This is a genomic window from Streptomyces sp. MBT65, from assembly GCF_016612545.1.
Lineage (GTDB): Bacteria > Actinomycetota > Actinomycetes > Streptomycetales > Streptomycetaceae > Streptomyces.
Window position 1 is genome coordinate 1 of the sequence record NZ_JAENRY010000048.1, and the last position, 56,293, is coordinate 56,293.

A 56,293-nucleotide genomic window follows, 5' to 3' on the forward strand; every position below is an offset into this window, starting at 1 on the left:
GGGTGGGGTTGACGCGTACGAGGCGGGCGTGGGGGCTCTGGCGGGTGAGGTGTTCGCCCGGCCATCGGATGACGCCGGGGGTGTTGAATCCGGCGCCGAACTCGAGGATGAGCAGGCGGGTTCCGGCGGTGGTTCCCAGCCAGTCCTGGAGGCGGCGGCCCGCGGGGAGATAGGGGTCGTCGACGAACTCGGGGCCGATACGGAGGTTGATCTCGACCTCGCCGCCGCAGTTCGGGCAACGGGGCAGGGGACCGGTCACGGCGCCGGTTGCCGGGTCGTACGCGGCGAGGAGCTGTGCGACGAGGGGACGGCTGTCCCAGGTGGTCGGGGTACAGGGGGTCGTGCACTGGTAGCGGCCGTAGTCGCCCTGCGGGGTGAAGATCCGGTCGGGGGCGAAGCCGTTGCGGGCGAAGAGAGCGTCCACGTTGGACGTCATCACCCAGTGGTCCTTGCCGGCGACGAGGGAACTCAGTTGCTGGTAAAGGGGGTTGGGGCGTGAGGAGAAGCGGATGTCGTCGATGTGGACGGCCCAGTAACCCCACCACAGCTCGGGCGGCAGGGGTACGCCGACGAGGTAGCGGGAGCGCAGGCCGAGGCGGTGCAGGGCAGGGAAGAGTTCCCGGAAGCGGTCTTCGTCGCCGTAGTCGTATCCGGCGGCGGCGCTGAGTCCGGCACCGGCGGTGATCAGGACGCGGTCGGCCTCGCCGAGCCAGGTGTGTATCGTCCCGGCGGCGGCTTCCAGGTCGAAGGTGGGCTCGTTCATCGGGGCTGGTTTCCTTCGGTCAGTGCCTGCACGTACGCGGCGCGGTCGTCGTCCGCGTACACGTTGAAGACCACGCGGTCGAACCGCCCGGGGTGGAGGTCGAGCCAGTCGGCCACGGTGTTGAGGGCGATGCGGGCGGCGGGCGCCTTGGGGTAGCCGAAGACGCCGGTGCTGATGCCGCAGAACGCCACGTTGCGCAGGCCGCTCACGTCGGCGGCGAGGTCGAGGCAGGCGCGGTACGAGGCCGCCAGTGCGTTCCGGTGCTGCGGGAGCACGGGGCCGTCGACGATCGGGCCGACGGTGTGCAGGACGTGGCGTGCGGGCAGGTGGTAGCCGCGGGTGATCTTGGCTGTGCCGGTCGGCTCGGGGTGGCCTTGGAGGGACATGATCGTGTCGCAGTCGGCGCGAAGGCGGGGGCCCGCCGCGGCGTGCAGGGCGTTGTCGATGCATGCGTGCATCGGGGCGAAGCAGCCGAGCAGGGCGCTGTTGGCGGCGTTCACGACGGCGTCCGCGCGGAGGGTGGTGAGATCGCCCTGCCACAGCACCGTGCGGTCGGCGGCCCGGTAGGTGGTGTGGGGGAGCGTGTCACGGACGGTGGGCAGCGAGGCGGCGTCGGTGGTGTCGCGTGCCAGGCGTTCGCCGGCCAGGAGCGTGTCCAGCACGCGGGTGGTCCCGGTCGGCAGCGGGGCGGGCTCCCGGAGCGTCAGCACCGCGCGCAGGAGCCGCCGGGCAGCGGCGTCGTCGATCCGGTCCGCGGCGCCGCGGTGCAACCCGGCCTTCGCCGCTGCCGGGTCGTCGGCCAGCAGGGCGAGCGCCTCGCGTACCAGGCCGGCGGACCGGTCGCCAGGGTCGTGGTCGGCGTCGGGGCCGAACGGCTCGTCCAAGGCGACAGTGGTTCGGTAGGCGGCGAGCGGCAGCGGGGTCGGGTACACGGGGTCCTCCGGACGGTGAGCTCGTGACGGGTCGATGCGGTAGGGGTCCGCCGAAGAGCGCGCCACCGTGCCCTCCCGGGTCGGGCAGGGCACGGTGGACGAGTGAGGGCCCCTCAGACGGGTTCGAGGGTTCCGGTGTGGAGTTCGGCGACGCGGCCGTCCCCCGTCTCGTAGGTCCAGAAGGCGTGGACCGTAAGGGTGTTGAGGTTCATGAGGTGGGTGACCGTCATGCCGGACTTCTCTGCCCAGCCGAGCATGAACAGGCCGGGGGTCACCTCGGCGGTGTGCAGGGTGACGGTCTCCTCGGAACCCTCGGTCGGGCCTTCGAGGGTCTCGTAGCGGAGGGTGGTGCCGTCGGCCGCGTAGGTGTTGCGGAAGACGACCCCGTTGTCGACGCGGAAGACGAAGGTCTTCCCGGCGTAGGTGAGCTCACTCATCGCGTTGTCTCCTTGCGGACGGCGCGCGGCTTCAGAACAGGCCGTTGGTGTGGGGCAGTTCGGCGGGGATCGGGGAGATGACGTCCCAGTGCTCGACGATCTTGCCGTCCTGGACGCGGAAGAGGTCGTAGTAGGCGACGGGGACGCCGAACTCGCCCTCGGACTGGAGCAGGACGAAGTCGCCCTCGGCGATGACCTTGTGGACGGTCCTGTAGACGAGGTTCTTGCCCTGCTCGGCCCACTTCGCGGCAGCGGCACCGAAGCCGTCGAGGCCGTCGGCGGCCTGCGGGTTGTGCTGGTCGTACGTCTCGGTGGAGATGTAGTCGGTGAGCACCGAGTAGTCGGCGCCGACCAGGACCTTCTGCGCGAACTCGGCGACCAGGGCCCGGTTGGCCTCGGTCTCCTCGGGCGCGGTGACCTCGGTGGGTCCATCGGTCTGCGAGCGCCCGGAGGCGGTGTCCTTGACCTGCGGGGTCAGGGCGTCCCAGTGCTCGGCGAGCTTGCCGTCGGCGTCGACGCGGAAGACGTCGAAGGCGACCAGCGGGTCCGGCCCGAAGCCGTGGTACGTGCCGTGCAGGGCGACCAGGTCTCCGTCGGCGATCACCCGGGCGCCCTCGTAACCGAAGCCCTCCGGCAGGCCCGCGACCAGTTGGCGCAGGGCCTCGGGACCGTCGGCGGCAAGGCTGCTGTGCTGGGTGTAGTCGGCGGCGACCCACCGGTCCACCGCGCTCGGGTCCTTCTTGCCGAACAGTTCTCCGGCGGCGGTCAGGACGGTGTTCTTGGCGTTGCTCATGACAGTTCTCCTTGCAAGGGCAGGTCTTGGACGGGGGCTTGGGGGAGGGAGGTGGTCAACCGCTGGTCGAGGGCGGCGGTCAGGGAAGCGGCCGTGGAGCCCGCGCCGCCCAGCTGGTCCGCGCCGTGCGCGGTGTCCAGCAGAAGCGTCGGGTACGAGAGCACACGGAGGCGGCGCAGCGCGCGGAAGTCGGCACGGGCTTTCACCCTGCCGGCCGGGGAGTCGAACACCGCGGTCACGGCGTCCGCGTCCAGGCCGAGCGCGACGGCCATCTCCCGGTAGACCTCCGCGTCGGACAGGCTGCGGCCGTCGACGAACCATGCCCGCTGCATGGCCTCGGCCGCGTCCAGTTCGCTGATGCCGGGCTGGTCGCGCAGCGCGGCCAGCCCCGCCGCCGCGGCGGTGGAGTCGAGCACGGTCGTTCCCCGCGACAGGGCACGGTCGTAGCCCGTGCCGAAGGTGGCTCCGGTCAGCCGCGTGATGGTGCCGCGTTCGGCCGACAGGTGGGGATGGGCCGCGATCGGCAGCGTCCGGGCACCGGTGTAGAGACCGGCCGACACGACGCGGATCCGGATGCGGTGGGCGTTCTCCTCGGCGAAGGCCCGCAGGGTGGGGCCGAAGCCGAAGCACCAGGCGCAGTACGCGTCGAAGGCGTACGTCAGGGAGGCTGTTTCCGTCGAAGCCATGACCCGCCTCCTCTCCTACCGACTGCTTACTGATTTCCGACATCGAGTGACGTCGGCTGGGCTGACAGCTCCAAGCTAGAGCTGCTGAGCAGGGTGAATGAGATACGCTGGCGACTAGTGATGGTCAAAAAGCGACATGATGCCGACCGGGGGATTCCTGAGATCTCCTTCGCGGCGCCCGCGGGTACCCCCGCAGGCGTCGAGGTGCTGACCCTCGCCGACCTGCGCGACCGCGTATCCGGCGAGCGGCTCGCGGCCCCCCAGCGCCCGGACTTCCACCACCTGATCACTCTCACGGGCGGAACCCTCTGGCACACGGTCGACTTCACCTCCTACGCCCTCGAACCCGGTTCATGGCTGTGGGTTCGGCCCGGCCAGGTCCAGCAGTGGGGCGACCTCACCCACGCCGAGGGCACGCTGATCCTGTTCCGCCAGGAGTTCCTCGACCCGGCCACCACTGCCGGCGCCCGCACCGAAGACCCGCACGCGCCGGTCCTGCGTCGACCCCTGCCCGAGGACAGCCGGACGTTGCTACAGGCCGCTGACCATCTCGCCGCCGAGTTCCAGGCCCTCGGACGGCTGCCCCTGGAAATCCACACCGCGGCCCTGCGTCACCTGCTGGCCGTCCTCGTCCTGCGGCTGGCCCACCTCACCGCGCCGGCCGGCAGTCCAGCCCCTGAACCGGACGCGATCTACCTGGGCTTTCGTGACGCGGTGGAGACGGACTTCGCCCGCACCCGCCGGGTCGAGGACTACGCCGAAGCGCTCGGCTACTCGGCCCGCACCCTCGCGCGCGCCACCCTCGCCACGGCCGGCCTGGGCGCCAAGGAGTTCATCGACCGACGCGTCGTCCTCGAAGCCAAGCGCCTCCTGGCCCACAGCGATCACAGTGCCGCGCGCATCGCCGACCGCCTCGGCTTCTCCAGCGCCACCCACTTCAACAAGTACTTCCACCAGCGCACGGGCCAGACCCCGATCGCCTTCCGCGACACGGTCCGCGGGCACGGCCCGAGGTGAGACCTGCCCGTCCGGGAGGCCGTACTCGTCCGCCCTCCGGCGCGCCATGGTGCAGCTGTGCTCCGAGCGCATCGTGGGAGCACTTTCGGCCATAGATCTGACTCCCCGTCAGTTCTCGGTATTCTCCCCCGGCCCCCACAGGCGAGACGGCAACAGTGAGGCTCCGGCCCTGGATCAGGGCCTATGAGCCGCAGTCTGCCGTCCCCTCATGCCTGAGGAAGCCATGACTCCCACCCCCCACCTCGCCGAACTCGCCGCCCGAGTGGAGCGTCCCGCACCCTTCCAGCCCGTCGCGCGTTCGGTTCTCCCGCACGCCGGAACCACGACGGTGGACATCGTGGTTCCGGTCTACAACGAGGAACGCGCCCTGCCCGGGTGTCTTCGTACGCTCCACGCCCGCCTGGACCGGGAGTTCCCGTTCCCCTGGCGCATCACGGTCGCCGACAACGCCAGCACCGACGACACCCTGGCCACCGCCCGCCGCCTCGCGGACGAACTGCCCGGCGTCGGCGTCGTCCACCTCGACCGCAAGGGCCGCGGTCTCGCCCTGCGTACCGTCTGGGGCGCCAGCGACGCCGACATCGTGGCGTACATGGACGTCGACCTGTCCACCGGCCTGGACGGCCTGCTCCCCCTGATCGCGCCATTGGCCAGCGGTCACTCCGACCTCGCGATCGGCTCCCGGCTGGCTCCCGGCTCGCGCACGGTGCGCGGACCGCGGCGCGAGTTCGTCTCCCGCTGCTACAACGGCATCATCCGGCTCACCCACGGAGTCCGCTTCACCGACGCCCAGTGCGGATTCAAGGCGGCGCGGACGGAAGTGCTCCGGCCGCTGCTCGACGTGACCCGCGACGACGCGTGGTTCTTCGACACGGAGTTGCTCCTGCTCGCCGAACACAACGGACTGCGGATCCACGAGGTCCCGGTCGACTGGGTCGAGGACGTCGACACCCGGGTGGACGTGGTGAGCACCGCCAGGGAGGACCTGCGGGGCCTGTGGCGGATGGCGCGACTCAAGGCGTCCGGTGACGCCCGGGTCGAGGTGGTGCCGCGTCCCGAGCCGGCCGCGGAGCACCCCGACGCCGTCCTCGCACCCTCCACGGGACGCGGCGCGCTGTCGTGGGAGGTCGGCTGCTTCGTCGCGATCGGTGTCGTCTCCACGGTCGGACAGGCCTTGCTGTACTGGCTGTTGCGCGGTTGGTGGTCTCCGGCCGTCGCCAACCTGATCTCGCTGTTCGTCCTCACCGTCCTGAACACCGAGGCGAACCGGCGCCTCACCTTCCGGCACTCCACCTCCCCGCCCGCCCGCGTGCACCTCGGTGCGGGAGGCCTGTTCGTGCTCGGCTACGTGGTCACGTCCGCGGCGGTGCTGTGGTTCAAGTGGCTCGACCCCGGTGCCTCACCGGCCGCGGAGACCGCGGTCCTCACCACGGCGTCCGTCGCGGTCACCTGCGTGCGCTTCGCCGTGCTGCGCCTGGCCGTCTTCGCCGCCCCCCGTAGCCGTAACCGTTGACGAGAGCGAATCCCCACATGAGCAACCACGCGCACATCAGGCCCGCACCAGCGGCATCGGCACCCGACGGGGAGCGTGCGCATACGACCACGGCCGTCCGTCGCATCCCCGGCTGGGCGGCACCCGCGGCGCTCGGAGCCGTCCTCGTCGTCGCGGCCGTTCTGTACGGCTGGGCGCTGAACTCCCTTGGCTGGGGCAACAGTTACTACTCGGCGGCCGTGAAGTCGATGGGGATGAACTGGACCAACTTCCTCTTCGGCTCCTTCGACCCGGCGGGCGTGATCACGGTCGACAAGCCGCCGGCCGCGCTGTGGCCGCAGGTGATCAGCAGCAAGATCTTCGGACTGCACGGCTGGGCGCTGATCCTGCCGCAGCTGCTCGAAGGCGTGGCCGGCGTGCTGGTGCTGCATCGCACCGTGCGCCGCTGGGCGGGGGAGGCGGCGGCGCTGGTCGCGGCTCTGGTGCTCACACTGACGCCGATCACCGTGGCCATCAACCGGGACAACAACCCGGACACGCTGCTGGTGCTCCTGCTGGTGTCGGCGGCGTACGCACTCACCCGTGCGTTGCAGGCCGAAGGCCGGGCCGCGACCTGGTGGCTGTGCGCGAGCGGGTTTCTGATCGGGTGCGGGTTCCTCACCAAGATGCTCGCCGCCTGGATGGTCGTTCCCGCGTTCGCCGTCGCCTGGCTCGTGGGAGGAAGCGGCGCCTGGATACCGCGAGTGCGGCGTCTGCTGGGCGCGGGGGCCATCCTGGCGGCGTCCTCCTTGTGGTGGGTCGCCATGGTGGCCCTGTGGCCGGGCGACCGACCGTACATCGGCGGCAGCAAGGACGGCTCGGCCTGGGACCTCGTGATCGGCTACAACGGCCTGGGCAGGGTCTTCGGCTCCAGCGACGGAACGCCGCAGGGGATGGGCGGCGGCTCAGGCGGTGGATTCGCCGGTGGATTCGGCGGCCGGCCCGGCCTGAGCCGACTGTTCGAGACGCAAGTGGGCGGTCAGATCAGCTGGTTGCTGCCGGTCTGCGGGCTGGCTCTCGCGGTCGCGGTCGCCTGCGCGGTACTGCGCCGGCGCGGCCGGGTGTCCGACTCCGCCCTGCTGCCGGCCTCCGGCTGGCTGCTGTGGGGGACCTGGCTGGTGGTCTGCGCGGCCGTGTTCTCGACCCAGAAGGGCATCTTCCACCCGTACTACACCACTCAACTGGCCCCGGCGATCGCGGCGTTGTGCGGCGGGCTGGTGGCCGCCCTCGTCCGTGCCCATCGCGCCGGTCTGCGGTGGGCGCCTCAGGTGGGCGTCGCCGCGGTCGTGGTGAGCGTGGCCTGGGCCGTGGTGCTGGTCCGCCGTGAGCCCGACTGGAACGGCTGGTTGGTGTGGCCCGTGCTGTTGGTCGGTTGCGCGGCGGTCGTCCTGTTGGTGCTGTCACGAAGCCGTGGCCGACTGCTGACGGTCGCCGGCTGCGCCGCGGTCGCATCGGTTCTGGTGGCACCGGGAGCGTGGGCGGCGACCGTGCCCGGCTCGACCGGCATGGGGGGTTCCAACCCGACGGCAGGTCCGACGACGTTCGGAATGGGCGGTGGCGGTGGAATGCCCCGGCAGAGTTCGAACGGCGGAGGCCTTCCGTCGGGGATGCCGTCCGGGATGCCGAGCCTCCCCGGCGGCGGCGCCCCTTCGGGACAGACCGGTGAACCCTCGACCGGCGGAATGCCGTCCGGCATGCCCACAGGAGGTGCGAACGGTATGCCCGGTGCACCCGGGGGATCGGGTTCGAACGACCGTGCCACCCCCTCCTTCCCGGGCGCCGGCTCGGGCGGCGCCCCTGGTGGGCCCGGCGGTGGCGCCGACGCGAAACTCACCGCCGACCAGCGCAAGATCATCCGGTACGCCGTCGAGCAGGCACCTGACGCACGCATCAAGCTCGCCGTCGAGGGCGGTGCCCTCAGCGCCAGCGCCTTCATCCTGGGCACCGACGAGACCGTCATCGCCATGGGCGGCTTCACCAACAGCGACAACTCGCCGTCGGTGGCCGAGTTGGAGAAATGGACCAAGGACGGCGAACTACGCTACATCCTGGGCTCCGACACGAACGGCGGCAGCGCGCCGGGCCTGTCCGGCGGATACACCAAGCAGCGCTCCGACTGGATCGCCGACAACTGCACCAAGGTCCCGGCGTCGGCGTACGGCGGCACCTCCGACACGTCGGCACAGAACAACGCCGGTGGTGTGATGGGGTTCGGAGGAAGCAACGTGCTCTACGACTGCGCCGCCAAGTAGCCGACGCCCGAGCGACGGTCGCGACACGGCAGAACGGGGACCAGCAGACGCATGACCGAGCAGCCCACAGCCGCGCGACCGCGACGTCGGCTCCTCGTGGTCGAGGACGAACCCAGCATCCGCACCCTGCTGGAGGCAACGCTTCGCCTGACCGGTTACGAGGTGAGCAGCGCCGATACCGGTCGGGCGGCCCTCCTGGAGATCCAACGCCTGGACCCCCACCTGGTGTTGCTGGACGTGATGCTGCCCGACCTGGACGGCTTCGAGGTGACCCGCAGGCTGCGGGCGGCAGGGAACGACTGTCCGATCCTGTTCCTGACCGCCCGCACCGGCACCGACGACCGCATCACCGGCCTCAGCGCGGGCGGGGACGACTATGTGGCCAAACCCTTCAGCATCGAGGAGGTACTGCTGCGCATCGAGGCCATCCTGCGGCGTACGACGCCGGCCACCGAATGGCAGGTGGTGGAGAGCGTTCTGCGCCATGCCGACCTCGAACTCGACGAGGGCGCCCACGAGGTGTACCGCGCGGGGCAGTACGTCGCCCTGTCGCCGACCGAGTTCAAGCTCCTGGCCTACCTCCTGTCGAACGCGGGCCAGGTGCTGAGCAAGGTCCAGATCCTCGACCACGTCTGGGGTTTCGACTTCGCGGGCGACTCCCGGATCATCGAAACGTACGTGAGGTATCTGCGTAGGAAGATCGATTGTTTCGAACCACCACTGATTCACACCGTGCGGGGCGTCGGCTACTGCCTGAGGCTTCCCCGCGACCAAGGGGGTACGGCGGACCAGTGACCCGGTTCCTGCCCCGGCCGCCCAAGTCGGTGCGACGGCGACTCATCCTCGGCGCCACCCTGCTTGCCACCGCGGCGGTCCTGACCTCCCAGGCGATGGGCTATGCGGTGCTTCGCTCCTGGCTGCTGGACCGTGTCGACGCGCAGCTCGTCGAGTTCCATCCACCGACTCCCGCCTACGACGACGCGCTCAAGGACGAGCTCCCGGAACCGGGAGAACGACAGGACGTGCTCCCCTCGGACTTCCGCATCTACTTCTACGACTCCTCCGGGCGCCGTCTCCACGGTGTCCTGAGCTCCGGGACCAGGCCCGGACCCCGGTTGACCGAGCACGCGGAGAACCTCGGACTGCGGGACGGGCACCCCGAGACCGTGCCCGCCGTCAGTGGCGACGGCCGCTGGCGGGTGCTGCTGAACCCTGGTCCGGACGACATGAGCGCCGTGGTCGCTCTTCCGCTGGACACCGTCGACGGCGCCACATCGAAGCTCCTGTGGCTGAACGCCGTGCTGCTCGCGGTGACGATCCTCGCCCTGATCGCCCTGGGCCGGTGGGTGGTTCGGCTGGGACTCCTGCCCCTGACCAGAATGGAACGGACGGCCCAGGACATCACCGCGGGCCGGCTGGACCTGCGGTTGGCGGACACCGACGCGCGCACCGAGATCGGACGACTCGGACGGGTCCTGAACTCCATGCTCGACCGTCTGCAGAAGGCATTGCTGGCCCGAGAGGCTTCGGAAGCCCGGCTTCGCCGGTTCGTCGCCGACGCCGGGCACGAACTGCGCACTCCGCTCACCGCCATCCAGGGCTACGCCCAACTCGGCCTCCGCCCCGAACCGCGCTCGGGCCTCGAACGGGACGAGGCCAACCGGGTCATCGCGCAGAACGCCGAACGCATGAGCCTGCTCGTCGACGACCTCCAACTGCTCGCGACCCTGGACAAGGAACCTTCCTACCGCAGGGAGCCGGTCGACCTGCTGTCCCTCGCGGCGGACGCCGTCAGTGCCGCCGCCGCCCACGGTAGGGGCCACCCCTTCACCCTCGGCCCGCTGCGCACTCCGGCCGATCCCACCGGGGCTGAGGAACTCGACGTGGCCGAGACTGTCGGCGACCCGCACCGATTGCGGCAGATCCTGGAGAACCTGCTCTCCAACGCCGGCATCCACACTCCGCCCGGCACCCGTGTCCACGTCCGCCTCGGCACGACCGAGGCGACCCCCGGTACCGGCGGCGTCGACCGTCCCGGACGTACCTCGGTCTCACCGCCCCTGCCGGAGGGGTTCCCGGTCGCGGTGATCGAGGTGGCGGACGAGGGACCGGGCCTCGAACCCGTCGACGCCGAGCACGTCTTCGAGCGCTTCTACCGGGCCGACCCCGCCCGCTCCCGCATCCACGGCGGCAGCGGACTGGGCCTGGCCATCGCCGCGGCCATCGCCGAGGGGCACGGCGGCCGCCTCGAACTCGACACGGCCCCCGGTCGTGGCTGTACCTTCCGCCTGGTCCTTCCCGCGGCCGGCCCCGGTCAGGAACCCCGCTGATCCCGGGTGTGCGTCGGACGCCTACTGCGTGGGGTAGGCGGAACCGGTCCCTCGCGGTGAGGGCGCCGCCCGCTCCGGATCGTCGTCAGTGATCATCATGTCGGGGTCGAACATGACGATGGTGCTGGCGATCAGGAGGACGGCGAGCGGACCGGCGAGCATCACCATGAGGAACTTCAGATTGCTGGTCGACTGGTCGATCGAGGCATGGCCGGTGAGCTGAAGGGAGAGGGCGGCCATGCCGATGTAGTGCGTGCCGGTCACCGCCACTCCCATGATCAGGCTCGCGCCCATGCTGGACCACAGGGCGTGGATCGAGACCGCTGCCCACAGTGCCGCGGTGGCGATCACGATGGTGAAGACGAAGGTGAGGATCACGATGCGACCGTCGTAATGGAGGCTGCCGTCGATCTTGATGGCGCTCATACCGAGCCCGTTCATGGTCACGATCCCGTTCCCGGTGATGATGCCGGCCGTCATCAGGACGAGCGGGGAACAGCCCCGGTAGCCGACGAGGAACATGCCGACGGCGACGCAGGCGATGACGACGACGAGACTGAGGAGTGTCTGATTCCGGTCGTAGTGGACCACTGCCTCCTCGACGTCGAAGCCGATCATGGCGATGAAGTGCATGGCCCATATGCCGCAGCCGAACGAGACGGAGCCCAGGGCCAGCCATCTGGCCCTGTGGTGCGGGCGTCGCAGTGACCGTGTCGTGCACCGTAACCCGAGCGACGCCCCGAGGGCGGCCATGACGTAGGCGGCGATCGGGGTCACCGCGCCGTAGTTGAAGTTGGAGACGGTGGCGGCCATACGTGCTTCCTTAGTGCGGGACGGCGGCCTGCGGCAGGGCAGCCCTACCGGGTAGGTCGGACACAGGGAACAGGGCTCCCGCGAACGCGCGACGGCTGGTGGGGCGGCCGAACAGTCACGTACCGGCTGGAGCCAGCACGATGTCGAAGGCGACCCGCGACCATGCGCCGTCCACCGCGCGGCCGTCCGGCGTCGGGGAGCCGGGGATCTGGCGTTCGAACTCTTTCACCAGCGACGGCTTGACCCCGAACACCGAGTCCGCGCCGAGCAGTTGGTCGCCCCGGACGAAGATGTGGGTGACCAGTGTGCGCTGTCCCGGGGCGCTGACCATGAAGTGCAGATGCGAGGCCCGCATCGGGGACCGGCCGACGGCTTCGAGCATCTTGCCCACGGGACCGTCGTGGGGGATGGGGTACGGCGTCGGTGTGATGCCCCAGAACGAGTAGCGTCCCTGGGTGTCGGTGAAGAGGTGGCCTCGGGCGGCGGTCCGGCCGTCGTCGTGCTGGACGTCGTAGAGGCCGTCCGCGTCGGCTTCCCAGACCTCGATACGAGCACCTGCGAGCGGCTGTCCCTTGCTGTCGGAGACGGTGCCCTCGACCCAGCACGGTTCCCCGCTCGCGCCGGCGGAGATGTCACCGCCGACGGGGATCTCGGGGCTGTCCTCGACGAAGAACGGGCCGAAGACGGTCGCCTCGGTCGCGTCGCCGTACGCCTCGTTGTTGATGGCGATGGTCTGCATCGAGATGCCGAGGACGTCGGAGAGCAGGATGAACTCCTGGCGCTTGTCGTCCGTGATGTGCCCGGCGGCGGTGAGGAATTCGATGGCCTTGGCCCATTCGCTCTCGGTGAGGCGGACGTCGCGGACGAAGGCGTGGAGATGGTGCACGAGCGAGGTCATCAGCTGCTTGAGCCGCGGGGCGGTGCAGTTGTCGAACGAACGGGCGACGCGTTCGACCAGGTCCGCCTCGCGATGCTCCTGTTCGGCGGAGACGGTGTCGGTCATCGGGGTTCCGTTCCTTCCCAGGCCGCGTGCAGCAGCCCGATGATGTTGTCGCGGGTCACGGGGGCCGGATTGCTCGGCGGCGCCGCGGCGAGGATCGCCTCCGCGGCGGCGGTGATGCCGGACTCCGGCATGTCGTAGTCGCGAAGCGCTCGGGGCGCGTCGAGCTGGGCGCGCAGGCGGCCGAGTCCACCGGTCGCGGACTCGGCGTCGAAGGCGGTGGCGATACGTCGCGCGGCGTCGGGCGCGTGGGGCGCGTTGAAGGCGAGTACGTGGGGAAGGACGACGGCGTGGGTCTGGGCGTGCGGAAGGTCGAACATGCCGCCGAGGACGTGACAGATCTTGTGGTGAAGGCCGGATCCGGCCGAGGCGAACGCCACCGCGGACAAGTAGGCGCCGTACAGGGCGTGTTCACGTCCGTGCAGGCCGCCCGGCTCGGCGACGACCAGAGGCAGCCCGATGCGCAGTGCACGGATGCCCTCGCCGGCCAGTGCCTGGTCGATCGGGTCGGTGCGGGGGGCCCACATCGAGTCGACGCAGTGTGCCAGGGCGTTGAGGCCGGATGCCACGCTGAGGCCGACCGGCAGGGTGAGCATGAGCGTGGCGTCGTACACGATCGTGCGCGGGAGCACCCGGGGGTCGGTGCCGGTGGTCTTCCGGGCGTGTTCGGTGAGTCCCCACACGTTGGTGGCCTCCGAACCCGCGTACGTGGTCGGCACCGCGACGATGGGCAGGCCGGTGGTGAGCGCCACCGCCTTGGCCAGCCCGGTCGTCGAGCCGCCGCCGACGCAGACGAGCGCGTCGACCTGATGGGTGTCGGCCTGGTTCCTGGCCCGCTCGGCGACCTCGACCGGCACGTGCATGGCCACCTCGTGGTGCCAGTGCGCCACGGACAGCTGCGCGGCGACCCGTTGGGCGAGTTCGCGCTCGGCCTCCCCGGCGATCACCATGACCCGTGACGCGCCCAGTTCCTTGACCTCGGCGACCAGAGTCTCCGCTGCCGCACCGGAGACGAACAGGACGCGCTGCGCGAGTGTGTCGTGGGCGAACCGCATGCCGGTCACGCCTTCCCCAGGATCTGGAGCAGCGCTGCACGCAGAGCACCCTCGGGATCTTCGGGCATTGTCATCGAGCGCCAGGCGATGTGCTTGTCGGGTCGCACCAGCACGGTGCCGCTCTCCTCGACCTCGCGCAGCTTCGCCCAGTCGTAGTACAGGTCCGTGACCTCCTGACCCGGCCCGATGACGACGGTCTCCAGCGGAATCCGGAGTTCTTGCTGCACCTTTGCGGCCACCGAGGCCCAGGCCTCGCCGGCGATGCCGGTGACGAGGGTGAAACGGTCGTAGGGGGCGAGGTCCATCATCGCCGTCCTGCTCATGGTGTCACCGACCCAGGCGTGCGGCAGATGGGCGCCGGGCACCGTGGACATCTCGTAGTACAGGTCGGGATCGCGGGTGGGCGCGGGCAGCGACGATCCGTCGGAGACGACCGCGGCCGACCGGTAGAACTGTCCGAGGTCCACCCCGTGGGCGTTGAACTCGTAGTTCTTCAGCTCCATCGCGTCGACCAGCGCGGCCCGCCTGGCCGCACCCTCGGGCGTGTTGGCCTTCCGTTCCTCGATCGCCGCGACCATCTCCTCCTCCGTCGTGGCGTCGAGTAGTCCGAGCACCTCGAAGAACTGCACGAACTCACGGCTGGACCGGTTCGCCCGTCGGACGATGCGCTCGGCGACCGGCGCCCGCTCGGTCGAGTAGGTGTCGAGCAGCTTCGGGTCCGCCTGACCGTGCAGCACGAGGGCGAGCTTCCACGCCAGGTTGTAGGAGTCCTGGATCGAGGTGTTGGAGCCCAGCCCGTTGCTCGGTGGATGCCGGTGGATCGCGTCCCCGGCACAGAAGACGCGGCCCTTCTGCAGGTGCTTCGCGAACATCTCGTTGTTGCCCCACAGACTGGTGCCGGTGATCTCGACGTCGATGTCGGGCATGCCGAGGAGGTCGCGCACGATCTGGGTCGCGGACGCCTCGTCGACGACGGGCGGCTCGTCGTTGATGTCGTAGCCCCAGACGATCAGCCACTCGTTCCACGGACGCACCATGCGCACCAGGCCGGCCCCGATGCCTCCGACGTTCGCCCCCGGCTGGATCACCCAGTAGAGGACCGAGGGGCGGTGACCCACGTACGCCGCGATGTCGGCCTTGAACGTGATGTTCATCGACCCCGCGATGTCCATCGCGCCCTCGTACGGCAGCCCGATGTCGGCGGCGACCTTGGAGCGGGCGCCGTCGGCGCCGATCAGGTACTTGGCCCGGATGATGTACTCCGCCCCGGTCAGCCGGTCCCGGGCAAGGACGTCGACCCCGTCCGCGTCCTGCGTGTGCGAGACGTACTCCGTGGAGAACCGCGTCTGCGTGCCTCGCGCGGTCGCGTTCTTGACCAGGATCGGCTCGAGGTAGGTCTGCGGGATGTCCACCACGAGGCACGGCGAGGCCAGTTGGTAGTCGGCTTCGCGCGCCGGGTGAGTTCCCCAGGTATGGATACGCCCGATCTCCTCACCGGCGATCGACGTGCAGAAGACCGTGTCGCCGACCAGGTGGTGCGGCGTGGCATCGGCCAGGACCTGGTCCTCGATGCCCATGTCGCGGAAGATCTCCATCGCCCGCTGGTTGGTGATGTGGGCGCGTGGCGTGTTCGCGGTCCACCGGTACTTCGTGATCACGATGTTGTCGACGCCGAGCGTCGACAGGAACAGCGCCGCCGACGCGCCGGCCGGCCCGGAGCCGACGATGAGCACGTCGGTCTCGACCACCGACGCCTCGGGCGGACGGGTCTCGGGCTGACCATCGTCGAACACGGGCATGTGCCACACCTCTCCTCGTCCCGGACAGGGGCTCCGGGCTGGTGCGAACGAGTGTCGGTGGACGTCCCCGGCCGATCCAACGATCCGGGCCGAGATGGCGGAAATGAGGATCGCCGGCCGCGACCGCTCAGTCTGCCGGCGTCGGGCGAACGTCCCCGGCGGTGATGCCGAACCGCTTGTGGAAGGTGTGGGAGAAGTAGGCGACCGAGGTAAAACCGCACCGTGCCGCCACGTCCGACGTCCGGAGACTGTCGGTCGTGTCGGCGGACAGCATGCTGTAGGCAGCGTCCAGTCGGCGCGCGAGGATGTGTCTGGGCACACTCGTGCCGACGGCTGCGAACAGACGCGACAGGTGCCGCTCGCTGATGCCCGTGCTGGACGCGATGTCGGCCGCGCGGAGCATCGGATCGGTGAAGTGCTCCTCGATGTACATCCGAGCCGCTGAGGTGTGTGCCACGGGCAGGCCGACCTGGCCGCGGGTGGCGAGCACCGAGACGAGTTCGAGTACGGCCTGCTCGTCCGCCGGCACGGGGCAGTCCCGGCGGACCGCCCGTCCCACGAGCCTGGCCAGGGCCCGGCCGTGCTGGTTCTGGCCGGGCCCCACGTCGACGGTGACGGGTGTGGGGACGGTCGCCAGACCGGTGATCGCGGAGAACTCCGACCGGGGCACCTTCACGGCCAGTTCGTCCAGGCCCTGGCCGAACGCCCGGAGGAAGGGACGGTCGGCATCGCAGACCAGGAGCTGCCCGGGCCGCAGCACCCGACGCTGCCCGTCCTGCTCGAACACGGTCTCACCCATGATCGTCACGTAGACGGCGATCGCCTCGGTGGGCTCGGCCTCGACCAGCTCGGCGGACCGCTCGACCAGGTGCCGAGTCCCACGGACCCGGGCCAGGTGGATCCGTTCGAGCTGGAGGTTCACCTCCGTAGCCTCGAACGACCGGGCGGCGGGCGGTCGGCAGGCGAGGGCGATCAAAGACTTCGCGTTGTGCCGCTCCCAGAGCTCCACCTGACGGTCCGTCTCGATCTGCGCGGTGGCGAAGCGATGGGCTCGGGGAATCCTGACGGTGTCGATCATGCCGCACCTGACCGGTGCCGCGCGAGGGTTTCGTGGAGGCGTGTGCGAGACGGGTACGTCATGATCCAGCCCAGACCTTGTTCGAAGACTCAGCGCCCGTGCACATCATGAAAGCCGGATTCCCGGGGATCGGCGCCATGACCAAGATCCACCGTGTGTCGGCTTCACTCGGTGAGAGCCGAGCCTATGCCGTCGTGTGCGACCGCGGCGAGGGGTGACTGGCTGTTCCAGGGCTCGATCCCCGGTGCGATCGCGGCAGACCGTACCAAGCGGGCCGCGTTCTCGCGAGATCTCAAGCCTGGTTTTCCTGGACCCGTTGCAAGGCGGGGGCGACGTGTCGCTCGTCGCCGAACCGGCGGGGTCAAGGCTCGCTACCGCTCGACATGTGCCGCTCGATCATCGCCGCTATCCGCTCGGTGGCCTGAGAATTGCGCTGCGGGCGGCGTGCGAGCGCCAGGGTGACGGTCTCGGTCTCGGCGAGAGGCACGTAGACCACCCGGTCGAGGCGGAGACTCTGCACCGATTCCGGGACCAGCGCCACACCGTGGCCGGCCGCGACGAAGACAGCGAGGGTGGAGGTCTCGCCCACCTCCGTCAACGGGGACGGTACGAATCCGGCCCGGGCGCAGGCGGCGAGGACCCGGCCGTGCATGGAGGACCGGCCCTGGGAGGGATGGATGACGAAGGGCTCGTCGGCCAGTTCCGCGAGGGAGACCCGACTCCGGTCGGCCAGCCGATGTCCGGCGGGAAGGGCGGCCACCAGCCGTTCGGACCGCAGGGCGGTGAAGCGCAGACCGCGGTCCGGCAGGTCGTCGGAGCGCAGCAGGGCGAGGTCGTAGGTGCCGTCCCGCAGGCCTTCGACCAGCGTGGGGTTGAGTAGTTCGCCGTGCAGTTCGAGGGTCACGTCCGGCAGTCGCTCCCGGACCTGCCGGGCGATCCTCGGCAGCACGTCGTAGGTGGCCGTGCCGACGAAGCCGATGGACACCCGCCCCGCCTGCCCGGTGGCGAGCAGCGCCATCTGTTCCTCCGCCCGTTCGACCTCGGCCAGGATCGACCGTCCACGGGTGACCAACTGGCGCCCGGCCTCGGTGAGTTCGACCCGCCTCGTCGACCGTGTGAACAGTGCCGTGCCCAGCTCGCGCTCCAACTGCTTGAGCTGCTGGGAGAGGGCGGACTGGGCCACGTGGAGCCGCTCGGCGGCGCGGCCGAAGTGACACTCCTCGGCGAGTGCGAGGACGTAGCGGATCTGGCGGAGCTCCATGACCTCAGCTTATCTTCGGTGGTGATTAATCGTGCTCCAATAGGTATTGGACGTGATTAATGAAGGCGGCCTACGGTCCCTGTCCATGGTTGACAGCTTCGTTTACAGCGCAGTGCGAACCCCTTTCGGCCGCTACGGCGGGGCGCTCGCCGAGATCAGGCCCGACGACCTCGCCGCCACCGCCGTCTCGGCGGTGCTGAGCAAGGTGCCCACGCTCGATCCCGCCGCCCTCGATGACGTGTTCTGGGGCAACGTCAACGGTGCGGGCGAGGACAACCGCAACGTCGGCCGGATGGCGGTCCTCCTGGCGGGGCTTCCGACGACGGTGCCCGCGACGACCGTGAACCGGCTCTGCGGTTCCTCCCTCGACGCGGCGATCATCGCCTCGCGCGCCGTGGAGAGCGGTGACGCCGACATCGTCCTGACGGGTGGGGTGGAGTCGATGACCCGGGCCCCGTGGGTGCTGCCCAAACCGTCCCGTGCCTTCCCCGCCGGCCATGTGACCGCCCTGTCGACCACTCTGGGCTGGCGCATGGTCAACGAACGCATGCCGAAGGAGTGGACCGTCTCGCTCGGCGAGGCCAACGAGCAGCTCGCCGAGCGGTTCGGGATACCGAGGGAGCGCCAGGACGAGTTCGCCGCCCGCTCCCACACTCTCGCGCACGCCGGCTGGGAGTCGGGCTTCTACGACGACCTGGTGGTGCCGGTCGTGGTGGACGGCGAGGCCGTCCTCTCCCGTGACGAGGGGATCCGGCCCGGATCCACTCCGCAGAAACTGGCCGGCCTCAAACCGTCCTTCCGGCCCGACGGCTGCATCACGGCAGGCAACGCCTCGCCGCTCAGCGACGGTGCGTCCGCCGTGCTGATCGGCTCCGAGGCGGCCGCCTCCCGGATCGGCAGCGCGCCGCTGGCCCGGATCGCCGGGCGCGGAGTGTCGGCGCTCGATCCGCAGATGTTCGGGTTCGCGCCGGTGGAGGCGGCCGAGCGGGCGTTGAAGCGGGCCGGGATCTCGTGGGCCGATGTCTCCGCGGTCGAGCTCAACGAGGCTTTCGCCGTTCAGTCCCTGGCCTGCGTGGACGCCTGGAGGATCGACCCGGCGATCGTGAACACCATGGGCGGCGCCATCGCTCTCGGCCATCCACTCGGAGCCTCGGGCGGCCGTATCCTCGGCACGCTGGTCGCACGTCTGCGCGCGTCGGGACAGCGGTGGGGGGTCGCCGCGATCTGTATCGGCGTCGGACAGGCCCTGGCCGTGGTCGTGGAGTGTGTGGCGTGAACGCGCGGGTGTGCGGGGACCCCGACGAGGCCGTCGCCGGGATCGCGGACGGCTCGACCGTGCTGGTGGGCGGGTTCGGCATGGCCGGTATGCCGGTCGAGCTGATAGAGGCGCTCATTCGTCAGGGTGCGACCGAGCTGACCGTGGTCTCGAACAACGCCGGAAACGGCGACACCGGGCTCGCGGCCTTGCTGGAGAAGGGGCGGGTGAAGCGGATCGTGTGCTCGTTCCCCCGGCAGTCCGACTCGTGGGTCTTCGACCGGTTGTACCGCGAGGGACGCATCGAACTGGAGGTGGCTCCCCAGGGCACGCTCGCCGAGCGGCTGCGTGCGGCCGGTGCCGGGATCGGCGCGTTCTACTCGCCCACCGGGGCCGGCACCCTGCTCGCCGAGGGAAAGGAGACCCGGGAGATAGCGGGCCGTACGCATGTCCTGGAGTATCCGATCAAGGGGGACGTCGCGCTGATCGGTGCCCACCGGGCCGACCGCATGGGCAACCTCGTCTACCGCCGGACCGCCCGCAACTTCGGGCCGGTCATGGCCACGGCGGCGACCACGGTCGTGGCTCAGGTGCACGAGGTCGTCGACATCGGCGCACTCGATCCCGAGAACGTGGTGACCCCCGGCATCTACGTCGACCGCGTCGTACAGGTGGTGCCCACAGCATGAACCCGATGAGTTCACCACTGCCCCTCGTGGAGCACCTCGGCCGGGGGCCGCTGACCGAGCACGAGATGGCCGCGCGGGTAGCGCGTGACATCCCGCACGGGTCCTACGTCAATCTGGGCATCGGCCGGCCGACCTTGGTGGCAGACCACCTTCCGGAGGGGGCGGGGGTGGTGCTGCACACCGAGAACGGGATGCTCAACATGGGCCCGGCGGCCCAGGACCGGCAGATCGATCCCGATCTCATCAACGCGGGCAAGATCCCGGTCACCGAACTGCCCGGAGCCGCCTACTTCCACCACGCCGACTCCTTCGCCATGATGCGCGGCGGTCATCTCGACGTCTGTGTACTGGGCGCTTTCCAGGTGTCGTCCGCCGGTGACCTCGCCAACTGGCACACCGGCGCCCCTGACGCCATCCCCGCCGTCGGGGGAGCGATGGACCTGGCGATCGGCGCCAAGCGGGTGTTCGTGATGATGACGTTGTTCACCAAGCAGGGTGTGCCGAAGCTGGTCCCTGAGTGCACCTGTCCGCTCACGGGCGTCGGCTGCGTCGACCGCGTCTACACGGAATTCGCGACGTTCCAGGTCGGCCCCGCGGGCGCCACCGTCCTCGAGACCTTCGGCATCCCGTACGACGACCTCGCGCGGCGCCTCGGTATGCCTCTGTCCCGTTCGGACGGGACCTGAGGTGCACGCGCACCGACGGCTGTACTGCTAGCTCCTGTTCTGGAGCAGCTTGTGCGGCACACGGCACACGGCACGCGGCGGGTGTCGTACGGCGCGCGCCGCCGATCTTGCCTTCGTCGCGCAGGGCGGTCATCACCGCGAGTTGGTCGTCGAGGTCGACGACTTGATCGCCGTGCGGGCGCAGCCCGGGGCCGGAGTCGAGGCGGCGGAGGTTGACCACCGCTAGCCGGTCGATGTCGAGGCTGCGCAGGTTGTCCTCGACGCTCGCGCGCAGTTGCTCGGGCCGCTGTGCCAGGCGCAGCGGCGGGTGTCCGCCGGGGTNCCACCAGGACGCCGTCCTCGGGGCGCAGCACCTCGCGGATCACGTCGTTGGCGAACCCGGAGCCGTAGAACTCGGCGGTCGTGCAGGCGCTCGAACGGGCGGTGCAGAGCAGTTCGGCCTGATAGAGCGCCATCTCCCGGTGGCCGATGGGGGTGGCCGCCCACTCCGGAGTTCGCTCCGCGGCGGCGATCGGAGACACGTACTCGGGACCCACCCGGGCTGCCCTCCCCACCCCGGCTTCCAGAGCTCCGCGTGAAACGGGTCCCCTCTCGCTGTGTGCCCGGCGGCTGCCCGATTCACCGCTGGCAGCCGCAGAGTGCTTCCCCGCCAGGAGCATTTGACCGAGCTCACGCGTGTCCTCCTCGGGATTGCCGGTGGCACTACGCCGAGAGCGCTCACATGCGGGCGCTTCGCCACCGAAGCGGTCCCCGTCAACGTTCAGCGGCGGCTCGGCGACGTAACCCGCGCGAGACCTGGGCGAAAGAACTGCTCACAGAACGCTCGACATGGCAGGACTCCTGTGTCTATTTTGGAATCAGATTTCGCCTGACGGAATGGAGGTCAAGCGTGAGCATGGAAACTCTTGAGGCATCGACCTCGGTGGCGATCGCCGGAGGCGGGCCCGTGGGGATGGCGCTCGCCATCGACCTCGCGCAGCGTGGTGTGGCCAGCGTGGTCTTCGAGACTCGCGCCGAGGGGGACCGCTTCTCGGCGCGCACCAACATGACAAATGTCCGTTCGATGGAGCACTTCCGCCGCTGGGGGATAGCCGACGCGCTCCGGGAGAACGACCCCGTGAGCCCGCGGATCCAGCGGGATGTGGCCTTCGTGACACGGCTGAACGGGCATCTCATCCAGCACTTCCCCCGGGCCTACGAGTGGTCCGAGCGGCTGCCGATCGCCTCGGAGGTCGCCGAGTGGGCGCCGAACGAGGCGATCGAGAAGACCCTGCGAGCCCGGGCCGCGGAACTCCCGCTGATCGATGTGCGCTTCGGACACACCGTCGAGTCGTTCGAGCAGGACGACGACGGCGTCACCCTGCACGTGACCGGGCCCGACGGGCCGCAGGCGTTCCGCAGCGAGTACCTCGTCGCCGCGGACGGAAGCCGGTCGCGGCTGCGCAGCCGGATTCTCAATGTGCGTCTGGAGGGCAAGGCCAACCTGGCGCGGAGCTTCCTCTGGCATCTGTGTGCCCCTGGGCTCGCCGAGCACTGGAAGGCCTCGCCCATGGTGTCGATGACGCTCTTCTACAACGAGGACCGTTACTGCGACAGCCTGGTACCGCAGTCCGGCGAGGACCAGTGGGCGTACTTCTGTTCGCCGGTGCCCGGTCACGTCGACGGCGACGACTGGGAGGCGTGCCGCGACATGCTCTTCCGCGCGGTCGGTACCGAGTTCGAGGTCGAACCGCTGGAGGGCGGGACGTTCATCACCCACTCGATGCAGGCGCCGCGCTACGACTTCGGCCGGGTGCTGCTCGCGGGAGACGCCGCCCACCTGGTCTCCCCGATGGGCGGGTTCGGTATGAACATCGGCATCGGGGACGCGGCCGACCTCGGATGGAAGCTGGCGGCACTCGTCCAGGGATGGGGCGGCCCCCTGCTCCTGGCGAGCTACAGCATCGAGCGGGGCGAAGCGGCCCGGTTCATCCTCGACGGCTGCGAGCGCAATCAGGCCGTGGGCGCGTCGCAGCTGGTGCGCGACGGTATAGAGGACCCGGGCCCTGAAGGCGATGCCGTGCGTGCCCAGGTCGCCGAGGACATCCAGGTGCAGAAGGCGCGACAGTTCAAGCGCATGGGTGGCCAGTTGGGCTACCGGTACTCCAGCTCGCCGATCGTCCTGCGCGACGGCTTTGAGGAGCCGCCGGCCAACTTCGAGGACTACGTCCCCTCGGCGGCGCCGGGCAACCGGGCTCCCCACTACTGGCTCAAGGACGGTTCTTCCCTCTACGACCACATCGGCCTGGGGTTCACCCTCCTGGTACTGGACGAGTTCGACACCGAGCCGCTGCGCCGAGCGGCCGCGGCGCGCGGCGTCCCCCTCGACGTGGTCACGCCCGGCGAGCCCGACCGGGCCGCCCTGCACGACCTGTACCTGGCACCCGCGACCTTGCTCCGCTCGGATCATCACGTCGCCTGGCGAGGCCACGCGATCGACGACGTCGACCGGCTGCTCGACGTCGTCACCGGTTCGTCGGCCTGGCCGACGACCGTCACCCCCTGAATCGCGCCCCTCGGCGCCCCACCACGTAAAGGAGTCTCACCATGCCCAAGGTCACCCGTCTCGGCCACGTCGGCCTGTTCGTCACCGACCCGGAGGTCATGCTCGAGTTCTACTCGGGCTTCCTCGGTATGACCGTGACCGACCGCGACGAGCGGCGCGTCTTCCTCAGCTCGCGCCCCGGCGAGGAGCACCACGAACTGCTCCTGGCGAAGAACGCGGAGCGGCACACCGACCCGCAGCAACTGTCCTTCGTGGTCGAGTCGTTGTCGGACCTGCGGGAGTTCTACGCCCAGATCGTCGAGCGGAAGTACTCGATCGACCACATCAACAACCACGGCAACGCGATCGGTTGCTACTTCCGCGACCCGGAGGACAACCGCGTCGAGGTCTACTGGCACACGGGTATCGACTGGCCGCAGCCGTTCAGCCAGGCGATCGACCTGTCCCTGAGCGAGGCGGAGCTGCTCGGCCTGCTGGACGAGATGCAGGCGTCCGCGTGATCGCGCCGGGACTCCTGAGAGGGGAACTTCCTTGAAGGAAGGCATGTTTGCCGAGGTCGTCGGATTCGTCGGCCACCGGGACACCCCCATAGAGGGCTACCTCGCCCGGCCCGTGACCACCGAGCCGACCCCCGGAGTCGTGGTGCTCCACCACGCACCGGGACTCGACCCGTGGTGCAAGGAGGTGGTGCGGAACTTCGCGACCCGGGGCTACACGGCGCTCTCTCCGCACCTCTACCACCGGCGCGGTCCCGGCCACTGGGCGGACGTCGCCGCCGCCGCACGTGCGGAGGGGCTCGCCAAGGCGATGCCCAACGACCAGGTGATGGGCGACATCGCGGGCGCCACGGCGTACTTGCGGGCGCAACCCGGCGCCAACGGGAAGGTCGGAGTGATCGGCTTCTGCTCCGGCGGCCGACAGGCGTTCCTCGCGGCCTGCGACGTGCCCTCGCTCGACGCGGCGGTGGACTGCTGGGGCGGGAGCATCCTCCCGCAACCCCCCGATCCCGGTCGTCCGGGTCCGGCACCGAAGGGCGTCATCCACAGGGCACCTGACATGTCGATGCCGCTTCTGGGGATCTTCGGCAACGACGACCTCAACCCCACCCCGGACCAGGTCGACGAGATCGAACGCGTCCTGACGAAGCACGGGAAGTCGTTCACGTTCTTCCGCTACGACGGCGCCGGCCACGCGTTCTTCGCCTCGGACAAGCCCAACTACCGGCAGGAGCAGGCCGTGGACGGGTGGGAACGGGTCTTCGAGTTCTACAGCGAGCACCTGCGCTGAAGGAGGACAGTATGTGCACTTGGCTGACCGAGCAGATCGGTATCGCCGGTGCGGCGCGGGGAGTGCCGGACTGGCTGAAGGTGACACGGGCCAACGTCTTCTACGACCACCCCGTCAGCGCTCCGTACGACCACGCGTTGATCATCGACTTCGTGAACCCTGACGCCGGCGTGGGCGCTCGGGTCGGGATCGAGCTCAGCGCCGCCTCGGCGCGGGAACTGGTGCGAGCCATCACGGCAGCACTCGAAAGCCCGGAGGCCCGGGCCGACCTCGCGGCCCAGTCGCAGGTCCCGGCCGGTTCGGAACAGGAAACCGTGTCGTAACTCTTGTGGGGTTTCGGGCACGCTGCTAGGTTCACCGCATTCCATCTAGTGGAATTAAATTCCGCATCTAATCTCCGCCTTGAAGGTCTCAATGGCCGCCCCCGGATGGATCTGCGGGAAACAAGGAGTCACACATGCACAAGGACGTGTTTGCAGACATTCCGGTCGGTCGGCGCACGAGGACCGCCGTCGTCGGACTGAGCGTGGTGCTCGGTCTGACGGCTGCCGGCTGTGCCACCTCGGACAGCACCGCCACAACCCAAGGGGCCACCTCCCCCCGTAGTTCCAGCTCCGCCGACCCCTGGGCGGTGACGGATCTGGCCGGCTACACCGGCGGCAGGTCGGGGGCGGCCGACACCGGCCTCACACCGGTGAAGATCGGGTGGGTCAACCAGCAGGGCGGGTCGCTGGAATACCCGAACGCCACGCTCGGGGCCCGGGCGGCGGTGAAGTACGTCAACGAGAAACTCGGCGGGATCAACGGTCATCCGCTCGAACTGAGCACCTGTTACGTGGTGGACAGCGAGCAGGAGGGCAACTCCTGCGGGCTGAAGATGGCCAACGACGACGACATCAAAACCGTCCTCGTCGGCACACTGATCAACGGCGGCCAGTCCATGCGGGCGGTCGTCCAGGGCAGCAAGCCCATCCTGATGTCGAACTCGATCAGCGCGCCGGACGCCACCGGCAAGAACGTCTTCATCTTCAACGGCAACCCGGACTCGATCTTCGGAGGTCTGGCGTCCTACCTCCACGACAAGGTCAAGGCCAAGAGCGTGGCCGTCGTCTACCCGCAGGACGCCCAGAGCATCGGCGGCGTGGACGTGATCCGCAAGGACCTGAAGAAGCTCGGCATCAAGCTCAAGGCGGTCGGGTTCGACCCGTCGACGACCAATCTCACCGCAGCCGCGGTCGCCGCCGGCGTCCAGACGGCCGACGCGGTCGTACCGCTGGTGTCGTCGCCGCCGAACTGCGTCTCGGCGGCCAAGGCGCTCGACTCCCTGGCGGTCAAGGCCCCGATCGTGTCGACCGGCTCCTTCTGCTTCTCCAAGGCCGTCGCCCAGGGACTGGGCGGTGAAGCGCCGAAGTGGTTGCAACTGTCGACGCAGACCAACGTCGCCGACACCTCCCTCACCGATGTGCGGGCCTACCTCAAGCAGTCGCAAGCCGCCTCGTTGAGCGCGGGCGCCCAGACCGACTCCGACGCGACGCTCGCCTGGAGCCTGGTCATGACAGCGACGAAGTTCCTCAACGCGGCCGGTGGCGCGGACGCGACCACGAAGACCGTGGCGAAGGCCGCCCAGTCGTTCCACGGTCCGATGCTCCTGGGCAGCTCGACGGTCAAGTGCGGTGCCTACAGCGACCAGCCGGGACTCTGCGGCGCCCAGAGCCGGGTCTTCGAGCACACCGGCGGCAACACCTTCTCGGCGGCCACCGACTGGATCACCCCGTCCGGACTCTGACGGACGACGACACGTCATTCACCTACCGCAACCTCGATCAACCCTCTTTCAGACCACCCGTCCCCGCAACAACGGCGGACGGAGACCAGGAGACACCATGAGCGCCCCAGCGAGCGCCACGATCCGGCCCCGTGAGCCGAACCCGCGTCCCGAAGACCTGGTGCAACACGCGGCGGCCTTTCGAGACCGACTGCGGGACGAGCAGGGAGCCACGGAGGAGCGGGGCGCCTACTCGACCGAGACCCACGAGCTCTTCCGGCAGGCCGGCTTCTACCGGACCCTCCTGCCCCGCCGGTACGGCGGCTACGAGTTCGACGTACCCACGTTTCTGCGGGTGATCGTGGAGATCGCCCGCGGATGTCCCGGGACCGGTTGGGGCCTGTGCCTCGCGGCCGGGCACGGCCTGCAGATCGGCGGGCTCTACGGCGAGGCCGCCCAGGCCGGTGCCATCGGACCCGACGGGGACTTCGCCGCCCCCATGCGCGGCATCCCGATGGGCACGGCCACCCGAACCGAGCAGGGCTCGTGGCGGATCGCGGGGACGTGGGACTACTGCTCGGGATCGCCGTACTCCACCCACGCGATGCTCGCGGTGCGCCTCGACGAGGGCGACGGTCCGACCGGCGCCCAGGGGCTGGCGTTGGTGCCCCGCTCGGACTGGACGCTGATGGACGACTGGCGGCACCGTTCGTTCGGGATGCGAGGGAGCGGATCCAACAGCATCCAGGTCGACGGAGCCGTGGTGTCCGACGAGTTCGTCGTCCGCGGAAACCCGCTGGGGTTCGGCGGGAAGCCGGCGACGCCCGGTTACCGGCTGCACGGGAATCCCATGTACGCCGGCCACTCGATGGGCTACCTGCAACTGGAGATCACGTCGGTGCTGGTGGGCTGCGCCTATGCGGCGCTGGACGAGTACGAGCGGATCATCCGCGCCAAGAAGACTCCCGGACCACACGGCGTTCCGCGGTTCCAGACGGCCGACTACCAGCGCCACTGGGGTGTGGCCAGCGGCAAGGCCAGCGCGGCGGAGGACGTTCTTCTGCGCAGCAGCGAGTTCTACATGGAGCTCTGCCGGGAAGCCGTTGTCGACGACAAAGGGTTCGCCCCGGAGCAGCTGATGCGGATCCACGCCAGCACCCACCATGCCGTCAACCTTGCCTGGGAAGCCGTCGAGCTGCTGTTCCGCACCTCGGGAACCAGCGAGGGAGGGAGCAACGGCTCGCGCATGCAGCGGTACTACCGGGACATCTCCACGGCACGGACCAACGTCGGGTTGCAGTGGGAGACCTTCGCCACCGTGCTGGCCCAGGAGCACTTCGGCCTGAAGGCCGACGGACTCGTCTGAGCCGGCGGCACGGCCGAAGGAGAAAGCTCATGGAGACATTTGTTCTTTTCGCGCTGCTGGGGCTCGGTTCGGGCGCGGTCATCGCGAGCATCGCGCTGGGCGTGGTGCTCAGCTGGCGAGGCAGCGGCTCGATCAACCTGGCCGCGGGCGCGACGGTCATGGTCGCCGGCTATGTGTTCTGGGCGCTGCGCACCGGGTTCTTCGGGTTCGCGCTGCAGACCGTCCCGGCGATCGTCCTGACACTGCTGTTCATGGCCCTCTACGCCGTGGTCGTGGAGCTGGTGGCCGTCAGACCGCTGCGCAGCGCCTCCCCGCTCGCCAAGCTCGTGGCGTCGTTGGGCGTGCTGTTGCTGACTCAGGCGATGGTCCTGCTGATCTTCGGCAGCGCGCCGCTGAACAGCCCGTCGGTGCTGACCGGCGACGTCGTGTCCGTCTTCGGTGTGGCGGTGCCCGAGGCGCAGTTCGTCCTGGCGGGGATCGTGGTGGTGCTGGCCGGCGCTCTCGCCGCTCTCTACCGCTTCACCCGGTTCGGGCTCGCCACGCGGGCCGCCTCGGAGAGCGAGAGGTCGGCCGCTCTCGCCGGACTGTCGCCGAACGTCATCTCGTTGGGCAACTCCGTCCTCGGGCATGTGGTCACCGGGTTCGTGGGAGTGCTGGCCGCGTCGATCGTCGGACTGAGCGCCACGACACTGCCACTGCTGATCATCCCGGCGCTGGCCGCGGCACTGTTCGCGCGCTTCACCTCGTTCGGTGTCGCGTGTGCCGTCAGCCTGCTCATCGGGATCAGCGAGTCGTTGCTCTTCCAGGCGTCGAACGAGTCGTGGTTCCCGACCCAGAACGGCTCCGCCATCCCGGGCGTGCAGCAGGTGGTCGAGTTCCTCCTCATCGTCATCGCCCTGTGGTGGCGGGGCTCAAGCCTTCCCCTCCGCGGCGACCTGGTGGAACGGTCCCTGCCGATGGTGCCCGACCAGGACCGGCTCGCCAGGCGGGTCGCCCCGGTGGCCGTCGCGTGCGCCGTGGCCCTCGTGGTGCTTCCCTCCGACTTCCGACAGGCCGTCGCGACCGGCCTGGTGGCCACCGTCCTGTGTCTCTCCTTCGTCGTGATCATGGGGTACGTCGGTCAGCTGTCGGTGGTCCAGTTGGCGCTGGCCGGCGTCGCCGGATTCGTCCTCTCGCACCTTGAGGCGGCGTACGGTATCGGCTTTCCGTTGGGCCCGATCCTGGCGATCGCCGCGGCGACCGCGCTCGGGGTGCTCATCGGCGCCAGCGCGCTGAGGGTGCGGGGAGTCACGCTGGTCGTGGTGACGCTGGCTGCCGCGATCGCCATCGAACAGTTCGTCTTCGCCAACCCGGACTGGGGCGGTGGCCAGACAGGGGCTCCCGTCGAGTCACCGACGCTGTTCGGCCTCGACCTCGGCACCGACGCGTCCTTCCGTGGCCTGGACGGGGCACTGCCCAGTCCGGTCTTCGGCCTGCTGGCGCTGGTGGTGACCGTGGTGCTCTACCTGTTCGTGGCCAATCTGCGCAGGGGAGACCTGGGCCGCCGCATGCTGGCCGTGCGCTCGAACGAACGGGCCGCCGCGGCGGCAGGCGTCAACGTGCGAGCCGTCAAGATCCAGGGCTTCGCCATCGCGTCCTTCCTGGCCAGCATCGCCGGCGTGATGTACGCCTACGACTTCCGCACGGTGTCGGCGAACAGCTACGGCACCATGAGCGCCCTCTCCCTGGTCGCGAGTGTCTACGTCCTGGGCGTGACGCTGGTCCAGGGCGGCGTGCTGGCCGGATTCGGGGCCGCCGGCGCGGTGATCCCGCTCATCCTCCAGACCTGGGTCCTGCCGGAGAGCCGGGTCTCCATCTACATGCAGCTCATCATCGGCGCCGGTCTGCTCATCCAGCTGCGGTTCTGCCCCGACGGGCTGTTGGTGGCGTCGGCGACGAAGCGGGAGCGACGAGCGCGCGCATCACGCGCCGACAAGGCGTTGACCGCGGTGGGCGCCAACCCGCAGGGAGGGGTGTGACCATGCCGAGTCCTGTGCTGTCCGCACGCGGTATCAGTGTCCGGTACGGCGGGGTGCAGGCGCTCTCCGGCGTCGACATCGAGGTGGGTCCCGGCCAGATCGTGGGACTGATCGGCCCCAACGGGGCGGGGAAGACCACGTTCATCGACGCCGTGACCGGTTTCGCGCCGTGCACGGGCAGCGTCGAGGTGGCCGGTTGCGACCTGGGGCCGCTGCGCCCGCACGCCCGAGTGCAGGCGGGCCTCGGCCGGACGTGGCAGGCCGTGGAGCTCTTCGACGCCCTCACCGTGGCGGAGAACCTGGCGGTCGCCGCCCGTCGGCCGACGCTCTGGACGACGATCCGGGAGCTGCTGACCAACGCCGAGGCGACCAGGCCCGCGGTGGGCCATGCCCTGGAGGCGCTCGGCATCGTGGACCTCGCCGAGGCGATGCCGGGCGAGCTCTCGGAGGGGCAGCGAAAGCTGGTCGGTATGGCCCGGGCCTTCGTGGGTGAGCCCAAGGTGGTGCTGCTGGACGAGCCGGCCGCCGGCCTGGACACCGACGAGAGCGCGGAGCTCGGCAAACAACTGCGACGGCTCGGTGACCAAGGCACTCCGATGCTGCTCATCGACCACGACATCAATCTCGTGTTCGCGACCTGCGATCACGTGGTCGTCCTCGAGTTCGGCCAGGTCATCGCCACCGGACGTCCGGCGGACGTGCGCCGTGACCCCAGGGTGATCTCCGCCTATCTGGGATCCGCGGCCTCTGACGACATCGAGGCCGGGGAGGAATCGTGAGCCAACCAGTACTGCGCATCGAGGGTCTGACCGCGGGTTACGGCAGCGTCGACGTCGTTCGCGATGTCCATCTGGAGGTCGGGAAGGGGGAAGTGGTGGCCCTGCTGGGCCCCAACGGGGCCGGCAAGACCACGACGTTGCGCGCGCTCTCCGGCCTGGTGAAGGTCTCAGCGGGTTCGATAACGATGGGCGGCCGGGACCTGACCGGACTGACTGCCGCCGCACGAGCGCGCTGCGCCATCGCGCACGTCCCGGAGGACCGGGGGCTGTTCAGGGGGCTGACCGTGGCCGAGCACCTCAGGCTCGGGCCGCGCGGCGAACGACTCGAGGCGGACCTGGCCTACCGGTACTTCCCGGCACTACCGGCCATCGCCGACCGACGCGCGGGGGTCCTGTCCGGCGGCGAGCAGCAGATGCTCGCGGTCGGACGGGCGCTGGCCCGCAGACCCTCGCTGCTGGTGCTCGACGAGCTCAGTCTCGGATTGGCCCCGGTGATCGTCGAGCAGTTGCTGCCGGTGATCCGGGCCTACGCGGACGAGAGCGGCTGCGCCGTCCTGCTGGTCGAGCAGCACGTGCACCTCGCCCTGGAGATCTCCGACCGGGCCTATCTGATGGCCCACGGCGTCGGCAGCGACAGCCATGACGCCGCGGTGCTACGGCGGGACCGCAGCGTGATCCAGGCCAGCTATCTCGGGGGACAGGAGTGGACACCCACTGCTGATCGTGAAAAGGAACGAGACGGAGACACGCAATGAGGATCGGAATCATCGGGGCCGGCCGGATGGGCCAGGCACTCACGGGTCTGCTCGTGGAGGCCGGTCACGACGTCGTGCTCGCGAACTCGCGAGGTCCGGAGTCGCTGGCCGCCTTGACGGCCCAGTTCGGTGACCACGCCAGTGCGGCCGATGTCCCCGGTGCCGTGAAGGGGAGTGACCTCGTCATTCTGGCCACGCCCTGGGGCCGGACCGCGGAAGCGGTGTCGGCTGTCGAGGACTGGTCCGGCGTGGTGGTGGTCGACACCACCAACAACCGCAGCAAGCCCGGCCCCGACGGCCTCATCGACATCGGGGACCGCATCTCGAGCCAGGTCGTCGCCGAGTTCGTGCCCGGCGCCCGGCTGGTCAAGGCCTTCAACACCACGCCCATCCCGTTCCTGGTCAAGGGCCTGGGAGCGGCGGCCGGCGAGGACAACGCCGTGTACATGGCCGGGGACGACTCCGACGCCAAGGCGCTCGTCGGGGCGCTCATCGCCAGTGTCGGCGGGGAGGCCGTCGACACCGGTGACCTGCACACCGGCGGTTGGCTGCAGGGCATGTCCGGCCCGTTGGCCGGGACCCTGGAAATGCTCACCCCGACGGATGCCCGGGCCCGTCTGGCAAAGGTCCTTGACCAGGTGCGCTAGCACCCGGCGAACCAAGCACACCCACTTCACCAGGAACAGGAAAGAGAGAACACCATGGCCATTGTCAACGTCAGCAAGTCCATAGCGCTCAAGGCCCCGGCCGACCATGTGTGGGCGTTCGTGAGTGACTTCGGCGGCTATGCGGCGTGGCAGCCGCACATCGCCTCGGTCGAACTGCGCCCCGACGGCGACCGCCTGGTCAACTTCACTCGCGGAGACTCGGTGTTCGACCGGATCTCCGCCAAGGACGACGCGGCACGCACCCTCACCTACGGGCTCGTCCCCGGTCAGAAGACGCCGATGACGAAGCTCGAAGCGACGTTCACGGTCACCGGATCCGGCGCCGGCAGCGACGTCGAGTACGCCATCGAAGTCGACGTGCCCGACCAGATGCAGGACGCCGCGCGTGCCGGGATCGGGGCCGACATCGATGGAGCGCTCGCCGGTCTCGACGCCAAGTTCAATGGGTGAGGCCGATGGCGGGGCGCCCGTCGCCCTTGTCACCGGAGGCGCCGGGTTCATCGGCAGCGCGATCGTCAAGGCGCTGACCGCACGGGGCCACCGTGTCGTCATCCTTGACCGAGCCGGGCACGACGCCGTCGATCTCGCGGACGAGAAGCAGGTCCGCGCGGCGGCCCGCACGGTGCTGGAGCGGTACCACCGCTGTGACGTGCTGGTCCACGCCGGTGTCAACTTCGAGCGAGCGGCCCTCCCCGACCTCGACACCGCGCTCCTGCGCCGGATGATGACCGTCAACGTCGAGGCTCCGCTCTGGCTCCTGCAGGAGTTGACGCCGAGCATGGCCGAGCACCACTTCGGCCGGGTCGTGATGGTCGTGTCGGACACGTTCTTCGACCCGCCGCCGGTGGCGGACATGCTCCCGTACGTCATGACCAAGGGCGCCCTGATCGGCGCCGCGCGGGCTCTGGCCCGTTCCCTGGGCGCGGACGGCATCACCGTCAACTGCGTCGCACCAGGCATGACACCGCCCCCGGTGTCCGAGCCCGGACTCGGCTCGAACGTGGCCGAGGGAGTGCGCTCGCGACAGGCACTCCCACGGACCCTCGTCCCCGAGGACGTGGCCGAGGTCGTCGGCTTCCTCGCCTCACGGGAGGCCGAGGCCCTCACCGGGCAGACCATCTGCCCGGACGGGGGACTGGTGCTGCGGTGAACGACAGCACGAGGAGACAGAGCAGGTCGTGGACAAAGTAGTCGAGAGCGCCGCCGCGGCCGTCCGCGACATAGCCGATGGAGCGAGCATCGCGGTAGGCGGGTTCGGGACGGCAGGGGTCCCGTGGACGCTGGTGGCGGCACTCCTCGACCAGGGTGCGAAGGACCTCACCGTCGTGACCAACAACTGCGGCGTCAACGGCGTCGGGCTGGTGCGGCTGCTCCAGGAGCACCGCATCAGCAAGGTCATCGCGTCCTACTTCGGCCAGAACCTGGAGTTCGCCCGCCAGTACCTGGCCGGCGAGATCGAGGTCGAACTGACGCCCCAGGGCACGCTGGCCGAACGCCTGCGTGCCGGCGGTGCGGGAATCGCGGCCTTCTTCACTCCGACCGGAGTGGGCACGGTGGTGGCCGAGGGAGGACTCCCTCGGCGCTACGGCGCAGCCGGCGCGGTCACCGTCGCGTCGCCGCCGAAGGAGGTCCGCACCTTCACGGTGAGGGGTCGCGCCAGGGACTTCGTTCTGGAGGAGAGCATCGTCACCGACTACGCGTTCGTCAGGGCAGCGGTCGCGGACCGCCATGGCAACGCCGTCTTCCATGCCGCGGCGATGAACTTCAATCCGGACGTGGCGATGGCCGGGCGCCTCACGGTCGTCGAGGCGGAACGGGTGGTGGAACCCGGCGAGATCGATCCCGACTCGGTGCACCTTCCGGGGGTCTTCGTGCAGACCGTGATCGTCGCGGACGCCGGGAGGATCGGGTGAAGATCGGCTGGACGCGCCAGGAGATGGCTGCGCGGGCCGCGCGGGAGTTGCGCGACGGCGAGTGCGTCAATCTCGGCATCGGACTGCCCACCCAGGTACCCCAGTACCTGGAGCCGGGCGTGCATGTAGTGGTCCACAGCGAGAACGGCGTCCTGGCCGTCGGGCCGTATCCCGAGCACGGCCAGAGTGACCCTGACGTGATCAACGCCGGCACCGAGCAGGTGACCACGTTGCCCGGCGCTGCGTTCTTCTCCTCTTCGCTGTCGTTCGCCATGATCCGCGGGGGGCACGTGGACACCACGATCCTTGGGGGAATGCAGGTCTCGGCCACCGGAGATCTCGCCAACTGGATGATCCCGGGCCTCATGGTGAAGGGGATGGGCGGGGCGATGGACCTGGTGAACGGCGCCGGTCGCGTCATCGTCCTCATGGAGCACGTGGCCAAGGACGGTTCGCCCAAACTGCTGCCCCGGTGCAGCCTCCCCCTCACCGGCCGAGGAGTGGTCGATCGGATCATCACCGATCTCGGTGTGCTGGACGTGACGGCGCAGGGGCTGCAGTTGGTCGAGCTGGCTCCGGGCGTCGACCTTGGCTTCGTGCTCGGCGCCACCGCGACTCCAGTAGTCGTGGCCTCCCAGTTCGCCGACAGTCGTGAGGGGGTCTAGCTCGGGCCGCCTTCCGTACGGCAAACCACACGCGTCGCCCATGTTTCCGCATGGGCGACGCGTGTGGTTCTGCCAACGTGTGTTGCACAAGGCCGTGTTCGGCGAGGCCGGAGCGGGTGAGCGGGGTCGTGCATGTGGACGGCGTGATGGAGGCTGTCGCCGCGTTGCCGGCAGTCACGGAGGATCTTGTAGTTCTTCAGGCGTCCGACGACATGGTCCACGCGGGCGCGGACCATGTCGTGGGCGGCATTGTCGTCCTCCTCGCCCGGAAGGAGAGCCCGCCCGGGGCGTTTGCGGTGCGGCACCGCCATCCCGCAGTCGAGATGGGCGCCGTCGCCGAGCATCGTCACGCCCTGGCAGTGCCGACTCGGTCCGGACTGCCGCCAGGCGTGTGCGTCCGCGGTGGTGCCCGGCACCGGTCGCGCAGCAGCGATCACCAGCCGCGTGTCCGCGTCCACGATGACCTGCACGTTCGCCGAGAACCGGTAGGTGCGGCTGGATGCGGCCATCCTCCGGTCGCGGAGCGGGATCGGCGTGCCGTCCGCGATCCGCGTGCGTTCCGGGGCATCGGCCGGGCGGGAGACGGGCTCGATCGCGAGCAGCGGTCCCAGCCTTGGGATCACCCGGCACACGGTGGAGGAGGACACGCCGAACAGCGGGCCCAGCTGCCGCATCGTCAGATTGGTGCGGTAGTACACCGCGACCACCGGCACCCGCTCGGCCGGCGGCAGCGACCACGGCCGGTCCCGCAAGGTGCCGTCACCGCCCCGCTCCCGCACCACCTTCAACGGACGCGCGAACTGCGTCACTCGCAGCCCGGTGAACGTCTCCACCCGCACCCGCTCGGCCCTCAACACCCCGGCCACACACCGGAGATGCCCGGATCACGGCCTTGTGCAACACCCTTTGACCCGCGTTGGTGTCGACGCCGGGCGTGGCCGACTCGGGGGCGACCGATGCCTCGATGGTGCGGGGCGTTCAGGTTTCCGGGGTGAGTTCGCTTAGGTCGCCGGGAGCGACTGTCACGAACATCATCCATCGGTCTCCGCGGCCCCGGGTGACATGGCCGGCTCCTGTCACGTCGTCGATGAGCGCGACGTCACCGGTCACCGGGTGGGTGAGAGTGCCGTCACCGGTCTCGTTTTCACCGCTGCCGTTCAGGGTGATGCCGAACTGCCGGCGTGGACCGTTGTGCCACACTCCCGGGGTGTAGCCCTCTGATCCGTAGTCGCGTCGGGTGACAAAGGCTCCGATCGACGTCGGCCACTTGTCGACCGGCGGTACCGAACCGAGAGAGTACGGCCACCGGAAGGGCTCGGAGCGTGAGTGCCCGCCGTCGTCGTATATCCATGTCAGAAGGGGTCGGCCGGGTCGCGGATCATGGCGAGAGCTGACCTTGGTGAGTCCCGGTTCCGGTACCCATTCCGGGGTTGAGACGAAGAACAGCCAGGCGTCGTCCGGCCACGTGAGACCGATCTCCTCGGCAGCGCCGACATCGAAACACACGACGTCACCGGGACCTAGTTCGGTGACGGCGCGCCTGCTGGCGGAGAGCTCGATGCGGCCGGACAGCACGACGACCAGGTGGCAGCCGAGTGCCGGGAGCGCGGGCATGTCGTCCGCTCGAAGGCGGGCGAGCCAGAAGCGCGATGCCGGGATGACGTCGTAGGGACCCTTGTCCCTGGCATCGCGGTAGGGGAGGAGCACCTGACGCACATCCGCGGCTCCGGAGACGTCAGTGACGTGCAGTACGCGCACTTCAGGCCTGGACCGCTACGGGCACGTACTTGCCGCTGAGCTGTGGCGGGGTGCCTTGGAGGCCGGCGAGGGCACGGTCGTGACGCGTCTCGCGCTTCCAGGTGCGCTTGAGATCGTCCTGGACGTCGATGCGCAGCCGACCCAGACCGCCGACCTCGAGTTCGACGAGGTCACCGTCCATGAGCGGGTGCAGGCCGCCATGGGTGGTTCCGGTGGCCACCAGGTCGCCAGGTTCGAGGGTGTGCAGCGAGGAGACGAACGCGATCGACTCGGCGATGCTGTAGGCCATGTCGTCGGTGCTGAAGTCCTGCATCAGTCTGCCGTTGGTCCAGAGGCGGACCGGCAGGTTCTGCGGGTCCGGCACCTCGTCGGCGGTCACCAGGAAGGGACCGATCGGGCAGAAGGTCTCGCGGGACTTCATCTGGTAGAAGGCGTTCTGGCGGGGCGGGATGCCTCGGGCGGAGCCGTCGATGAGGTTGGTGTACCCGAAGACGTAGGTCATCGCTTCGTCGACGGAGACGTTGTGGGCCCGCCGCCCGATGATGACGGCGAGCTCGGCCTCCCCTTCGAACACCGTCGCGGGGATGTCGGGAAGCACCATCCGGTCGCCGTGACCGATGATCGAGTGGGGTGTCTTGGGGAAACCGTTGATGGCAGGGCGCTCGGTGGCTCCCTCTATGTAATTGCGTGCCATGCAGTCGATGTTCAGCGGCCTCGGGACCGGGGGGCGGACGCGGACGGAGTCCAGCGGGACGCCGATATCTTCTTCGGCCACCTGCCGGAACCTGTCCTGGAACTCCGACCATCGGGTGATGACGGTCGTCAGCAGGTCCTGCGGGTGAGCCGGTGACAGATCGGCGACAGCGCCGCTCACGTCGACGACGGAGTCGCCGTCGAATACGCCCAGCCGGAAGTCATTGAAGAACAGGAGCTTCACGCGTTTTCCCTTCGGGGTTGGTCGAGGTCGGTGGGGACGAACTGGCCGTACTGGCCCCGGAAGAAGACCAGAGCCCGTCCGTCCCGTGCGGAGGCGAGATCCAGCACCCGTGCGACCGCGATGGTGTGGTCGCCGGCGTCGTGCTCGGTGACCAGTTCGCAGTCCAGCCAGGCGATCGCGTCGTCGAGCGCCGGCCCGGCGTCGCGGTGGTGCCAGCTGATTCCGGCGAATCGATCCGTGGCGGATCGCGAGAACTGCCGTGAGATCTGTTCGTGATGCGATGCCAGCACGCTGACGCAGAAGCGCTGCTCGCGTCGGATCTGAGGCCAGGTGCTCGATGTGCGAGCGGCACACACGGCGATCAGGGGCGGATCCAGTGAGACGGAGGTGATCGAGTTGGCTGCCATCCCCACGGGCTGACCGGGGGTGTCGGCTGCCAGCACCACCACCCCGGTGGGGAGATGGCCAAGTACGTTGCGGAACTCGCTCGGGTCGATGGTCCTGGGGGCTGAGAAGTTGGCGACTCGTTCACTTTGCGGTGGCATGTCTGTATTCCATCTGCCGGAATCTTATTCCGAAAAGATTAGTGATGGGTTCCACGGCCGTCAAGGGTGGCGGAGGATCGTCGTGCGGAGGGGGAGCGGAGGGGGCACGCCGCGGACAGCGGTGCCGACGCAGGGGCATCGGGGCGGGCGCCGCTTCGGTGGTGGGCGCAACAAGGCGACCGGGGTGGTCCTCCGGACAGGGCTGAACGGCGCGAGGCGCGGATGCCGACTCGGTGCACAAGGGGCAACCGGCCCGGTTCAGGGGCCTGCGGGGCGGTGGTCCGTGCCAGGTGCTACGAGGGCGGCGCCGGATCAGTATCCTGTGGTGGATCGGAGGTCTTGTGAAGGAAGAAGGCTCGTCTTCGGCTGGTTCGCCCGGCGAGGGTCGGGACATTGGGCATGTGCGGGCGGTTCAGCGGGCGGCTCGTATTGTGACGGCGCTGACTGAGCATCCATACCCTTTGGGGATAGTGGAGTTGGCGAAGTTCGTGGGGCTGTCCCCGGGCAGTGTTCACCGGTTGCTGGCGACGCTGGTCAGTGTGGGGTGGGTGGAGCAGAACTCACGGACCAGTAAGTACCGGCTGGGGATGGGGGCTGTGGGCATCGGCAGTGTGGCGTTGGTGAGCAACCCTGTGGTGCTGGACAGTCGTGCGCATCTGTCGCGGATTGCTCAGTGGTCGGGTCATGACGCGGTGCTGAGTACGTTGGTCGGCGGCAAGACGGTGCAGTTGGCGCGTTCGGCCGGTGTGAACACGGAGCTCATCGAGTTTGAGCCGGGGCATCCGCAGCCGGCTCATGCGATGGCTGATGGGAAGCTGTTGCTGGCCTATCTGCCGGAAGACGAGGTGCGTGACGCCGTCGGGGTTGAGGAGTGGCGGCGTTTCACTCGGAACACGATCACTGATTTTGACCGGATGCGGCGTGAGTTCGAGGAGATTCGGGCGCAGGGGTATGCGGTCGACAATTTCGAGCGGTTCGACACCGGACGTGGTATCGCGGTTCCGGTGGTGGACTCCGGTGGGCGTCCGCTGGCGGCGATGATGTGTCTGGGCAAGCTGGATCCGGCTCAGGACGCGGAGTTGGTGCAGCAACTGCAGTCGGTGGCGCGTGAGATGTCCGACCGTTTGAACGCGAGTGGAGACCTGCCCTCGTCATCGTTCGAACCGACCTGATCCGCGGCACGGATCTGCTGCTGGGCGGGCGTCTCCCCTGCCGGCATGCGGCAGACACGGCCTACAGGGTCGCGCTGTCCCACACCGCGGCAAGGGCGGTCTCCGGCACCGAAAGGGCTGTGGTCGATTCCTCCGCCCAGATGGTCTTGCCCGTCTGGTGGTAGCGGCTTCCCCACCGCTTGGAGAGCTGGGCCACCAGGAACAGCCCGCGGCCACCCTCGTCGCCGGCCTGCGCACGCCGTAGCCGAGGCTGGGTGTTGCTGCTGTCCGTGACCTCGCACACCAGCGTTGTGTCGTCGTGGAAGAGGCGCAGGCCGACGGTCCCGCCGCCGTAGCGAATCGCATTGGTGACCAGCTCACTGACGATCAGCTCGGTGGTGAAGGCCATGTGGTCGAGCCCCCACGCGGCCAGCTGTCCGGTGACGGCCTTGCGTGCGTCGGTGACTACGGCGGGATCGTCGGGAAAGGTCCAGTCGGCGATGGCGGACGCGGGAATCCTCTGGGTGCGGGCCAGGAGAAGCGCCATGTCGTCACGGGACGGCGTCTCGGTGAGCTCTGCCAGCACGTCGTGGCCGATGTCCTTCAACGTCTTGTCCTGGCGGCACAGCGACGAAAGTCTGTCCAGAAGTTCGTGGATGCTCCGGTCGATGTCGTCGGACCGGGCACGGACGAGGCCGTCGGTGTAAAGGGCCAGCGTGCCGTCGGGTTCCAGCTCGACCGTGGTCTCCTCGAAAGGCATGCCGCCCACTCCGAGGGGTGGCCCCGGAGCGACTGTGATCAGGCGGCCCGTTCCGTCGGGCTGGATCACTGCAGGGGGCGGATGCCCCGCGGAGGCGAGGGAGCAGGTGCCGGTGACCGGGTCGTACAGCGCGTACAGACAGGTGGCGCCGATGGAGTCCTTGAGACGAGGATCCGCTTCCTCGGCGAGTTGCTGGACGAGATCGTCGAGGTGGCCGAGGAGCTCGCCGGGTGGGAACTCCAGGTCGGCCAGGGTGTGGATCGCGGTCCGCAAGCGGCCCATGGTGGCGGCGGCGTGCAGTCCGTGCCCCGTTACGTCACCGACGACGAACGCCACCCGTAGCGACGGCAGCGGGATGACGTCGAACCAGTCGCCGCTGATGTCCGCCCCGCCGCTCGCGGGCACGTAGCGACCGGCCGACTCCGCCGCCGTCGTCCGCATGACGGCCCTGGGGAGCAACCGCTCTTGCAACGCGACCGCGGCCCGATGCTCACGGGTGTACCGGCGGGCGTTGTCCAGGCTCAGCGCGGCGCGTGCGGCGATGTCGAACAGCAGATCCGCGTCCTCTTGCTGGAACGGCTCGGGCCGGTCGGTCCGCCATACCCCGACGACCCCCAGAAAATGGCCCCGCGCGAACAGCGGGGCGATGACGGCCGAGTGCCCCCTCGCCGGCAGCATCGACCGGATCAGTTCCGGGTCCTCGAGGAGGTCCGCCATCTCCTGCCGCGTTGCGTTGAAGACCTCCTCGCCGTGCAGGGCCGCCCGGCGTACGTGGGCGGTGTCCGGGAGGTTCGGGATCACGCCGCCCACGGGGATGAGCTCCTCGGGCCAGGGGCCGACGGCCGAGGCCACCGCCACCCGGCGCAGGGACCGTGGGCCGCCGGGAAGGAGCCCCTTGGGGGTCTCGTCGCCATCGAGCACGGAGTCGACTATCTCCACCGTGGCCATGTCCCCGAGGGCCGGTACGAGCACGCTCGCGATGTCCTGGGCGGTCCGCGTCACGTCCAGCGAAGCACCGATCCTGTCCGACGCCTGATGACTCACCTCGGTACGGCGCCGGGCACGTTGCTGCTCCGTGTTGTCGATGAAGATCGCGGCGACTCCGGTAGGCCGGGCGTACCTGTCTTCCAGGCGGAACGCGGACAGGGAGAAGGATCGCTCCCGCTGTGACGCGTCCCTCGCCCGCATCCGCTGTTCTCCCGCGACCTGCGCCACCCCGGTCTCCAGTACCCGGCGCAGCCGCCTCTCGACCTCGTGCGCGTCGTCCCCGGAGATCACGTCCGCCAGGTGATCGCCCGCGTGCAGGGGAGGCCACCCGTACATTCCCGGGGAGCCGTTGGTGCGGACGACCTTCAGTCCGGCGTCGAAGATGACGATCCCCAGCTGCTTCTGGGCGAGCAGGGCATGCAGGAAGGACGTGCTCTGTTCCCACGGCCCCGCCTCCGACGCAGGCGTTATCACCAGGGCGACCTCGGAGGAGCCGTCCAGAGGCACTTGGACGACAGCCAATTCGACCGGTTCTCCGGAGCCGTGTCGGAACAGAGTCGTGCCGCGGCTCGCGATGGGGAAACCACCCTCCGCCACTTCGAGGAGCGGTTGAGCGGGATCTTCGAGCAGCCTCGTGATGGGCAGCCCGCGCACCTCCGCGACCCTGTACCCCAGCAGCTCGGCGGCCGCACCGGAGCACTGCCGCACGACTCCCGCGCGGTCGAGCAGGATGACGCCCGCCTCGCCGGCCGCGCCGCGCTCACTCAGGTTCGCCATGGGCCACCTCACCTGCGGCAGACGCCGCAGCATCCCTTCAAGTATGTATCGGTGGCCGCGAGGCCCGCCAACGAACCGCACCTGTGCCCCGCACATCAAGGGGCACGGTGTCGGCCCCCAGGATTGTCCATTGTCTCGCTCAGTAAAACAGTAGTTTCGACAAGGAGGACATGCTCGGGTTTTGGGGGTATCGTCATCGCTCGCACCAGCAGTCTGAGCGGACACTGTGGGCGCAACGCCGCTCCCTGGGCGTCCGGCGCCGGCCGTGCTCGCCATACCTCCGCGTGGAGATGTCCCATGCAAGAAGGCTTCTACCTGCAGCCGTCGCAGGAAAATTCAGGACCGAAACATTCATCCGGCGGGCACAGTGTTCCTCGCAAGAAGTGGCATCTGGAGACCAGATACCTAGTTCCCAACATCGCACTCCTCGCGATCCAGATCATTTTTGGTACGTCGGCGAATCTCCCAGGTATTCGTATTTTCGGCACATCGGGCATGTCCTTGGGGATCCTCCTGTGTCTGACTCAGATGGCGACCCTCCTGGCTACCCTGCATCGCCTGGACAGAAGAAGTAGACGCGAGGAGACGACATGGTGAACAGTCCGGATCTCATGCTGGCGGCAGACCTTCGGGAAAATTCCCCGATCATCGTCGTCTTTCTGTTGTTCATCGCGATCGTCCTTTTCCTCTCGGTCTTCTCCGGCCTTGAATCGGATACTCCGAAGGAGTTCTATGTCGGAGACGGCAAAGGCTCGCCGCTGGTGGGCGGTCTGGCGATAGCGGGCAGTTTCGTGTCGGCGCCATTGCTGCTGAACAGCACCGCGACGGTGGCAACGTTCGGGTTTGACGGAATGATGGACGTCACGAACGTCCTGCTGTCCTTCGGGCTGCTCATCGTGCTGGCCAGGCCCATCCGACTGCGTAACGCCCAGACTCTCGGAGACATTTTCTCGGCGCAGGCCCCGGGCGCCGCGCCGCGCATCGCTGCCGCCGTGACCACCCTGGCCATCGCCGGCCCTTTTCTGGTCGTGCAGCTCATCGCCGCGGGCAGCGTGACCGCGGATCTGCTCGGGTTCTCGGGTACGGGAGCGCAGCAGGTCTGCATTGTGGTCATCGGTGGTTTGATGGTGACCTGTGTGATGCTGAGCGGTATCAAAGGACTCACGGCCGTGCAGGTCCTAGCCGCAGTCGTGGTTCTGCTGGCCATGGCAGTGACCGCTCTCGCGGTGGTCGCCAAGTTCCACGGGAACCTGGGGTCTCTCCTTGCGCAAGCGGACTCCGGCAGCGCCAAGCCCGGTAGCTATTTCAGCTCGGGCACGATGAACGGGACGGGAACGGCGGCGCATCTCAATTGGATCGGGGAGCGATTCATCCTCGTCCTGGGGAGCGCGTGTATGCCGCACGTCATAGTCAGAATTCACGGTGCGAAAGATCCTGCTGCCGCGCGACGCTCAGTCAAGTACGCGACGTTCCTCATTGCCCTGTTGTCCTCGGCCGTCGTCGTTGTCGGCATGGGAGCCTCCGCCCTGGTGGGTACGGGAAAGATCTCGTCCGGGAACGGAGAGGGCGACGGCGCCCTGATGCTCCTGGCGCACAACTTGGACGGTGGGCGCACGCTGTTCACCGCGGTCGCCTGCGCGGTTTTCCTCAGTGTGCTCGCCGTCGTCGGTGGGAGTACGGTCGCCGCGGCCGGTGCGATCGCCAAGGACATCTACGGCAATGTCGGAAAAGACGACGAGGGGCATTCCGGGAAAGAAATACTGACGGCTCGCGCCAGCGTCTTCGTCTTCGGTACCGCCGGAATCGTGATCGCCGTGATGTGGCAGGGTCACTCCGCGGTATTTCTGGGCGCCGTCAGTGCCGCGACAGCCGCATCCGCCGTGGCGCCGGCTCTTCTGTACAGCTTCTTCTGGAAGGGTTACAACCGCACTGGGCTGCTGTGGACGCTGTACGGAGGGACAGGCCTCACGGTGTTCCTTTACCTGATGTCGCCGTCATTTTCCGGAATCCCCGCAGCGCTCTTCCCCGGTGTCGACTTCACGCGGCTCGACCAGATCGGCCCGGCCCTCATCGCGGTTCCCGGCACTTTCTTCCTGGGATGGGCTTCCAGCGTGGCGGGACGCCGTCGCAGTGCCGGGCAATCGAAGACAGCGCCCATGCAGCCTGTTTCCTGAAGGGCACGTCCATCGCCTCGCCCGAGCGGCGGGTGAGAGCGTCGGAGTATCGCTCTCACCCGCCGACGACGGTCAGGCGGTCAGTGATTCTCCGGGCTGTGGCCAGCACCTTCTGAGCCAGTTCCGCCTCCGCTTCGGGAAACACCCTGGAGGCGAGCGCGGCGACGCTCACGGCGGCGACCACCCTCTGCTCGGCGTCGCGGATCGGTGCCGCCACGCCGGTCACATCGGGGTCGAACTCACCGCGGGTGACGGAATACCCGGCGCGGCGGATGTGCCCGAGCCGGTCCATGAGGGTGTCCACGTCGGTCAGCGTGGCCGGTGTGAATCGCCTCAACTCGGCTGCCTCCAGCAGCCCGCGCGCCTCGTCCTGCGGGATCCATGCCAGCAGGACGAGCGCGGAGGCGCCGGCGTTGAGCGGGAGCGTGCTGCCACGCTCGTAGGAGATGCGTACTGCCCGTGTGGCGACCTCCGCACGGTCGACGCAGACGACCAGCTCCCCGGAACGACGGGTCAACAGCACCGTCTCGGACACGTTCTCGGACAGTTCGGTCATCGCCGGTCCGGCGATGTCGGAGAGTCCGTAGCTGCGCCGTGCCAGCCGGCCGATCTCCAGGACACGCAGGCCGAGCCGGAAGCCGCCACCCGGCGCCTCCTCGAGGAACCTGCTGCTCACCAGGGACTGGAGGTATCGGTAGGCGGTCGAACGGGCGACCCCCAGGCGCTCGGCGACGGCGCTGCCGGAGATGACGAGGTGGGTGTCGTCGAACATCATCAGGATGTCCAGGGCACGGTCGGCCGTGGAGTTGCGCTCGCGATAACTGGGGGACGCTGATCCTGACATAGGGGACACCCTACCGTGCAGGTGTCTCCCGCCCGCCTCAGGTCACAACCGGTCCTTGACGACGGTGTTGCGCAGCTCGCCCACGCCCTCGACGAACGTGACCAGCTGCTGCCCGGGGCGCAGGAAGACCTTGGGGTCGCGTCCTGCTCCCACTCCGCCCGGTGTGCCGGTGGCTATCAGGTCGCCGGGCACGAGCGTGATGATGGTGCTGATGTAGGCGATGATCGCGGCGACGTCGAAGAGCAGGTCGGACGTGTTGGACTTCTGCATGGTGTGTCCGTCCACACTGCAGCCGACAGTCAATCCCGATGCGCCCGGGGGGAGTTCGTCCGGAGTCACGAGCGCAGGACCGACCGGGGTCGTCGCCTCGAACGTCTTCCCGGAGAGGAACTCCCGGGTGCGATGCTGCCAATCCCGTACGGTCACGTCGTTGACGACGGTGTAGCCGCCCACGTGGGCGAGCGCATCGTCCCGGGTGACGCGCCTGGCTCGCCGTCCGATCACGACACCGAGCTCCGCCTCCCAGTCGAGGTCGTCGCTGACGGACGGCATGTGGACATCGTCATGGGCACCGACCAACGACCCGTCGTACTTGGCGAAGAGTGTGGGGTGCGTCGGGGTGGGGCGGCCCATCTCCTTGATGTGCGTGGCGTAGTTCAGGCCCAGGCACACGATCTTGTTGGGATGCGGGACGACGGGAGCGAAGGACGCCCCCTCCAGCGGCATCCGCTTGCCGTCGGCCGCTGCGGCGCGGTGGTGCCAGTCCTCTCCGCTCGCCAGCAGGGCTCCGACGTCCTGGTACGGCAGCAGGACCAGTTCGTCGCCGTCATGGCGGGCAGCAGCAGTAAGCAGCACGTCGGAATCGGGAGAGGGCTGACGGACCGTACTCAGTTTCATGACAGTTCTCCTGAGGGAGGGGATGCAGCGGCGGCGAGGGTCTGTGCCGCTGTCGAAGTCGCAGGCTTTTCAACGAGATGGGGGAGGGCTGGAGCGGCGAAGCGTTCCAGGTGGAGCGCAACGCGTTCGGCGTCGGCGGCGTCGAAGACCGCGGCCACCAGCCGGTCCGGCCGGACCAGGACGAAGTGTTCGGTGAACCCGGCGAACAGGGCGTCGGCGCGGCCGTCCGCGGCTGCGATTCCGATGCGCCGGGAGTGGTCCCTCGGCGCACGGCCGTCGACGATCACGTCCGCGCGGTGATCCGCCGGCAGCCCCGCTTTCTCGACGGTTGCCCAGTCGTCCTCCGAGACACCTACTCCGAGCAGGCTCCAGCCGGGACCGAGGACATCGTCGAGCCGAGCGATCCGGCGTGCGGTGCCGTGCAGAACCTGAGCCCAGGGGAGTTCTGCACCCACCAGTGGATCGCTGCGATCGCGCTGTGACGGGACGAAAGCGCCGGTCCGGACAGGTGCGTCCGGGTGGTGGTGCGCGTTCCCGAAGCAGCGTCGCCCCCAAGAGGTTCGTAAGGCCGTACGCACGCACAGGTCGCGCAAGCGGGCGCGTGCCGTGCCGGTGGTCGTCACGATGCCCCCGAGCCGGACCGAGCGCTCGACCGCAGCCCGTAGGTACGGCCTGCGTTCCGCGTCGTAGGTGTCCAGCAGCGGGTCTCCGCCACGCCCGGCCAGCACCTCGGCCAGCTTCCAGTACAGGTTGGCAGCGTCCCGCAGGCCGGAGCCGAGTCCCTGGCCGGCGAAGGACGGCGTCAGGTGCGCGGCGTCGCCGAGCAGGAAGCAGCGTCCTTCACGCAGCCGCTCTGCGAGCAGTGCGTACGAAGTGGACGCCACGACACGATCGACTTGGGCGACCGTGATCTCGCGGTAGGGGCGCAGCAGTTCACGCACCAGCGCGAAGGGCGGAGACGTCCCGGGAGCGCATTCTCCGTGCGGCAGCCGGAACTCGTACCGGCACCGGCCGCCGCTGCCCGGTACCACGACGGCGGGGTGGCGCGGGTCTTCGTGACGCATGGCGTAGAGCTGGTCGCCGGGGTCGTCGAGCGTGTCGACCACCAGCCGGACATCGGGAAAGCCGTGGCCCTGCATGGGGATGCCCAGAAGCTCACGCACCGTGCTCCGGATACCGTCGCAGCCCAGGACGTACGGCACGTCGAGGGCTGTCGCGGCTTCCCCGCCGAGGGTCGGTCCGAGCCAGGCGCGGACATGGTCGGTGTACTGCCGCAGGGAGAACAGGCGGGTGCCGAAACGGGTCTCCACGGTGGGAAGTCGCACCAGTTCGGCGAGGAGCGCGCGTTCCAGGTGGATCGCCTCGTCCACGCCGGCGCGCCGCAACATGCGCAGGCACCCGGCGTCGAGGCCGGCCGCCATGGCGTCGTCGCCGACGTCCGCGTTCCGCTCGACGAGCAGAACGCGGACACCGGCCGAACCGAGAAGGTGCGCCGCGGTGAGTCCGGTGGGACCGGCCCCGACGACGAGGACCTGCGGCCGCGCACCGGGATCCCGGAGCCCGCGGCGTCCCGAGGACGCCACTGTCATTGAACCGGCTGGTAGGCGGCGCCACCGTCGGCGAGAAGGCGCTCGGCTTCGGCGAGCACGGCCGCGGGATCCTGGTCGAGGTCGATCGTCTTGCGGAACGGCTGACGCACGTCGCGGTCGATCCGCAGATACACCTCGTTGCGGTTGCCCTCGGGATCGAAGAAGTAGATGCCGATGGCGTTTCCGTGCGTGACCTCCTGCTGTACGTCGATGCCTTCGGCACGGAACCGATGGTGGAAGTCGATGATCGTCTCCAGCGAGTCGACCCGCCACGACACCTGGTGGGTCAGCTTGGACCCCGGCGGTGCGGTCCGGCCCCGCTGGAGCACGAACTCGTGGTGCTCCTCGTCGGGCCGCGAGGAGAAGAACACGATGCCGAGTTCCGTGTCCTCGTCGGTCACGGTCAGTCCCATGACGCGGGTGTAGAAGTCACGCATCGTCTCCAGGTCGTCCACCCAGAAACCGGTGTGTCCCAGGCCGGTGATAGCCATGGACCTCTCCTTTCAGAACGTGGAACGCGCAGTGCGGTGGGCAGGTCAGTTCGCGGCGCCGCGGGCGGCCACGGCCTGATCGAGCGTGGTCTGGTCGGCCCAGTTGCCGTGGAAGCCGAAGGGCACGCGGCTGGGCAGCTTCACCCGGGCCAGGGGGGTGCGTCGCAGGTCGGCGGCATCGTGGATGAGGAGTTCGCTCAGGCCGGTCTCGCGGTCCCACCACAGGGTGAGCAGGTAGCCGTCGTCCTCGGCGGTGGCGTTCTCCCGGGCGACGAACACCGGCTCGCCGGGGTTGGTGAGGTGGTCGGGTCCTTCGACGACCGTGGTGCTGTCGCGCAGGTGGTCGTGCTTGGCGAGACCGTCGCTCATGGTGTCGTCGGCCAGGTAGCGGGTGGTGACGAAGTATCCGTAGCGGTGGGGGCGGCCGGTGTAGGCGTCGTTGATCCTCGGGAACTCTCCGGCGACGCCGCCGACCATCTCCTCCGTCGCCCGGCCGGTCGCCAGGTCCACGCGCCAGCGGTGGGGGAGCGAGGGCGGGAACCAGGAGTGGGACGTCACCGGAGTCTCCAGCCGGTCGGCCGGCGTGCCCAGGCGGGTGATGCGGTGCCCGTCGACGACGACCTGGCCGTTCTCCTCGTAGGCGTTGTAGAAGTGGGTGTTGGCCCACTGGCCGCCCACCTCGTGCCAACTGACGGCGTGTGTCCGCCGGTTCATGAGTACGATCTGCACGCCGTGCGGCAGCGACGCCTCGTCCCAGACCACGCCCGGCTCGCCCCGCATGATGTGGTCGAGGCGGAACTGGGCCGGCGTGACGAAGAAGATCGCGTAGTTGTCGCTGACGGCGAAGTCGTGCATCAGCACCGGCACCTTGATGTCGAAGCTGTGGCTGTCGACGACGTGCCCGGTCTTCACGTCCGCCCGGTACCAGGTGATGGTCGGTCCGATGGCGGCGAAGAAGAGCATGTCGCCGCTGTCGGGGTCGATCTTGTAGTGGGCGGTGCACAGGACGTCGATGCCGCCGTGGAAGTCGTGAGTGCCGTACGTCTCCAGGGTCTCGGGGTGCATCGAGTACGGCAGGCCGCCTTCGAAGTAGACCAGCAGGTGGTCGTCGAAGATGCCGACGTTGGTGTTGGCGACGTTCTTCGCGGGTGGCGCGCCCTGGCGGAGGGGCGCCGTGCTCCCGCCGTTGGCGAAGCCGCTGTAGACCGCCTCGCCCTGCTCGACCTCGAACTTCATGGAGTCGGTCATGACCCAGCGGGTGCGGTAGGCGGCGCGCCCCTCGCGCAGGTAGATCCCGCAGACCATGCCGTCGCCCTCCCACCAGTGGTAGCGGTCGGGATCGCGCGGCGTGAAGCGGGGGTTGGCGGAGATACGGAACAGGGCCCCGGCGAGGTCGCCCGGGATCTCGCCGTCCACGTCCAGGTCGTACGCGCCGCTCTCCTCCGTCCAGGGAGTGAACGGGCCTTCCAGGAACTTGTTGCCCGGCGCCCAGCCGGCCGCGTCCTGGGCGAGTCGTGGGGTCGGCGGGTGTGCGGTGGCGCGCGGGGCGATGGTCATGGGATCGGGCAGGGACGGGCCCGGCCACGAAGGAGGTGTCATCGGGATGCTCCAAGTGCGGGTGGAACGGGGGTGGGGTGCCGGAGCGGGAGTCAGAAGGGGTAGTCGGGGATCTCGCCGCGGACGGTGACCCACTGCTGTTCGGTGAAGGCCTCGAGGTTGGCGACGCTCCCTCCGTGCCGGGAGCCGTTGCCGGACTCGCCGACGCCGCCGAACGGGACGGTCGCCTCGTCGTTCACGGTCTGGTCGTTGATGTGGACGAGCCCGGTGGGGATGCGGTCGGCCAGCGCCAGGCCCTTGGCGACGTCCCGGGTCAGGATGCCCAGCGAGAGCCCGTACTCGGTGTCGGTGGCCAGCCGGACGGCTTCGTCGAGATCCTGGAAGGGCACGACCGGGGCGACCGGACCGAAGATCTCCTCCGTGTAGGCACGGGCTTCCAGCGGGACGTCGGCCAGCACCGTCGGCCGGTAGAACAGGCCTTCGTAGGTGCCGCCGGCCGCGAGCCGCGCACCGGTCGCCACACTGTCGGTGACGATGGCGTGGGCCGCCTTCAGCTGCCGGTCGTCGATCATCGGACCCAACGCGACCTGCCCGGTGGCCGGGTCCCCGACCGGGGCGGCGTTCGCGTGCTGGGCCAGTAGATCGGCGTACTCGTCGGCGATCGAGGCGTGCACCAGGTGGCGGCTGGAGGCCATGCAGACCTGTCCGGCGTGGTGGAACGAGCCGAACGCGCCGGCCGAGACGGCCTTCTCCAGGTCCGCGTCGTCGAGGACGATCAGCGCCGAGTTGCCGCCGAGTTCCAGGTGGACGCGCTTCAACCGCTGCGCCGCCGCGGTGGCGATCGCCTTTCCGGCCCGGGTGGAGCCGGTGAACGCGATGACGGGCACGCGCGGGTGGTCCACCAGCGCGGCACCGACGTCGGCGCCGCCGGGCAGCATGTGCAGCACGCCAGCGGGGAGGCCCGCCTCCTCGAAGACGCGGGCGATGGTGACCCCGCCGCAGATGGCGGTGCGCGGGTCGGGCTTGAGTATGACGGCGTTGCCCAGCGCCAGGGCGGGGGCGACGGCGCGCATGGCCAGCACCATCGGCGCGTTGAACGGGGAGATCACCCCGACCACACCCACCGGGCGCCGCCGCGCGAACGACAGCCGGTCCTCGATGGACCGCAGCACCTCTCCGTACGGAGCGGCCGCCAGCGCCGCGGCCTCGTAGCACTCCTCGGCCGCGCCGTTGGCGGTCTGGAAGTCGGCGAACGGCCTCAGCGCACCGGACTCCCGCACGATCCATTCCGCGATCTCGGCATGGTGCTCCTCGAACAGGCGTGCCGCCCGCCGCAGCACCTGGGCCCGCTCGACATAGGGCCGTGCCGCCCAGTCGCGCTGAGCCCGCACGGCTCGTTCCACCGCGCGCTCCAGATCGTAGGGCGTGGCGGCGGCGACTCGGCCCAGGGTCTTGCCGGTGGCCGGCTCGGTGGAGTCGTACGACTCACCGGTCGCCTTGGTCCACTCGCCCGAGAAGATCCGCTCCTGCCAGACGTCGGCATCCAGAAAAGTCATGGGGTCCCCTTCTCCACAGGACACCTGACAGTGTCCTGCATTTCCGAACAGATGAGTCAACTTCTAGGACACTCTTGCACGCGGGGAAAGTGTCGCGGCTCAGGTTGACTTGAACTGTACGGTACAGTTTAGTTGCTCGTATGGCTACATCACTCGAGCAACAGCCACGCATCAACAAACTTCTGGTCGGCCGGTTCCTCGCCGATGTCTTCGGCGCGAGAAACGCCGACGCGGTCACCGACTACGTCGATCCGGACCTGGTTCAGCACGGTGCCGACGTCCCTGACGGAGCGCGGGCGTTCGCCGAGTTCCTGCGCCATGAGTTCGACCGTGGATCGACGGCGGATCAGGGTGTGGCCGATGCCTCCGAGCCGCGGGACCCGGTGTTCGTCATCGGGGAGAACGACCTGGTCTGCGTCTGCCACTACCTGCCGCAACCGGACCCGGACGCCCCCGGCACCACCTTCGACCAGTACGCGTTCACCACCTACCGGATCCGCGACGGCCGGATCACCGAGCGGTGGCCGTCCCTCAACAAGATCGCCCCACCACGGCCGCCCGCACCGGGTACGCCGACGCGAACGACCACCGTGTCGTCATCCCCGTCGATGGACGTCGAGGCCAACAAGCGCCTGGTCCTGGACTTCTACCGCTGCGTCTTCGACGCCCAGAACCCCGATGCGGTGAAGGAGTTCGTCGCCGCCGACTACCTCCAGCACGTGTCCCACTACCCGCCCGGCCGAGAGGGGCTGGAGGAGTTCGTGCGCAGCCGATTCCCGAACGGCCCCCTCCCGCCGCCCGCCGAGCCCCTCATCCCGCCGGCGCTGATCGTCGCCGAGGGCGACATCGTCGTCATCGCCGCACTGCTTCCCCAGGTCGAACCCGACGGAAGCGGCGCGCTCTACCCGTACTACATGTACGACGCCTACCGCGTGCGCGGGCGACAGCTCGTCGAGCACTGGAGCGGCATCACCAAGTCCGCCCCGCCCGTGCCTCCCGGCCCTCCGCCGACCGGCCGGCCCTGACCGGTCGGCGGCTCCCTAGGCCCGTTCGTACTCGAGCACGGACATACTCAGAAAGGCTCAACCATGCCGAAGTTGCACGTTGTTGTCGGAAGCACCCGTCCCGGCCGGCTGGGACTCCCCGTCGGCCAGTGGGCGGCCCAGGCGGCGAAGGAGCACGGGGGCTTCGACGTCGAACTCGTCGATCTCGCCGAGATCGGCCTGCCGCTCCTCGACGAACCCGGTCATCCGCGTGCGGGCCTGTACGCCCACGAGCACACACGCAGGTGGAGCGCGACGGTGGACGAGGCCGACGCTTTCGTGTTCGTCACGCCCGAATACAACTCCGGCCCTCCTGCCGCGCTGCTGAACGCCCTTTCCTTCCTGTACTCGCAATGGCTCTACAAGCCCGTCGGCTTCGTCAGCTACGGGGGCGTCGCGGGTGGCCTGCGCTCCGTGCAGGTGCTCAAGCAGGTCGCGACGGCGCTCAAGATGATGCCGGTTCCCGAGTCCGTGGCCATACCGTTCGTCTTCAAGCACCTGGGCGAGGGTGGGTTCCGGGCCGATGAGCCGATGGAGGCCGCGGCCACGATGATGCTCGACGAACTGCTGCGCTGGACCGAGGTATTGCGTCCCCTGCGCCTGAATCCGCCGTCGGCCCCCGCCGGGCCGCCGGCGCCGGGAGCCCCCGTGTCGCGGGTCTAGCCGCAACGGATCGTGCGCCGGGGCGGCACCGGTTCGGTGCGCTGCCGGCGCGCGATGACGCTCCCGGTGGCTGGGGCGGCTTTCAGTTCAGCGACCCCATTGAAGCGACTCCAAGGTTGTCGAGTTTTTCGTAGAAGGACAGGAGGCCGTCCGCGAGCCTGTCGGGGGCTTCCATCGCCGCATAGTGGCCGATCCCCTCGAGGGAGAGGGCGCTGACGTCCTCGGCGACCTGGCGCATGGTCGCCGGGGTGAACCCGCCCGATCTGCCGCCGACGGCGAGTACGGGCGTGGTGAGTTTCCGGGATGCCAGTCGGCGGATCTCCTCGCCTTCGCGGAGCATCGATCGATACAGTCCGGCCGCACCGTTGAACGCCTCGGGGCGCCTGTAGGAGCGGGTGAGTTCGTCGATGTCGTCGTCGGTGAACGCGTCGGGGGTCATGCAGAGCGACGGGATTGCGTACTGCGCGAGGAACGCCCGTTCCCGTCCGGCCAACAGCATTTCGGGGATGCCCGGGGCGGCGAGTACGCCGATGTGCCAGGCGCCGCCGTGGGCGACGTCCGCGAGTGTTTCGAGGCCGAACCCCGGCAGCCCGGTCTCGATGGCCGCATAGCTTCGTACGAGGTCGGGGCGGGTGGCGGCGACGCGGAAAGTGGTGGGGCCGCTGACGTCCTGGCCGGTGAGGTGGACGGGGCCCGCGTCGAGCCGCGTTATCAGTTCACTCAGGTCCTGGGCGGCGGTCGCGCTGTCGTGCGCCGTGGTCGCGGTGGCGGAGTCGCCGAAGCCGCGAAGGTCGGGGACGAATACGCGGTGGTGCCTGCTGAGCAGGGGGATCAGCTTGTGGAAGACCCACCAGGTCTCGGGGAAGCCGTGGACCAGCATGACGGGCGAGCCGTCGGTCCCGGCCGATACGTAGTGCAGTTCGGTCCCGTGCAGGCTGACCCGGTGGTGTTCGACGCCCGGAATGGTGGCGCCGCCGGTAGCGGGGTTCATCATTCTCCTCGATTCGATCGACAACATGGTTGTCAATCTATAGGTCGACAACATGGTTGTCGACCGTCGTTCTCGTATGCTTCGTCGCATGGCACGTTCACCGGGCGCTGAACTCGCGCTTCTTCTTCTTGGCGGCTTCCAGTCGATGGTGGACGACGTACACGGAGAGCTGGAGCACCGCGGGCACCCGGGCGTGCGCGCATCGCATGAGTTCGCCCTGCGCGCCATCGACGAGGGAGCGGACACGGCCTCGGAACTCGGCCGCCGGCTCTCGGTCTCCAAACAGGGCGCCGCCAAGACGATCACCGCGTTGGAGAAGCTCGGATACGTCGAGCGGGAGCCCGACCCGGGCGACGGCCGCCTCAAACGGCTGCGGGTCACCGACCGCGGCCACGACATGATGACGCTCGGCGCCTCGCTCTTCGACGATGTGCGCGAGCGCTGGGCGGCGCAGATGGGGCCCGAGCAACTCAAGGCCCTTGAAACACACCTGGCTCGGCTTGTCGCGAGTCGGCCGTCGAGCGTCGGAGCTGCGGCACGGCTCAATGAGGACCTCGGCGAAGCCAGCTGAAGGCGACCGATCGCCGGAGGCTACCGGCCGCCCCGCGGTGACCGTCGTCGGTGGGACTCGAGCGATTCGCGGACACCGGCGCCCGCTTCAAGCTTCGTCTCAGGCTTCGTCAGCGAGTGTCTCTTGCGCGTCGGAACTCGCGCCGACGTCACGGCTCTGGATCGTCGCGGCCGCACGGCGCAGTTCAGTGAGCGCCATCCGTACGGCTCGCCGTGCGACACGTTCAGGGCGGTGGAGCACGTCGATACGGCGTCGGGCGTGCACGCCGCTGAGCGGTCTGAGGATCACTTCGGGGTGCGGGCGTGTGGTCCAGCGGGGCATCAGCGCCAGGCCGCCACCGGCGGCTACGACTTCGGCGACCACCGCGAATTCGTTGATGCGATGGACGATGTCGAGCCGTCGGTTCGCGGCGGTCGCGATGGCGTCGACGGTGGCCATCAGCGGGAAGCCGTCGTCGACGGTGATCCAGGGTTGGTCCGCGACGTCTCGCGGGGTGAGGTGTGGTTTGGCGGCCAGTGGGTGGTCGGTCGGCAGCGCGATGTCGAGCGGTTCACGCAGCAGCGTGCCGGCGGTGACCGTGGCCGGCCACGGCGGCGCTCGGTCGAGACGGTGGGCGAGTACGAGGTCGTAGTCCCGGGTCAGACGCGGGAAATGGTCCTGCGCGACGTCCTGGTCGGCGAGCGAGAGCTGCGGGCGTCCGGGGCCGGCCTGGGCAAGCAGCAGTGGGAAGAACGACGCGGCCGCACTGTGGAAAGCCGCGACCGACACATCCGCGTCCGGCTGGTCGACGAACTCCTCGATGGTGTGCCGCGCCCTGGCCAGCGCGGTCTCCACCTCGATCGCCGCACCGGCCAGGGCTTGCCCGGCATCGGTGAGCACCAACCGCCGTCCGTCACGCTCGGTGAGTGGAACCGGGATCGAGCGTTGCAGCAGTCGTAGCTGTTGGGAGATCGCCGAGGGAGTCATCAACAGCGCCTCGGCGGTCGCGGTGACGCTTCCCAGTTCGCCGAGTTCCCGCAAGATCTGCAACTGCCGTTCGTTCATCGTCTCAATGTAGTGATGCTTCAGGAATGTTGAAGAACCTCGCCCTTGGCTTCAGGGTGCCAGCGGCGCAGCGTAGAGGCATGACCAGTGACAACAGCACTCACAACGGCCCGGACACAGGTCCCGGCCGGGCGGGAGTCGTTCGGGCAGGTGTGGTGCAGGCCGCCCCGGTTCCGTTCGATCCGGTGGCCACGTTGCCTGTGGTGGAGCGGTGGCTGTCCGAGGCGGCCGAGCGGAACCTGGACCTCGTGGTGTTCCCCGAGGCGTTCATCGGCGGGTACCCCAAGGGGTCGGCGTTCGGGGGAGTGGTGGGCGACCGGACCACTGCCGGACGAGAGGAGTTCGCCCGGTACTGGAACGGCGCCGTGGAGGTGCCCGGCCCCGTCACCGACCGCCTGGGCGACCTGGCGGCCGAGGCCCGCACGCACCTGGTCATCGGCGTCGTCGAACGGGAACTCGGCACGCTCTACTGCACGGTCCTGTTCTTCTCCGACACCGGAGCCTTCCTCGGGAAGCGGCGCAAACTCATGCCTACCGGCGCCGAGCGGATGATCTGGGGGTTCGGCGACGGCTCAACCCTGGAGGTGCACCCGACGAAGCTCGGCCGGCTCGGGGCCGTGATCTGCTGGGAGAACCTCATGCCCGCGACGCGGATGGCCATGTATGCGCAAGGGATTGAACTCTATTGCGCGCCGACGGCGGACAGCAGGGAGAGTCACCACGCGACCATGCGCCACATCGCCCAGGAAGGCAGATGCTTCGTGCTGGCGGCGAACCAGTGCCTGCGCACGCGGGACTTTCCCCCGGACCACCCCACGCCGTACGGCGACGACCCGGAGCACCTCGTCTCCCGGGGCGGCAGCAGCATCATCGGCCCGCTGGGCGAGGTGCTGGCCGGGCCCGTCCTGGATCAGGAGGCCCTCCTGACCGCGGACCTCGACATGGCACTGATCCCACGCGCCCGCTACGACTTCGACCCCGTCGGCCACTACGCGCGGCCCGACATCTTCCGCCTCCACGTGGACACCACAGTCCGCCGCGCCGTACAGACCGACGACAGCCTGAGCGCGTCTCCCGCGGCCGCCCTGCCCAGCACGTTCACCTCCTCGCGTGCCACGCCTGACGATCCGACCGATGTGCGCGTCCTCGCTCAGAGGCACTCCGGCTCCCTTGGACACCGCCCATGAATGCACAGCCCGTCACGGTCCCCTCCCTGAACGACATCGCGTCCGCGGCCGAACGGATCCGCGCCGTAGTGCGCCGCACCCCCGTGATACAGGTTGCGGCCGGGGAACTGGACGTGCCCGTCCCCGTCACTTTGAAGCTGGAGTTCCTCCAGCACACCGGTTCCTTCAAGGTCCGCGGCGCATCCAACGCCCTCGCCCTCCTGCGTGCCGCGGAATCCGGCGCTCCGACCGCGGGCGTCTGCTGCGCGTCGGGAGGCAACCACGGGGCCGCCGTGGCCTGGGCGGCGCGCGAAGCGGGCCTGCCCGCCACCGTGTTCGTGCCCGACTTCTCGCCCAAGGCAAAGACCGACATCATCGAATCTCTCGGCGCACGCCTGCGCCGCGTCGACGGCTTCTACGCCGACGCACTCGCGGCCAGTCAGGACCATGCCCGGCACGAGGGCGCCTTCCACATCGACGCCTTCGACGCCCCGGAGACGGTGGCAGGGCAGGGCACGCTCGGCCTGGAACTCGCCGAGCAGACACCGGAGGGACAGCCCGTGCTGGTCGGGTGCGGTGGAGGAGGCCTGTACGCAGGGGTCGCCCTGGCGCTGGCCGGACGCAACCACGTGATCGCGGCCGAACCGTCCTCGG

General features: G+C 69.1%; 52 protein-coding genes and 2 pseudogenes (1 of these 54 cut by a window edge). 29 read left to right on the forward strand and 25 right to left on the reverse strand.

Features of this window, described 5'->3' with window-relative positions:
- The 5 genes from JHN63_RS13540 to JHN63_RS13560 all read right to left on the reverse strand — a co-directional run.
- The coding region (locus tag JHN63_RS13540) for an NAD-dependent protein deacetylase of SIR2 family (protein WP_200680035.1) at nt 1-763 on the reverse strand (763 nt) is incomplete at its 3' end.
- On the reverse strand, nt 760-1,761 hold the full coding sequence (locus tag JHN63_RS13545; protein WP_307781885.1) for a protein-ADP-ribose hydrolase: 1,002 nt from the start codon (nt 1,759-1,761) through the stop codon (nt 760-762). The genes JHN63_RS13545 and JHN63_RS13540, both read right to left, overlap by 4 nt.
- A 47-nt stretch (nt 1,762-1,808) precedes the next feature.
- Entirely contained in the window at nt 1,809-2,132 is a 324-nt protein-coding gene (locus JHN63_RS13550) for a hypothetical protein (protein ID WP_200680036.1), read from the reverse strand.
- 31 nt (nt 2,133-2,163) lie between these two features.
- The gene (locus JHN63_RS13555; RefSeq protein WP_200680037.1) at nt 2,164-2,925 is read right to left on the reverse strand and encodes a nuclear transport factor 2 family protein; all 762 of its coding nucleotides are present in this window, start codon (nt 2,923-2,925) and stop codon (nt 2,164-2,166) included.
- Entirely contained in the window at nt 2,922-3,611 is a 690-nt protein-coding gene (locus JHN63_RS13560; protein WP_234476544.1) for a DsbA family protein, read from the reverse strand. The genes JHN63_RS13555 and JHN63_RS13560 overlap by 4 nt, the downstream gene beginning before the upstream one ends.
- A gap of 120 nt (nt 3,612-3,731) precedes the next feature.
- Between JHN63_RS13560 and JHN63_RS13565 the strand changes: the two genes are divergently transcribed.
- The 5 genes from JHN63_RS13565 (at nt 3,732) to JHN63_RS13585 (ending at nt 10,741) form a co-directional block, all read left to right on the forward strand.
- On the forward strand, nt 3,732-4,628 hold the full coding sequence (locus tag JHN63_RS13565) for a helix-turn-helix transcriptional regulator (protein WP_200680038.1): 897 nt from the start codon (nt 3,732-3,734) through the stop codon (nt 4,626-4,628).
- Nucleotides 4,629-4,851: 223 nt separating this feature from the next.
- The gene (locus JHN63_RS13570; protein ID WP_200680039.1) at nt 4,852-6,141 is read left to right on the forward strand and encodes a bifunctional glycosyltransferase family 2/GtrA family protein; all 1,290 of its coding nucleotides are present in this window, start codon (nt 4,852-4,854) and stop codon (nt 6,139-6,141) included.
- 17 nt (nt 6,142-6,158) lie between these two features.
- Nucleotides 6,159-8,411 (forward strand): glycosyltransferase family 39 protein, encoded by a 2,253-nt coding sequence (locus tag JHN63_RS13575; RefSeq protein WP_200680040.1) that lies wholly within the window; start codon nt 6,159-6,161, stop codon nt 8,409-8,411.
- 51 nt (nt 8,412-8,462) lie between these two features.
- A complete protein-coding gene (locus JHN63_RS13580; RefSeq protein ID WP_200680041.1) occupies nt 8,463-9,206 on the forward strand; it encodes a response regulator transcription factor in 744 nt (247 codons plus the stop codon).
- On the forward strand, nt 9,203-10,741 hold the full coding sequence (locus JHN63_RS13585; protein ID WP_200680042.1) for a cell wall metabolism sensor histidine kinase WalK: 1,539 nt from the start codon (nt 9,203-9,205) through the stop codon (nt 10,739-10,741). Before JHN63_RS13580 ends, JHN63_RS13585 begins: the two co-directional genes overlap by 4 nt.
- Nucleotides 10,742-10,762: 21 nt before the next feature.
- Here JHN63_RS13585 and JHN63_RS13590 read toward each other — a convergent pair whose 3' ends face one another.
- From JHN63_RS13590 to JHN63_RS13615, 6 genes are all read right to left on the reverse strand, one after another.
- A complete protein-coding gene (locus JHN63_RS13590; protein ID WP_200680043.1) occupies nt 10,763-11,554 on the reverse strand; it encodes an MHYT domain-containing protein in 792 nt (263 codons plus the stop codon).
- 115 nt (nt 11,555-11,669) lie between these two features.
- Complete coding sequence (locus JHN63_RS13595; protein WP_200680044.1) at nt 11,670-12,557, reverse strand: intradiol ring-cleavage dioxygenase; 888 nt, start codon at nt 12,555-12,557, stop codon at nt 11,670-11,672.
- On the reverse strand, nt 12,554-13,609 hold the full coding sequence (locus JHN63_RS13600) for a maleylacetate reductase (RefSeq protein WP_200680045.1): 1,056 nt from the start codon (nt 13,607-13,609) through the stop codon (nt 12,554-12,556). The genes JHN63_RS13595 and JHN63_RS13600 overlap by 4 nt, the downstream gene beginning before the upstream one ends.
- 5 nt (nt 13,610-13,614) lie before the next feature.
- On the reverse strand, nt 13,615-15,408 hold the full coding sequence (locus JHN63_RS13605) for an FAD-dependent monooxygenase (RefSeq protein WP_200680046.1): 1,794 nt from the start codon (nt 15,406-15,408) through the stop codon (nt 13,615-13,617).
- A gap of 127 nt (nt 15,409-15,535) precedes the next feature.
- A complete protein-coding gene (locus JHN63_RS13610; RefSeq protein WP_200680047.1) occupies nt 15,536-16,486 on the reverse strand; it encodes a helix-turn-helix domain-containing protein in 951 nt (316 codons plus the stop codon).
- A gap of 361 nt (nt 16,487-16,847) precedes the next feature.
- A complete protein-coding gene (locus JHN63_RS13615; protein ID WP_200680048.1) occupies nt 16,848-17,747 on the reverse strand; it encodes a LysR family transcriptional regulator in 900 nt (299 codons plus the stop codon).
- 85 nt (nt 17,748-17,832) lie between these two features.
- Between JHN63_RS13615 and JHN63_RS13620 the strand changes: the two genes are divergently transcribed.
- The 3 genes from JHN63_RS13620 to JHN63_RS13630 are packed head-to-tail and all read left to right on the forward strand — an operon-like array spanning nt 17,833 to nt 20,377.
- Complete coding sequence (locus tag JHN63_RS13620; protein WP_200680049.1) at nt 17,833-19,023, forward strand: thiolase family protein; 1,191 nt, start codon at nt 17,833-17,835, stop codon at nt 19,021-19,023.
- Complete coding sequence (locus JHN63_RS13625) at nt 19,020-19,691, forward strand: 3-oxoacid CoA-transferase subunit A (protein WP_200680050.1); 672 nt, start codon at nt 19,020-19,022, stop codon at nt 19,689-19,691. The genes JHN63_RS13620 and JHN63_RS13625 overlap by 4 nt, the downstream gene beginning before the upstream one ends.
- Nucleotides 19,688-20,377, forward strand: coding sequence for a 3-oxoacid CoA-transferase subunit B (locus JHN63_RS13630; RefSeq protein ID WP_200680051.1), 690 nt, complete (start codon nt 19,688-19,690; stop codon nt 20,375-20,377). The genes JHN63_RS13625 and JHN63_RS13630 overlap by 4 nt, the downstream gene beginning before the upstream one ends.
- 100 nt (nt 20,378-20,477) lie before the next feature.
- Here JHN63_RS13630 and JHN63_RS52620 read toward each other — a convergent pair.
- A pseudogene (locus tag JHN63_RS52620) lies at nt 20,478-20,778 on the reverse strand (aldo/keto reductase); the annotation flags it as partial.
- 494 nt (nt 20,779-21,272) lie between these two features.
- Here JHN63_RS52620 and JHN63_RS13640 point away from each other — a divergent pair.
- The 14 genes from JHN63_RS13640 to JHN63_RS13705 all read left to right on the forward strand — a co-directional run bounded on the left by JHN63_RS13640 (nt 21,273) and on the right by JHN63_RS13705 (nt 34,138).
- The gene (locus JHN63_RS13640) at nt 21,273-22,922 is read left to right on the forward strand and encodes an FAD-dependent monooxygenase (protein WP_200680082.1); all 1,650 of its coding nucleotides are present in this window, start codon (nt 21,273-21,275) and stop codon (nt 22,920-22,922) included.
- 41 nt (nt 22,923-22,963) lie between these two features.
- Nucleotides 22,964-23,422 carry a VOC family protein gene (locus JHN63_RS13645; RefSeq protein WP_200680053.1) on the forward strand — a complete coding sequence of 153 codons (459 nt, stop codon included), beginning with the start codon at nt 22,964-22,966 and terminating at the stop codon, nt 23,420-23,422.
- A gap of 43 nt (nt 23,423-23,465) precedes the next feature.
- Nucleotides 23,466-24,209: a dienelactone hydrolase family protein gene (locus tag JHN63_RS13650; protein ID WP_200680054.1), complete on the forward strand. Its 744-nt coding sequence runs from the start codon at nt 23,466-23,468 to the stop codon at nt 24,207-24,209.
- Between the two features lie 11 nt (nt 24,210-24,220).
- Nucleotides 24,221-24,532, forward strand: a complete 312-nt coding sequence (locus tag JHN63_RS13655; RefSeq protein WP_200680055.1) for a DUF6295 family protein — start codon at nt 24,221-24,223, stop codon at nt 24,530-24,532.
- 134 nt (nt 24,533-24,666) lie between these two features.
- The gene (locus tag JHN63_RS13660) at nt 24,667-25,995 is read left to right on the forward strand and encodes an ABC transporter substrate-binding protein (protein ID WP_200680056.1); all 1,329 of its coding nucleotides are present in this window, start codon (nt 24,667-24,669) and stop codon (nt 25,993-25,995) included.
- A gap of 97 nt (nt 25,996-26,092) precedes the next feature.
- Nucleotides 26,093-27,340 carry an acyl-CoA dehydrogenase family protein gene (locus JHN63_RS13665; protein WP_200680057.1) on the forward strand — a complete coding sequence of 416 codons (1,248 nt, stop codon included), beginning with the start codon at nt 26,093-26,095 and terminating at the stop codon, nt 27,338-27,340.
- A 29-nt stretch (nt 27,341-27,369) separates the two neighbouring features.
- Nucleotides 27,370-29,358 carry an ABC transporter permease gene (locus JHN63_RS13670; RefSeq protein ID WP_200680058.1) on the forward strand — a complete coding sequence of 663 codons (1,989 nt, stop codon included), beginning with the start codon at nt 27,370-27,372 and terminating at the stop codon, nt 29,356-29,358.
- A gap of 2 nt (nt 29,359-29,360) precedes the next feature.
- Nucleotides 29,361-30,137, forward strand: coding sequence for an ABC transporter ATP-binding protein (locus tag JHN63_RS13675; protein WP_234476546.1), 777 nt, complete (start codon nt 29,361-29,363; stop codon nt 30,135-30,137).
- On the forward strand, nt 30,134-30,892 hold the full coding sequence (locus JHN63_RS13680) for an ABC transporter ATP-binding protein (RefSeq protein WP_200680059.1): 759 nt from the start codon (nt 30,134-30,136) through the stop codon (nt 30,890-30,892). Before JHN63_RS13675 ends, JHN63_RS13680 begins: the two co-directional genes overlap by 4 nt.
- Nucleotides 30,889-31,539, forward strand: coding sequence for an NADPH-dependent F420 reductase (locus JHN63_RS13685; RefSeq protein WP_200680060.1), 651 nt, complete (start codon nt 30,889-30,891; stop codon nt 31,537-31,539). Before JHN63_RS13680 ends, JHN63_RS13685 begins: the two co-directional genes overlap by 4 nt.
- A 54-nt stretch (nt 31,540-31,593) precedes the next feature.
- Nucleotides 31,594-32,010, forward strand: coding sequence for an SRPBCC family protein (locus JHN63_RS13690; RefSeq protein ID WP_200680061.1), 417 nt, complete (start codon nt 31,594-31,596; stop codon nt 32,008-32,010).
- Nucleotides 32,003-32,710 (forward strand): SDR family NAD(P)-dependent oxidoreductase, encoded by a 708-nt coding sequence (locus tag JHN63_RS13695; protein ID WP_200680062.1) that lies wholly within the window; start codon nt 32,003-32,005, stop codon nt 32,708-32,710. Before JHN63_RS13690 ends, JHN63_RS13695 begins: the two co-directional genes overlap by 8 nt.
- 28 nt (nt 32,711-32,738) lie before the next feature.
- Entirely contained in the window at nt 32,739-33,473 is a 735-nt protein-coding gene (locus JHN63_RS13700) for a CoA transferase subunit A (RefSeq protein WP_200680063.1), read from the forward strand.
- A gap of 2 nt (nt 33,474-33,475) precedes the next feature.
- Entirely contained in the window at nt 33,476-34,138 is a 663-nt protein-coding gene (locus JHN63_RS13705; RefSeq protein ID WP_200680084.1) for a 3-oxoacid CoA-transferase subunit B, read from the forward strand.
- 119 nt (nt 34,139-34,257) lie between these two features.
- On the opposite strand, the pseudogene JHN63_RS13710 reads toward JHN63_RS13705, so the two are convergent.
- The 4 genes and pseudogenes from JHN63_RS13710 to JHN63_RS13725 all read right to left on the reverse strand — a co-directional run.
- Nucleotides 34,258-35,004, reverse strand: a pseudogene (locus JHN63_RS13710) (transposase family protein); the annotation flags it as partial.
- A 112-nt stretch (nt 35,005-35,116) separates the two neighbouring features.
- The gene (locus tag JHN63_RS13715) at nt 35,117-35,854 is read right to left on the reverse strand and encodes a hypothetical protein (protein WP_200680064.1); all 738 of its coding nucleotides are present in this window, start codon (nt 35,852-35,854) and stop codon (nt 35,117-35,119) included.
- Between the two features lie 43 nt (nt 35,855-35,897).
- Nucleotides 35,898-36,833: a fumarylacetoacetate hydrolase family protein gene (locus JHN63_RS13720; RefSeq protein WP_200680065.1), complete on the reverse strand. Its 936-nt coding sequence runs from the start codon at nt 36,831-36,833 to the stop codon at nt 35,898-35,900.
- Nucleotides 36,830-37,378: a flavin reductase family protein gene (locus JHN63_RS13725; RefSeq protein WP_200680066.1), complete on the reverse strand. Its 549-nt coding sequence runs from the start codon at nt 37,376-37,378 to the stop codon at nt 36,830-36,832. Before JHN63_RS13725 ends, JHN63_RS13720 begins: the two co-directional genes overlap by 4 nt.
- A gap of 401 nt (nt 37,379-37,779) precedes the next feature.
- Here JHN63_RS13725 and JHN63_RS13730 point away from each other — a divergent pair, with 401 nt between their 5' ends.
- Nucleotides 37,780-38,550 carry an IclR family transcriptional regulator gene (locus JHN63_RS13730; protein WP_307781886.1) on the forward strand — a complete coding sequence of 257 codons (771 nt, stop codon included), beginning with the start codon at nt 37,780-37,782 and terminating at the stop codon, nt 38,548-38,550.
- Nucleotides 38,551-38,611: 61 nt separating this feature from the next.
- Here JHN63_RS13730 and JHN63_RS13735 read toward each other — a convergent pair whose 3' ends face one another.
- A complete protein-coding gene (locus tag JHN63_RS13735) occupies nt 38,612-41,053 on the reverse strand; it encodes a SpoIIE family protein phosphatase (RefSeq protein ID WP_200680068.1) in 2,442 nt (813 codons plus the stop codon).
- 590 nt (nt 41,054-41,643) lie between these two features.
- On the opposite strand from JHN63_RS13735, the gene JHN63_RS13740 reads away from it, so the two are divergent.
- Nucleotides 41,644-43,227, forward strand: coding sequence for a hypothetical protein (locus JHN63_RS13740; RefSeq protein ID WP_200680069.1), 1,584 nt, complete (start codon nt 41,644-41,646; stop codon nt 43,225-43,227).
- 55 nt (nt 43,228-43,282) lie between these two features.
- On the opposite strand, the gene JHN63_RS13745 is transcribed toward JHN63_RS13740, so the two are convergent.
- The 6 genes from JHN63_RS13745 to JHN63_RS13770 are packed head-to-tail and all read right to left on the reverse strand — an operon-like array spanning nt 43,283 to nt 50,161.
- Complete coding sequence (locus tag JHN63_RS13745; RefSeq protein ID WP_200680070.1) at nt 43,283-44,071, reverse strand: IclR family transcriptional regulator; 789 nt, start codon at nt 44,069-44,071, stop codon at nt 43,283-43,285.
- A gap of 42 nt (nt 44,072-44,113) precedes the next feature.
- The gene (locus JHN63_RS13750) at nt 44,114-44,968 is read right to left on the reverse strand and encodes a fumarylacetoacetate hydrolase family protein (protein WP_200680071.1); all 855 of its coding nucleotides are present in this window, start codon (nt 44,966-44,968) and stop codon (nt 44,114-44,116) included.
- On the reverse strand, nt 44,965-46,557 hold the full coding sequence (locus JHN63_RS13755; RefSeq protein WP_200680072.1) for an FAD-dependent monooxygenase: 1,593 nt from the start codon (nt 46,555-46,557) through the stop codon (nt 44,965-44,967). Before JHN63_RS13755 ends, JHN63_RS13750 begins: the two co-directional genes overlap by 4 nt.
- A complete protein-coding gene (locus tag JHN63_RS13760; protein ID WP_200680073.1) occupies nt 46,554-47,048 on the reverse strand; it encodes a VOC family protein in 495 nt (164 codons plus the stop codon). The genes JHN63_RS13755 and JHN63_RS13760 overlap by 4 nt, the downstream gene beginning before the upstream one ends.
- A 45-nt stretch (nt 47,049-47,093) precedes the next feature.
- Nucleotides 47,094-48,647, reverse strand: a complete 1,554-nt coding sequence (locus JHN63_RS13765; RefSeq protein WP_234476547.1) for a carotenoid oxygenase family protein — start codon at nt 48,645-48,647, stop codon at nt 47,094-47,096.
- A gap of 50 nt (nt 48,648-48,697) precedes the next feature.
- Nucleotides 48,698-50,161 (reverse strand): benzaldehyde dehydrogenase, encoded by a 1,464-nt coding sequence (locus JHN63_RS13770; protein ID WP_200680074.1) that lies wholly within the window; start codon nt 50,159-50,161, stop codon nt 48,698-48,700.
- 140 nt (nt 50,162-50,301) lie between these two features.
- On the opposite strand from JHN63_RS13770, the gene JHN63_RS13775 reads away from it, so the two are divergent.
- Both JHN63_RS13775 and JHN63_RS13780 read left to right on the forward strand, forming a co-directional pair.
- Complete coding sequence (locus JHN63_RS13775) at nt 50,302-51,186, forward strand: nuclear transport factor 2 family protein (RefSeq protein WP_200680075.1); 885 nt, start codon at nt 50,302-50,304, stop codon at nt 51,184-51,186.
- Nucleotides 51,187-51,249: 63 nt separating this feature from the next.
- Nucleotides 51,250-51,867, forward strand: a complete 618-nt coding sequence (locus tag JHN63_RS13780; RefSeq protein WP_200680076.1) for an NADPH-dependent FMN reductase — start codon at nt 51,250-51,252, stop codon at nt 51,865-51,867.
- 82 nt (nt 51,868-51,949) lie between these two features.
- Here the strand turns inward: JHN63_RS13780 and JHN63_RS13785 are convergent, their stop codons facing one another.
- Nucleotides 51,950-52,885, reverse strand: a complete 936-nt coding sequence (locus JHN63_RS13785) for an alpha/beta fold hydrolase (RefSeq protein ID WP_234476548.1) — start codon at nt 52,883-52,885, stop codon at nt 51,950-51,952.
- Nucleotides 52,886-52,946: 61 nt separating this feature from the next.
- Between JHN63_RS13785 and JHN63_RS13790 the strand changes: the two genes are divergently transcribed.
- Nucleotides 52,947-53,429 (forward strand): MarR family winged helix-turn-helix transcriptional regulator, encoded by a 483-nt coding sequence (locus JHN63_RS13790; protein ID WP_234476549.1) that lies wholly within the window; start codon nt 52,947-52,949, stop codon nt 53,427-53,429.
- A gap of 99 nt (nt 53,430-53,528) precedes the next feature.
- Here JHN63_RS13790 and JHN63_RS13795 read toward each other — a convergent pair whose 3' ends face one another.
- Nucleotides 53,529-54,473: a LysR family transcriptional regulator gene (locus tag JHN63_RS13795; RefSeq protein WP_200680077.1), complete on the reverse strand. Its 945-nt coding sequence runs from the start codon at nt 54,471-54,473 to the stop codon at nt 53,529-53,531.
- Nucleotides 54,474-54,553: 80 nt separating this feature from the next.
- Between JHN63_RS13795 and JHN63_RS13800 the strand changes: the two genes are divergently transcribed.
- Nucleotides 54,554-55,660 carry a carbon-nitrogen hydrolase family protein gene (locus tag JHN63_RS13800; RefSeq protein ID WP_234476550.1) on the forward strand — a complete coding sequence of 369 codons (1,107 nt, stop codon included), beginning with the start codon at nt 54,554-54,556 and terminating at the stop codon, nt 55,658-55,660.
- Nucleotides 55,657-56,293, forward strand: partial view of a serine/threonine dehydratase gene (locus tag JHN63_RS13805; RefSeq protein ID WP_200680078.1) — the 5' portion only. The gene runs 326 nt beyond the window's last position; 637 of the gene's 963 nt are visible here — the first part of the coding sequence; it begins with the start codon at nt 55,657-55,659; the stop codon falls past the right edge of the window. Before JHN63_RS13800 ends, JHN63_RS13805 begins: the two co-directional genes overlap by 4 nt.

Bases quoted from the DNA above. Each gene is read 5' to 3' on its own strand.
- JHN63_RS13735 (WP_200680068.1), bottom strand. From the start codon at position 41,053: ATGGCGAACCTGAGTGAGCGCGGCGCGGCCGGCGAGGCGGGCGTCATC.
- JHN63_RS13790 (WP_234476549.1), top strand. From the start codon at position 52,947: ATGGCACGTTCACCGGGCGCTGAACTCGCGCTTCTTCTTCTTGGCGGC.
- JHN63_RS13575 (WP_200680040.1), top strand. From the start codon at position 6,159: ATGAGCAACCACGCGCACATCAGGCCCGCACCAGCGGCATCGGCACCC.
- JHN63_RS13655 (WP_200680055.1), top strand. From the start codon at position 24,221: ATGTGCACTTGGCTGACCGAGCAGATCGGTATCGCCGGTGCGGCGCGG.
- JHN63_RS13605 (WP_200680046.1), bottom strand. From the start codon at position 15,408: ATGCCCGTGTTCGACGATGGTCAGCCCGAGACCCGTCCGCCCGAGGCG.
- JHN63_RS13665 (WP_200680057.1), top strand. From the start codon at position 26,093: ATGAGCGCCCCAGCGAGCGCCACGATCCGGCCCCGTGAGCCGAACCCG.
- JHN63_RS13695 (WP_200680062.1), top strand. From the start codon at position 32,003: ATGGGTGAGGCCGATGGCGGGGCGCCCGTCGCCCTTGTCACCGGAGGC.
- JHN63_RS13610 (WP_200680047.1), bottom strand. From the start codon at position 16,486: ATGATCGACACCGTCAGGATTCCCCGAGCCCATCGCTTCGCCACCGCG.
- JHN63_RS13660 (WP_200680056.1), top strand. From the start codon at position 24,667: ATGCACAAGGACGTGTTTGCAGACATTCCGGTCGGTCGGCGCACGAGG.
- JHN63_RS13685 (WP_200680060.1), top strand. From the start codon at position 30,889: ATGAGGATCGGAATCATCGGGGCCGGCCGGATGGGCCAGGCACTCACG.
- JHN63_RS13755 (WP_200680072.1), bottom strand. From the start codon at position 46,557: ATGACAGTGGCGTCCTCGGGACGCCGCGGGCTCCGGGATCCCGGTGCG.
- JHN63_RS13740 (WP_200680069.1), top strand. From the start codon at position 41,644: ATGGTGAACAGTCCGGATCTCATGCTGGCGGCAGACCTTCGGGAAAAT.
- JHN63_RS13760 (WP_200680073.1), bottom strand. From the start codon at position 47,048: ATGGCTATCACCGGCCTGGGACACACCGGTTTCTGGGTGGACGACCTG.
- JHN63_RS13725 (WP_200680066.1), bottom strand. From the start codon at position 37,378: ATGCCACCGCAAAGTGAACGAGTCGCCAACTTCTCAGCCCCCAGGACC.
- JHN63_RS13590 (WP_200680043.1), bottom strand. From the start codon at position 11,554: ATGGCCGCCACCGTCTCCAACTTCAACTACGGCGCGGTGACCCCGATC.
- JHN63_RS13770 (WP_200680074.1), bottom strand. From the start codon at position 50,161: ATGACTTTTCTGGATGCCGACGTCTGGCAGGAGCGGATCTTCTCGGGC.
- JHN63_RS13595 (WP_200680044.1), bottom strand. From the start codon at position 12,557: ATGACCGACACCGTCTCCGCCGAACAGGAGCATCGCGAGGCGGACCTG.
- JHN63_RS13765 (WP_234476547.1), bottom strand. From the start codon at position 48,647: ATGACACCTCCTTCGTGGCCGGGCCCGTCCCTGCCCGATCCCATGACC.
- JHN63_RS13630 (WP_200680051.1), top strand. From the start codon at position 19,688: ATGAACCCGATGAGTTCACCACTGCCCCTCGTGGAGCACCTCGGCCGG.
- JHN63_RS13570 (WP_200680039.1), top strand. From the start codon at position 4,852: ATGACTCCCACCCCCCACCTCGCCGAACTCGCCGCCCGAGTGGAGCGT.
- JHN63_RS13745 (WP_200680070.1), bottom strand. From the start codon at position 44,071: ATGTCAGGATCAGCGTCCCCCAGTTATCGCGAGCGCAACTCCACGGCC.
- JHN63_RS13800 (WP_234476550.1), top strand. From the start codon at position 54,554: ATGACCAGTGACAACAGCACTCACAACGGCCCGGACACAGGTCCCGGC.
- JHN63_RS13675 (WP_234476546.1), top strand. From the start codon at position 29,361: ATGCCGAGTCCTGTGCTGTCCGCACGCGGTATCAGTGTCCGGTACGGC.
- JHN63_RS13775 (WP_200680075.1), top strand. From the start codon at position 50,302: ATGGCTACATCACTCGAGCAACAGCCACGCATCAACAAACTTCTGGTC.
- JHN63_RS13580 (WP_200680041.1), top strand. From the start codon at position 8,463: ATGACCGAGCAGCCCACAGCCGCGCGACCGCGACGTCGGCTCCTCGTG.
- JHN63_RS13670 (WP_200680058.1), top strand. From the start codon at position 27,370: ATGGAGACATTTGTTCTTTTCGCGCTGCTGGGGCTCGGTTCGGGCGCG.
- JHN63_RS13615 (WP_200680048.1), bottom strand. From the start codon at position 17,747: ATGGAGCTCCGCCAGATCCGCTACGTCCTCGCACTCGCCGAGGAGTGT.
- JHN63_RS13565 (WP_200680038.1), top strand. From the start codon at position 3,732: ATGGTCAAAAAGCGACATGATGCCGACCGGGGGATTCCTGAGATCTCC.
- JHN63_RS13750 (WP_200680071.1), bottom strand. From the start codon at position 44,968: ATGAAACTGAGTACGGTCCGTCAGCCCTCTCCCGATTCCGACGTGCTG.
- JHN63_RS13620 (WP_200680049.1), top strand. From the start codon at position 17,833: ATGGTTGACAGCTTCGTTTACAGCGCAGTGCGAACCCCTTTCGGCCGC.
- JHN63_RS13645 (WP_200680053.1), top strand. From the start codon at position 22,964: ATGCCCAAGGTCACCCGTCTCGGCCACGTCGGCCTGTTCGTCACCGAC.
- JHN63_RS13550 (WP_200680036.1), bottom strand. From the start codon at position 2,132: ATGAGTGAGCTCACCTACGCCGGGAAGACCTTCGTCTTCCGCGTCGAC.
- JHN63_RS13555 (WP_200680037.1), bottom strand. From the start codon at position 2,925: ATGAGCAACGCCAAGAACACCGTCCTGACCGCCGCCGGAGAACTGTTC.
- JHN63_RS13785 (WP_234476548.1), bottom strand. From the start codon at position 52,885: ATGTTGTCGATCGAATCGAGGAGAATGATGAACCCCGCTACCGGCGGC.
- JHN63_RS13690 (WP_200680061.1), top strand. From the start codon at position 31,594: ATGGCCATTGTCAACGTCAGCAAGTCCATAGCGCTCAAGGCCCCGGCC.
- JHN63_RS13795 (WP_200680077.1), bottom strand. From the start codon at position 54,473: ATGAACGAACGGCAGTTGCAGATCTTGCGGGAACTCGGCGAACTGGGA.
- JHN63_RS13600 (WP_200680045.1), bottom strand. From the start codon at position 13,609: ATGCGGTTCGCCCACGACACACTCGCGCAGCGCGTCCTGTTCGTCTCC.
- JHN63_RS13640 (WP_200680082.1), top strand. From the start codon at position 21,273: ATGGAAACTCTTGAGGCATCGACCTCGGTGGCGATCGCCGGAGGCGGG.
- JHN63_RS13560 (WP_234476544.1), bottom strand. From the start codon at position 3,611: ATGGCTTCGACGGAAACAGCCTCCCTGACGTACGCCTTCGACGCGTAC.
- JHN63_RS13650 (WP_200680054.1), top strand. From the start codon at position 23,466: ATGTTTGCCGAGGTCGTCGGATTCGTCGGCCACCGGGACACCCCCATA.
- JHN63_RS13780 (WP_200680076.1), top strand. From the start codon at position 51,250: ATGCCGAAGTTGCACGTTGTTGTCGGAAGCACCCGTCCCGGCCGGCTG.